The organism is Aeromonas ichthyocola (genome assembly GCF_046087985.1).
Taxonomy (GTDB): Bacteria; Pseudomonadota; Gammaproteobacteria; order Enterobacterales; family Aeromonadaceae; genus Aeromonas; species Aeromonas rivipollensis.
This window is the reverse complement of the sequence record NZ_JBJSWH010000003.1, coordinates 684,044-741,714: the sequence shown is the minus strand read 5'-3', so window position 1 is coordinate 741,714 and position 57,671 is coordinate 684,044. Positions and strand designations below refer to the sequence as shown.

Sequence of the window (57,671 nt, the reverse complement as noted above, 5' to 3'; positions counted from 1 at the left end):
CGGTGGTTACAATGGCAGCCTGGATGCACCGCAGCGGCCCCTGTGACATATCTTCAGCGATGATGGTGAGGTGGCGCTGGAGGGTTTCGAGCCGTGGAGCCTGCGCCCAGTCGGCCAGCCGGGATCCGGATCTGGTGCCAGATCTGGATCTTATCCATGACGATTGCAAGGTGCAGCTCAGCCCGGCCATGGATCTTGGCCAGCGAGTCCGAGGCAAGGCCCGGGCCAGCAACGAGATAATGAGCGAAGAGGAGCTACAGGCGGCCCTGTTTGCCGAGCTGGATGCCGACCTCTCCGCCGATCTCAGACCCCGAGCAGAGCCAGCGCGATGTTGGCTCCTGCGACGACGAACTTGCCAGCCTTTGATTTCAGCGATTTCGAGAATGCCCTTTGATGAGCCGACCTGGCAAAAAAGGCGATGATCACGCCGCCTCATACCCGCGCCGAGCGATGACGATGCTGGCCGAGCTGGGACTCGAGCCCACCAAGGCAAGGAGGCCGAGCTGGATCTGGAGTGGGATCCTAACGAGCTGGCGCTCTCCGATTTTGAGGATGCCTTCACCGAGGTGGAGTCCCATCAGGGCGATGTGAAGCCGCGTGAGCAGGCTAACGAAGGCGGTTATGTCGAGATAGACAAGCTGCTGGCTGAAGCCAATGCCAGCAGCACTGAGCAGGAGCCCTATCAGGGCTTCTCGCTGGATGTGGGGCTGGATGGCTTCCCCGAGGTGCTGCCGGAATCCACCGGCTTTGACGTCGATGCCGATGACGGTGGCGTGGGGGCCAAGCTGGATTCTGGCCGTGCTTACCTGGAAATCGATGACAAGGAGAGCGCCCGCGAGCTGCTGCAGGAGGCGGCAGAGCAGGGCAGCGATCACCAGCGCGCCGAGGCGGAGAAGCTGCTCAAGCGCTTGGGATGAGTCCTTTCCAGTGTTAACACCATGAGAAGGGCAGCCAGCGGGCTGCCCTTCTCATCCTGGCCGTCTTATTGCACTGTGCGTGCAAGGGCATTTGAACCGATTTCGCGGTTTGTGGGCCCGGGCTGAGCGCGTATAATCCGGCCCGTTTCTTTCATCCTTTCCCCACAAGACAAGATTCATCCATGCGAATTGCCCTAGGTATTGAATACGACGGCAGCCGGTACTTCGGCTGGCAGCGTCAGCGCGAAGTGATCAGCGTGCAGGCCGAACTGGAAAAAGCCCTCAGCCGCATCGCCAACCACCCCGTCTCCATCCAGTGCGCCGGCCGTACCGATGCCGGGGTGCACGCCACCGGTCAGGTGATCCACTTCGATACCGAGGCGAACCGTGCCGAGGGCGCCTGGACCCTGGGGCTCAACTCCAACCTGCCCCCTGACATCGCCGTGCGCTGGGTCAAGGAGGTGGACGAGAGCTTCCACGCCCGCTTCAGCGCCACCGCCCGTCGCTACCGTTATGTGATCTACAACCATAACTTCCGCCCGGCCATTCTCGGCAGCGGCGTCAGTCACTACCACGAGACCATAGACGCCGACCTGATGCACCAGGCGGGCCAGAGCCTGCTCGGGGAGCACGACTTCAGCACCTTCCGTGCCATCGCCTGCCAGTCCAACACCCCCTGGCGCAATGTGACGCACCTGTGCGTCAGCCGCTCCGGCCCTTACATAGTGCTCGACATCAAGGCCAACGCCTTCCTGCACCATATGGTGCGCAACATCACCGGCTCCCTGCTGCTGGTGGGGCAGGGCCTCAAACCGGTGGAGTGGATAGCCGAGGTGCTGGCGGCCAGGGATCGCAATCTGGCGGGGCCGACCGCCAAGGCGGGGGGGCTCTATCTGGTGGACGTGGATTACCCGGCAGAGTTTGGCCTGCCGCAGTTGCCGCTCGGCCCGCTGTGGCTGCCGGACTCGGCACCGGGTACGACCAGTTTTTAGTAACTGGGCCCGAAAATTTGTGGTTTAATGATCCGTCATTTATTGCCATCGAGCCGTAAGTCATTGAACAATCAAGGCCCGATGCGTTTTGTCAGGCACAAAAGCATTAAGGAATTCCATGAGCTGGCTTGAGAAGATCCTTCCCAAGAGCAAGATCACTACACCGCGTCGTCACAACATTCCGGAAGGGGTGTGGACCAAGTGTACCGCTTGCGAACAGGTGCTCTACCGGGCAGAACTGGAGCGCAATCTCGAAGTGTGCCCCAAGTGTGATCATCATATGCGGATCAGCGCCCGCGCCCGCCTCGAGAGCTTCCTCGACGAGCAGGGCCGCACCGAAGTCGGTGCCGAGCTGGAGCCGCAGGACATCTTGAAATTCAAGGATTCCAAGCGCTACAAGGATCGTTTGTCTGCCGCTCAGAAAGAGACGGGAGAAAAAGATGCGCTGGTGGTGATGAAGGGGACCCTCAAGGGGGTGCCGGTCGTCGCCTGTTCATTCGAGTTCTCCTTCATCGGTGGCTCCATGTCCTCCGTGGTCGGTGCCCGCTTCGTGCGCGCCGTCGAGGAGTGCATCAAGGAAGGCCGCGGCCTGGTCTGCTTCTCCACCTCCGGTGGGGCGCGGATGCAGGAAGCGCTCTTCTCCCTGATGCAGATGGCCAAGACCAGTGCGGCGCTCGATCGCCTCACCAAGGCGGGCCTGCCCTTCATCTCTGTGCTGACCGACCCCACCATGGGGGGCGTCTCCGCCAGTCTGGCCATGCTGGGTGACATCAACGTGGGCGAGCCCAAGGCGCTGATCGGCTTCGCCGGTCCCCGCGTCATCGAGCAGACAGTGCGCGAGAAGCTGCCGGAAGGCTTCCAGCGCTCCGAGTTCCTGCTGGAGAAGGGTGCCATCGATCTCATCATCGACAGGCGCGAAATGCGCAACCGTCTGGCCGGCCTGCTGGCCAAGCTGATGAACACTCAGGTCATCGAAGACTGAACATGAGTTCGCACATGCAACAATCTCAAAGCCGGTCGCTGGTCGACTGGCTTTCTTATTTGGAACAGATCCACCCGGTCAACATCGACATGGGGCTGGAGCGGGTCGGCGCCGTTGCCCGGCGCATGGGCCTCACCCGGTTGCCGTTCAAGGTGATCACTGTGGCAGGCACCAACGGCAAGGGCTCCTCCTGTGCCATGGCCGCCAGCATACTGATGGCCGCCGGTTACAAGGTGGGGGTCTACTCCTCGCCGCACCTGCTGCGCTTTACCGAGCGGGTGCGTATCGATGGGGCCGAGCTCTCTGACAGCGAGCACTGCGCCGCCTTTGCCGAGGTGGAAGCCGCTCGCGGCGAGATTGCCCTCACCTTCTTCGAGTTCGCCACCCTGGCGGGCCTGTGGCTCTTCTGCCGTGCCGCGCCCGACGTGCTGCTGCTGGAAGTGGGGCTGGGCGGCCGGCTCGACGCCACCAATGTGGTGGAGTCCGATGTGGCCATGATCACCTCCATCGCGCTCGATCACTGCGACTGGCTCGGGGATACCCGGGAAGCGGTGGCAGTGGAAAAAGCGGGCGTCTACCGCGCAGGCAAGCCCGCCATCAGCGGCGAGCCCAATCCCCCAGCGACCATCGCGAGCGAAGCGGCACGCATCGGCGCCTCTTTGCGTCAGGTCGGCCGCGACTTCCAGGGCGATGAGCACCATACCGGTTGGGATTACCACGGCCTGAATCACTGGCTGGGGCTGCCCAAACCGGCCCTGCCGCTGATGAACGCGGTCACAGTGCTGGCGGCGCTGGAGTCCCTCGGCCTGCCGCTGGCGGAGTCCGCCATCCGTGAAGGGCTGGCCAATGCCCGGCTGGCGGGGCGGATGCAGCGGCTGCAAGACGAGCCGCTGGTCATCGTTGATGTGGCCCACAATCCCCATTCGGCGGCTTATCTGGCGAGTCAGCTGCGCCAGATCCCCGGCACAGGCAAGCGCCGCGCCGTGGTCGGCATGCTGAAAGACAAGGACATGGCGGGGTCGCTGGCCGAACTCGATGGCCTCATCGACCAGTGGTTCCTGGCCAGCCTCACAGGCCCGCGCGCCGCCACTGCAGAGCAGCTTGCCGCCGCCCTCGGGGACGGGCAGGGCCCGGCGGCGACCTTTGACGGCGTGAGCGCGGCTTATCGGGCTGCCCTGGCCGTATCGAGTCCTGATGATATGGTCATCGTCTTTGGTTCGTTTTACACTGTCGCCGACGTGCTGGCGGCGAGCGCCTGAGCCGTTTCTGAGCATCATGGGTCCAGCGACACGGGCAGGGAGCTGCCTGGCGCTGAGGTTGCATAACAGCATGGCTGCTGGGGACCGTTCATCGTGGATGTCCGCAAGATTGCAGTTGAGTTTAAGTAACATGGGTGGAAATTAACTTGGCTTCGAAGTTTCAAAACAGATTAGTGGGGACCGTCATCCTGGTCGCCCTGGTTGTCATTTTTCTGCCGGATCTGATGGACGGCAACAAGCTGGAGCAGAAGGAAGAGGCGTTCGCCAAGATCCCGCTGCGCCCTGAGCTTGAGCCCGCCAAGCCCGCCTTGCAGGTCTCTGCCGCCAGTACCCTGCCGGCCGATCACCTGGCGAGCCAGCAGCAGGCCTCTGCCGCCACCCAGTGGCAGGTAGAAGAGATTGGGGATACGGTTACCCTGGCCGCCAATCAAGCCTCTGCTGCCACCCAGGCACAGCCAGCGACCCAGGTTGCGGCCAAGCCTGAGCCCAAACCCGTGCCCAAGCCCGAGGTGGTGGCCAAGAAACCGGTGGAGCAGCCCAAGCCCAAGCCGGTGCCCCCCAAGCCGGTCGAGGTGAAGAAGCCGGTGGAGAGCAAGCCGCAGGTGGGTCAGATCAAGTCCATGGACGATCTCATCGCGAGCAAGATGACGACCCAGGCGGCCACGCCGGCACCCGCAGCGGCAGCCCCTGCCCAGGGCAGCTGGATCCTGCAGCTCGGCGCCTTCAAGAATGCTGACAGCGTCAATGCCCTGGTGGGCAAGCTGAGGGCGGCCGGCTACTCGGCCCAGACCTCGCCGAGAACCCCGGTGCAGGGGCAGATCAACCGGGTCTTTATCGGGCCGGATGTCTCCAAGGCCAAGCTGCAGGGCATGCAGAGCAGGATAAGCCAGATGACGGGGCTGAGCGGCTCAGTGGTGGCCTACAACCCCTAAGGCGGGTTTGACGAACGCCGAACAAAAAAATACCGCGCCTCATTTCACAGATGGGCGCGGTATTTTTTTGGCACCTGTTCAGGGTCTCAGGGAGAGGCGGTGCTGGTTTTTAGATGCACTTCACCGGCTTGGGCAGGCCGGCAATCTTGGTGGCCTGCTTGGCGGGTCCCTCGGGGAACAGCTTGTAGAGGTAGCGGCTGTTGCCCTTCTCGGGGCCGTATTGTTTCTCCATCGCCTTGACCAGGGCGCGGATGGCGGGGGAGGTGTTGAACTCCAGATAGAAGGCCCGCACGAAGCGCACCACTTCCCAGTGCGGCTCCTCCAGCACTATGCCCTCCTGCTCGGCCAATACCAGCGCCAGCGCCTCGCTCCACTCTTCGCTGTGGCGCAGATAGCCCTTGGCATCGGTCTCGATGAGTTGGCCGTTGAAATGCAGCTGATGTTGTTCGGACGGGTGCTCTGACATGGAGGCTCCTCGGGCTGTCGGGATTGGGCGGGCATGGTAGCGCCTTGATCTTCGGCGAGCAACCGGCGCAGACGCGCCAGGGGGCATAATTCACCGGGCAGGGCCGTCGCCCCGCCCGGTGTGCGTTCTCTGGACTGGTGCCTTTCTTCGCCCGTCAGACGTTGCCTTGCCGGGTGAGCAGCTGGCCGTCGTTGGCCAGCATCAGCAACTCGTCCGCCAGTTGGCTGATGAGGGTGAGCTGCTGGGTCAACATCAGCTGCTCCTCGCTGCTGTCCGGGGCTATGGCCGGGCATGAGCCCTCGAGCTGGGCCGGCATATCCCCCGCCAGATGGCCGGCGGCCCGCTCCAGGGTATGGCTGATGTGGCGGCTGATCTCGTCAAGGCCTTCTATGGGCTCCAGCCTGTCACGGTGTGCCCCTAGGGCCGAGATGTAGGAGAGCAGGGCGTGGTTGCGCCAGGTGAGGGTGAAGCAGAGATCGAGGAAGCGGCGGCGCTTGCTCGGCTCCACCAGCATGCTCTGCCAGGCCATGGCCAGCTCGCTGTCGGCCAGGTGGGCACACTTGCGGGCCACCCGGTAGTCGAGGGACTCGTCGCGCTGGCGGTGCAGGCTGGCGAGCACAGCCGACAGGTAGCGGGCGTTGGCAGAGAGGGAGTTGGCAATCAGGGTCGGCAGCCGCTTGTATTGCCAGTCCGGCCAGAGCCAGGCCACCAGGGCGTAGGAGAGCAGGCAGCCGAGCAGGGTATCGAGCAGGCGCGGCCCCAGGATGGCGAAGCCGATGCCATCCAGCAGGTTGAACGCCATCAGCACATAGAGGGTGATGAAGCAGACGGCGGCGCTGTAGTTGCTGCGCACCTGGGTGAAGAAGAGGAAGGCTGCCAGTCCCATGATCCCCAGTTGCAGGTGCAATTCGGGGAAGAGCCAGAGCACGGGCACGCCTATCAAGATGCCGGCGAAGGTGCCGAGCATACGCTGCACCAGGCGGCGGCGGGTGGCGCTGTAGCTCGGCTGACAGACGAACAGCACCGTCAGCAGTATCCAGTACCCCTTGTCCAGACTGAATGCCTGCAGGATGCCGTAACCCACCACCAGGCCCAGCGACAGTCGCAGGGCGTGGCGAAACACCATGGAGTTCGGGGTCAGGTGCTGCTTGAGCAGGGTCAGCAACGGCAAGGAGGCAGGCCTCGCCAGGGGCGGCAGGCTGGCGGGAGGGGAGGCGGGGTTTTGCAGCTCCTCGGCGCTGGCCAGCAGCTCGTTGATGCTGGCCAGGTTGCGGCGCAGGAACTTCATCGGCGTCAGCAGGGTCTTGGGATAGTGCTGCTTGAGATGGGTGAACTCCAGCTGGTCGCCAAGGGCCTCCAGGGTCCAGTGGATGCGCTTGTGATGGGCATAGGGCTTGTGCACCAGGATGGCGTAACCGAGCCGCTGGCACGCCTCCGAGAGCTGCAGGAACACCTCCTGGAAGCCGTCCAGCACTATGCCCTGCTTGAGCTCGGCCTCGAGCCGGCTGTAGGGGTAGTGGCTGGAGGTGGCCCGCTCCTGGATCTCCAGTGCAAGCAGGTAGAGCCGCAGCAGGCCGGCGAGCTCGGGTGCCGCCTGATGGCGGGTACTGAGGCGGGCATTGAGCGCCGTCTTGGTTAGATTCAGGGCATTGACCAGGTTGATGTTGAGCTGGGCCAGGTTGTGGCGAATGGCCTGGGCGCCGTGCTCGTCCGCCGGGAAGAAGCGGGACTTTTCCAGCAGGTAGCGGCCGAGGGCGAAATAGCTCTGGGCGAGCTGCTCGTGCAGTGTCTTGTAGGGCAGCAGCCAGAGCCAGACGAGAGAGACCAGGCCGTACCAGAGGGCGCCGGCACCGAGCGCCAGCGGCTGGTAGAAGAGATCCGGCGCCTTGGCGGCTCCCAGCATGGTGTAGATGGCGATAAGCAGGGAGCCGAAGCTGATGGTGGCGTAGCGCTGACCGAGCGCCCCCACCATCACGAAGATGAAGGTGGAGCCCGCGAGCCCCAGGGCAAACAGCCAGGGGGTGGGGAAGAGGTACTGCACGCACAGGGAGGCAAACAGGAAACAGACCAGCGTCATGGCGAGGTTCTTGACCCGGCCCCACAGGCTGTCATCTGTCTCGGCGATGGCCCCCGCCACTACCCCGAGGGAGAGCAGCACGGTGAGCTGGATGTCACCGGTGGCCAGGGCGAAGGCGAGCAGCCCCAGGATGGCCAGCAGTACCTTGAGGGCGAAGTAGATGTGGCTGTCTGTCAACAGGCGGCGCAATAAACCTGAGAAGTCCATGGGCATGCTAGGCACCACCCTTGAGCGAAATGAAATGGATATGGCTGTCTGTCAACAGGCGACGCAGCAAACTGGAGAAGTCCATGGGCATGCCAGGCTCACCCTTGAGCGAAATGAAATCGATGTGACTGTCGGTCAGCAGACGGCGCAGCAAACTGGAGAAGTCCATGTGCATGCCAAGCACCACCCTTGAGCGAAGTGAAATGGATGTGGTGTCGGTCAGCAGACGGTGCAGCAAACTGGAGAAGTCCATGGGCATGGGATAGACGCAACCCTTGAGCGAAACGAAAGTGACAGCATAACTCGTCGGTAACGAAGTGGCCCTGATTTGGATCAGGGCCACTTTGCTTCATATCCTTGATTTGCAACTTATCCTGACAGAAACAGGTGCCAATAAAAACCCCGCCGAAGCGGGGTTTTTCATCAGTTGCGGTTGCCGCCAAGCAGGCTCAGCAGACTCAGGAAGATGTTGTAGATGGAGACATACAGGGTCACGGTGGCGGAGATGTAGTTGGTCTCGCCGCCGCGCACTATCTGCTGGGTGGTCAGCAGGATGGCGCCGGAGGAGAACAGCATGAACATGGCGGACAGGGCCAGGCTCAGGGCGCTCATCTGCAGGAAGATGTTGGCGACCATGGCCACCAGCAACACCCAGAAACCGACGAACAGCATGCCGCCGATGAAGGAGAGGTCACGCTTGGTGGTCAGGGCATAGGCCGACAGACCGAAGAAGGTGAGCGCCGTGCCGCCGAGCGCGGTCATCACTATCTCGCCGCCACCATTGTTCATGTACATGTTGATGATGGGGCCCAGGCTGTAGCCCAGCAGGCCGGTCAGGGCGAAGGTGAACACCAGCCCCATGCCGTTGTCACGGTTTTTCTCGGTCAGGAACATCAGACCATAGACACCGATGAGGAAGATGGCCCAGTGCAGGGGCGGCATGTTCATCACGGTGGCAACCCCGGCCACCACGGCAGAGAAGCCAAGAGTGAGGGAGAGCAGCATATAGGTGTTGCGCAGCACCTTGTTGGTGTCACGCGCGGCACTCTGGGTGCCAGTGTAGATAGAACGGGTATCCATCTTGGTGTCCTCTTGATTTCCGGGGTGAGGCGGCAGATTCCGCTTCGTTAACGCATTGTATGCACTGAATGTGTGGATGACGAGCGCTGATTTCAAGCGCCCCCCAACTGTGTCGGCCTCTACTATTCCAGAGCAAAGATGTATTGCGCATGAACAAGAGGATGAAGCAGCACGAGCGGCAAGGGGCGGATGGATTTGCAGACCTTGGTGCCGGCTGGCTGCGGCGGCTACTCAGTTTGCGCCCGCCCGTGCCGGGTGACCTGTCTGGGCGAATAGCCAAACAGCTTGCGAAACGCCGTGATGAAGTTCGCGACATGGCTGTAACCCGCGTGCTCGGCGGCCTCCTGCAGGGAGATGCTGCGCTTATCGAGCGGGCCTTGCTTGCCCCGCTCAAGCACCCCGCCTCGCTGTTTGTGGCTGTGGCCAACAACCCCTTCACGCCGGGAGTTGGTCGATCCGAGTTTCACCGGGATCAGTTGCGGCAGTTTGCCCTAAGCGTGGCGGCGCGCCCCGGTCACAACCTGCACGTCACCAGCCGCTACTTCGAGGAAGAAGACCACCACTCTGTCTATCACCTGGCGGTCTACCAGGGGTTGCAGCAGCCGTTTCGGGGCTACCGGCGGGATCTGACCCCGGGCCTCTTCAGCCGGCAGGCTGTCATCGCCCACTACGAGGCCCTGAACCGGCGGCTTGGCAGCCAGCTTCGCCCCCAGAAGGAGAGCCTGCTGACTATCAGGGAGAAGGGCGAGCGCTGGCCCCAGATGCAGATCTCCGTGGCCGACGCGCTGCTGGAACACTATTACGGGCAATGAGCAGGGGATGGGCAATCAATAAGGGTAATGAAGGCAGGCAGTTAAGGTGGAGAGTGGAGGCGAAGAGTGAAGGTGAAGAGTGAAGGCGGACAGCGACGCCCTGCGGGGCTGGGCCCGGCCATTTTCGGGTGGCCGTTTGTACGCAACCGGGCGCGGGATCCGGCCTTCTTGTCTTGTCGGATGGCGCCAGGACAGGCGCCGCTTCACTCATAGACCCGGCCGAGGTTGTCCGGGCTTTGCTGTGTCCGCCGCTCCCCGCATAGGCCGCTTGGCCTGCTGCGCAGACAGACCCGCAAAGGGCCTTTTTCTTGTCGGCGCCCATCACCCAGGTGCAACCGACGTGTAAATGCAGAGCGATGAGGGTCCTGATCTCTCACGCCATGGTCTCGTTCGATCGCCCAATCTCGCCTCACCGCTCCCCCAGTGGATGTCGCCTGAAGCCGTTTGGCGTCATGCATGGAAGAAACTCGCCAGCCGGCCCCGGATATGGATGACAAGAACAGCCGCAAGCGATGGAGAAAGGAAAATGGGCGGTGGTGCAGGTTATTGAGTCTGTCGAATTAAGGCCTCAAATGCTCCCTCATTCTGAGGCGATATATTTCATTGGCAAATTGTTATTTTAATGTTAACTAATCACAAACTAATTATTATATCCATGAGCCAGCTTCTGAATACCTTAATTTAAATTTCATTAAGTCAGAGTTCAGTTATTACTTATAAAAAACAGCTTTTTTCTGATCGTAAACGTTTTTTTATCGGCTAATCTCGATCGAATGTATCGAGGGATCGTTCCCATAGAAAGATTATCTGTTGCTATCAATGTCTTGTTTGGACTTTAATGCTGTTTTTATTGTCTTTGTGGTTTTTTGATCTGCTTGGTTGCCTTTTAATTCATCTATTTGATGGATATTATGTGGGTGTCAGAGTTTAATTCTGTTTACGAGCCTCGATTGGAATTATTTCAATCGAGGTGAGGGCATGAATTGGAACTCTCATATTGTCACCGAATTCATGTCGTCTAGATTGTGCTCCCGGGTACGATTTTGGCGGAGCTTACCCCCTTGTTGCCGGTTTTCGGTGCGCATCCATCGATAATGGGTATGGGAACGAATCACTGTGGAGCGATGGTATCTGGCCTGTCACAAGACAGGAAAACATAATGCACTCAGGGTTAAAGCATTTCTGGCACATCTGAATATTGAGGTGCTGATACCCCAGATTCGCATGCATCAGTCGAGGCTGGATCGCCCTGGTCAAATAAGGTCCGTTTGGGAGCCATTATTTCCAGGCTATCTCTTTATTCACTTCGATCCTGAGACACACCATACGTCGAAAGTGTCGGCTTGCCCTGGCTTGAGCCACCTTGTGCGGTTTGGCGGGGTGATAAATCCTCTGCACGAGGCCGTGGTCGATGAGGTCCTGCAGTTGGTGTTGACGGTAAATGTGGAGGCAGACGAGTCGATAAAGCAGCTCGTGAGCCCTGAGCCCCAGGCTCAAAAAGCACCAGCCTTGACGGAGTCACAACGCAGGCAGATAAGGCGGGTGATGGCGGAAAAAAATGGGGTGACACGTTCGGCACTGTTTTATGCATTTGTCGAGGCGAGTCGATGCTGCCCCTGACAATTGAAGTTATATAGCTGATTAGGTGAGTCTGTATTTGATACCCAGAACATCAGCCATCAAGAACCTGGTAATCGAGCATATTGTGAAAAAGAGTGACGTCAAAAAACAGAAGATTTATGGTGCGTTGCTGGCGTTATGCCCTGCGGTGGAAGGAAATATCCCGCCTTATGATGACTGGCCCAAGACGCGGGAAATTGCAGATGCGTGCAATGAGACCATCTATTCAGCGAGGCTCTACTTGCTGGCACTGGCAGATGAGGGGGCAGTTTATTGTTCATATCAAAACGTGAATAACTCCCTGCGCTGGTATCCTAGATTGTGCAAGGACGAACTGCCTGATATAGAGCCTGTCATTCTAACGCCACTAGCATGATCCATATATGACAGCATCCAATATGTGGATGCCGTGATGATGTCTCTACTCTCCATTATATGTTCATTCTCCCCCCGAGAGGGAGGCTTCTTGCTGGTATTGATAACCTACTGCCGCGGCGCTGATTAATGGCGCCATGGAGCAAAATAATGATTACAGTTTAATAAAACAAGATATATCAGGGAGATATATTTTCAGGGTGACTTTTGTCAGTGACATAGACGTTTATTTACTGCTAGGTACTTGCCAGATGTATATCAATGCTCAGGATGTATTTTTCTGAGAGATAGACTTTGGCGCTTATTAATTTACACATTCATTTGAGGTTTTTATGAAAAAGTCCCTGTTGGCCATGGCCGTTGTGCTCTCCTCTGGTATGAGCCTGAATGCATTCGCTGCCGAACCGGCGACAATCGTGACCGGTGGTACCGTTTATTTCAACGGTGAGGTTGTCAATGCGGCCTGCGCGGTGAGCTCCGACTCCCTGGATCAAACTGTTTATCTGGATCAGGTACGCACTGCCGCCTTTAACGGCGCGGCGGATGCGCCTGCAAATCAACCGGAAAATTTCGAAATCAAACTGGTTGACTGCGATACGAGTGTACAGGCCACGGCCGCAGTGTCATTCACGGGCACCACAGCCCCTGGCAAGACCTCTGTGCTGGCCAACTCGGCGGGTTCTGGTGCTGCACAAGGGGTGGGTTTGGTGCTGATGGGGCCGGACAGCGAGGTGCTGGAGATCAATACCGGTGTACCCTCCAGCAAGGTGACCCTCGTAGATGGCACCACAGTCATACCGTTGTCGGTCGACTATATCTCCACCAGCACTGTGGTCACACCGGGCCCCGTCAGCAGCGTGGCCAATTTCAACGTGCATTACGAGTAAGGGAATTGGCTGGGTGGCTCCTTGTCGGAGCCACCCATTCCGTTATGTCCCAACGTTAGATTGCAGGGTGTCTCGGTATCGGGGGGGCAGTCGTACAGGCACTTGCTGTCACGCAATGACACTCCTCTTTTTGTTTACCCGCGGTACTTCCGTCTTCCGAGAAGGCAATGGGGTACTGGTATCACCGGCAGCCTTCTTGATTGATGAATGCCCATGGTCGGTTGACGGTCTGGGGTCGAGAGAGCCGGCAGCAGGGGAGCCGGGTGCAGGAGTCGAGGCACCTTTTTGGTGAGTAGGGCTCTGCAATCTATTGGGTCATCGCCTTGTTATCGATCGTTTCGAAGGGGCCGTCGGTGCTAAGAGCATTGCAAGGGATGTCGCTGTCCATTCTGGTCGCCATGACGCCATTGGGTGTCGCGGCAGAGGGGGGCAAGCGAGTACGAACTGCCGGCGATGTGAACCTTGAGGGGCGCGTCGTTTATTCAACCTGTGCCATTGGCGCACCCGAAACAGCGCAGCTGATATCGTGGCAAGAGGGGCGAATCACGTCCACAGAGTGGACCGATGCCAAGTTGTTTGATATTCGGCTGAGCGAATGCACCTCTGCGGTCAGTCAGAATGTGAGTGTCCGTTTTAGCGGTGTCGAGGATGAGGGCACAGATGATGTCGGGAGATCGAATGAGGTTGAAGAGGGGGCCTGGAATTGGTCCGATGGTCGGGTGGTCATTCAGGTTGCCCATGATCCAACACTCTTGCGTTTCGTAAATGGTCCCGTATTCCGGTTCCACTCCAAATTCAAATTTTTGGTGCCCATGTCCAGTGAGTCACCGGTCAGCGTTCCAGTATATTTTTTAGTCGCCTATCCTTGAGAGGTATTTATGATAGCGCACAAAAGCATGCATTCACTTTTTATAGGGGCTGCCCTCTATTTCATCAGCACTGCCATTCATGCGGGTGGTGTGGTGCTGGGTGCCACTCGCGTTATATATCCTCAAGGCAATAAACAGGTGTCGTTGGCCGTGACCAACACCGATGAGAAGGCGCTTTTTTTGATTCAGTCCTGGTTCACGGATAGTGAGGGAAAAAAAAGCAATGACTTTGTGGTCACGCCACCATTGTTTAAATTGATGCCGAAAAAAGAGAACACCTTAAGAATTATTTATGTGGGGGCAAATCCGCTGCCCGCCGATCGTGAAAGTGTTTATTATCTCAATGCCAAGGCCATCCCTGCTGTTTCAGAGGCGGCTCAGAATAGTAATACCCTGCAAATTGCCACCCAGAGTGTCATCAAGTTGTTTTATCGACCCCAAGGGCTGGCCGTGCCACCGATAGAGGCGCCCGCCATGCTGCGTTGCAATCTCGAGGGCAGCATGCTGACGGTTCGCAACCCGTCGCCCTATTTTGTCACCATGGTCAATCTGCAGGTAGGAAAGACAAGAGTCGCCAACATGATGGTCCCACCATTGGCGACTGAGCGTGTCGACGTCGACAACTTGACGGGGGATGTGACATTTCAATCAATCAATGATTACGGTTCTCAAACCAAGCCGTCCATTTGCCCTAAATCGTAATGGATGCAAGCCATGTCGTATTCGAAGTCACTGGCCGTATTATTGGCGGGATGGGGCCTGCTCTCTGATGCTCAGGCCGATGTCCAGTTTAATCCTGCATTCTTGTCAGGTGATCCGTCCTCGGTGGCGGATCTGGCTGCATTTGAACAAAACGAACAGCTACCGGGAACCTACCGGGTCGATATATTTCTGAACGATCAGTTTGTGGATACCAGAGATGTGGTGTTCGCCGTCAGCACATCCAAAAAGGATGGCGATGGTTTGCGGCCAGTGCTCTCCGTCGATGATCTGGTTGCCTTCGGCGTCGATGCGCAAGCGCTGTCAGAGGGGCAGCCCGCCGTGGGGGAGGAGATGGCCGGGCCTGTCGATATTCGGGAGCTGATCCCCGGTGCCGATTATGTCTTCTACTTTGAGCGTTTGCGGCTCGATGTGAGTATTCCGCAGGCTGCCATGAGTCGGCGCGTGCTGGGTGAAGTCTCGGAAGAGCTGTGGGATGAAGGTATCAACGCGCTGATGCTGAACTACATGTTCAGTGGCAGCAACAGCGTAGGCAAGGAAGATATAGGTGATGACAGCTTTGTTGCACTCAACACCGGTATCAATATGGGGGCGTGGCGGTTTAGAAATTACTCGACCTGGAACAAGGGTGATGAATCGAGCGAATTGCAGAGTGTGAGCAATCATATTACGCGGGCCATCATCCCATTGAAGAGTGAACTCGTCATAGGTGATAGCAGCACCCTGTCCGACATATTTGACAGCGTGGGTTTTCGTGGCGTGCAGCTGGCATCAGATGAACAGATGTACCCCAGCAGCTTGCAGGGATATGCACCCACGGTACATGGCATTGCGAAGAGCAATGCCAGCGTCACCATCAAGCAGAATGGCTATGTGATTTACCAGACCCATGTTCCTCCGGGTCCATTTCTGATTGAGGATCTGTTTGCGACCTCGGCCAACGGCGACCTTGATGTGGAAGTGAAGGAGAATGATGGCAGCATCAGCCATTATGTTGTGCCTTTTGCATCCATTCCAACCTTGCTCCGTGAAGGTCGGGTGAAATATGACGTGACGTTAGGGAAATATCGTTCTGGCAGCGATATGCAGGAAGAGCCTGAGTTTATTCAGGGTTCCCTCGCCATGGGGGTTCAGGAAACGGTGACGCTCTTTGGCGGAACACAATTATCGTCGGATTATTACTCCTTTGCGGTGGGGATTGGCAAAAACATGGGGGACTTCGGTGCCATCTCGGCCGAGTTATCCTATGCAAATACGGTACTGCCGGATGAAAGCGAGACACAAGGACAATCCTTCAGCCTGCTTTATGCCAAATCACTGGTGGACCTTGGCACTGATGTGCAGCTACTGGGGGCCCATTATTCTACGCAGGGATATTACACCTTCGCCGATAGCACCTATAAATCCATGTCTGGTGATCTGGATGACGGTAATAATGAGTCGGACGATTCTGGCCATGATGATGAGCCAGTCAGCCGCTATGACCTCAATTATGCCAAGCGCGGCAGGTTGGAGGGCAGCATATCCCAGCAGATAGGGGATGCCGAGTCGGTCTATTTGAGTGCGCGAGTGCAAAATTATTGGGAAACCGATGAAGAGGACAGATATCTGCAACTCGGTTATTCCGGTGTGTGGAAAGACATCACTTACTCACTCGCATACAGCTATAACCAGAGCGCCTTTGAACCTGAAGAAGACAAGGTCATCTCGCTGAATATTTCCCTCCCCGTCGGGCGATGGCTGGCAACCTCGGATGATTACGCCTCTGCCTACGCTGATTATGGTGTCAGCTACGATGCGGATGGACGGACGACGAACCGGATTGGGCTGAGCGGGACCGCCTTGGAAAATAAGAACCTGAATTACAGCGTTCAGCAGGGATATACCAACCAGGACGTGGGATCCAGTGGCAATGCACAGATCCAGTATCAAGGCGCCAGAGGCGATATTGAGCTCGGATATAACTACAGCGAGGACAAGCAGCAGGTGACCTATGGCGGAACTGGCGGTGTTGTGGTGCATGCGGGCGGCGTGACCTTCAGCCAGCCACTTGGCAACACCAATATTCTGGTGGCGGCACCGGGTGCCGAGGGGGTCGAGATTGAGAACACCATAGGCACTGTCACCGACACCGATGGCTATGCCGTCATCCCTTATGCCTCTAGCTATCGCCTGAACCGCGTCGCGCTGGATGTGAATTCGTTGCAGGACGACGTGGAGGTGGATGAAGCCGTCGCCATGGTGGTGCCGACCGATGGCGCTCTGGTGCGTGCAACGCTTGAGACCAGGAAAGGGATCAGAGCGCTGTTTGCGCTGACTTTCGATGGCAACCCCGTTCCCTTTGGCGCGCGTGTTGTCAGCGAGCAGGAGGGCGTATCGGGCATTGTGAGTGAGGAGGGGGTGGTGTACCTGGCTGGTCTGGCTCCCACAGGATCCCTGGATATCCGATGGGGTGCCGGGCAGGATCAGCGCTGCGGGGCCGATTACCTGCTGCCGGAACCGGCGAAGCAGGCACCCATCACCCGGTTAGCCATAGCCTGTCATCAGAATAAATAGACGCATCGTCAGTGTTTCTCCTGAATGCTTGATAAATATTCCTGTTATTTAAATGAAAGGTGTGAGTAATGAGGGTGTGTCATTATTTTTCAGGTGACCAGTGGGCCTATATGGGTGGCAAGAGTGCATTCACCGGGTTGATACGTTTGGCCATGATTTCTGGAATATGGGGAAGCATGATGGCGAGTGTATTTCATGTATCCACCGTCTCGGCCAAGACATATCTGGGGCCACCCAGTGGTCAAATAACCATAACGGCACCAGAGAATAATTCCGAGGCTTATCTGGTGGCGAATGCAGGATTGACAGCCGCCAATGTCTGCCACCCAAGTGATCCCACGGTCAAAGATAGAGAGGGGAGTTTTTTCAGCTATACCGCGGCCACGGCTCATACCGTCGAATTTAATGGAAAAGTACATACCCTCATGTCAACGGGTAATCCCTATTTCGGGGTCATAGTCCCGACCAGGGATACCTCAGCCCCAGACAGTGATGCCGTCCCCCTTGCCTGGACGTTCACGACCTGGTATCCGACTCCCAACGCCACGCGGGCACCTGGCACCGATGCCATTGATGCAAGATTTCGTTATGTCTTGTATGCCATGCCCGGTGAGTTGCCAGCAGGCAGTTATGTGATTCCGCAAATGGAGGCGTTTTTGGGTGTTGATTGCCGAGATGAGGAAGGGAGGACATATCAGGATCGCGTCGGGCAGCGGGCCTTTACTGTCAATGTCGCCGCCCGGGGGTGCGACGTGACCTCTCCGGCGCATACCTACATCGACTTCGGCGAGCTGAGTTCCCGTGATTTCTCCGCCGTTGGCAGTACCACCAGCACTATCCCCACCATGATCAGCTTGCAGTGCGATCCCAATGTCGAGATCCACTTCACACTCTCGGATCAGACCAACCCGAGCAACAGAACCAGCATCGTAGAGCTGACTGGCGACAGTACCGCCCGTGGGTTGGGGGTTCAAGTGGTCAATCCAGGGAGCGGCAAGTTCTATTCGCTGGGGCCCGATGACGCCAGCAACCACGGCATCAATCAAGTCTGGCTGGGGCAGAGTGGTCCCCAGGGTGGCACATTCAACTTCCCCCTCGGCTTTCGCTATATCCGGACCGGGGAGATGACGGCCGGTACGGCGACGGCCCTAGTGGGTGTCACTTTATCCTATCAATGAGGCGGACGTGATGAACAGCAAGATAGCCGCGAGCATCGGCCTTGCCCTGTGCGGCGCCGTCTTCTTCGCCGGGGCGGCGGATGTGACTATTGAGGTGCGCGCTACCCTGATCCAGCCGGGTTGCGTCATCAACAACAATGCGGCCGAAATCGTGGACTTCGGCACCTTCCCGTCCAGCAGCATCAGACTGGGGGCGCCCCCCTCTCAACCTGGTTTGATCCAGACGGTTTCTATGCCCATCAGCTGTGTGGACATGGGCACAGGAGTGACGCTGAGTGTCAACGCGGCGGCCTCTGCGGAAAACCCCGCGCTGATAGAGACCGGCAAGGCGGGGCTGGGGGTGGCTCTCTCGACCCAGAGTGACGTGGCCGACAGCGGTGACTGGATAGTGCCCAATACCGGAAAACTGTCGGTGCCTCTGCTCAATGGGGAGGGGACAGTGCTCTTCTATGCGGCCCCTGTGGGTACAGGCGCCCTGCCACAACCCGGGGTGTTCAGCGCCCAGGCCGTCTTGAATGTGGAATACCCATAACACCGGTGGCTGCCCGGATCCGGCCAGAGGAATCCTGGCGATGGCGCGCCCTCTGATGGTCTCTGTCTGACCCCATGCCCGCGTTGGCAGCCACAGCTCGCCCTGCTCGATAGCCCGGTGAATCCGGTTCTCTCGTTTTCATGTGCCCTTGTGATGACCTGATCCCGGTGATTCTGGCTGGCCTCTGCTGGGTCGCAATAGGGCGCTTGCCCAGCCGCAAAAACGACAGGGCAGGGGGGCAAGGTATACAAGTTGAACAGCTTATTAGGACATACGATGAAACAACTATTCATGTGGATATGCGCGTCCATGGCGGCCTTGTTGCTGACCGCCTGTGGCGGGGGAGATGAGGACTCGTCATCACAGCCGGAGTCCGGGAGCGGCGCGACGTCCATGGTCTCGCTGCAGGTAACCCCGCCCCAGGGACGCATACCTGTGATGCTGGGGCTGCAATATGTGGCGCAGGCGGTGATGAGCGATGGCAAGGTGCAGGATGTGACGGCGCTCGGCGATCTTCAGTGGCGCAGCAGCGACAGCGCCATCGCGACCATCACGAGCACAGGGCTGGCGACCGGAGTGGCGCCGGGCAAGGTCACCATCACGGCGTCAGGAGTGGGGGCCAATGGCACTCCTGTCGAGGCGAGGGCGCAGCTGGAGGTCAGCAATGCCCAGGCCATAGGGTTGCAGGTGGCGCCCCCTGCCACCCTGGTGGCGTCGGGCTTGAGCAAGCGCTTTACCGCCACCCTGCAGCTCTCCGACGGTACCACCCTGGATGTGACCCCTGAGGTGAGCTGGGCCAGCGATGATGCGGGCACCGCCACAGTCGCGCAAGGGTTGGCGACCGGGATAGGGTCGGGCGTGGCCAGCCTGAGTGCGAGCGGTCTCTTCCAGGGCAAGAGCGTCAGTAGCGCGGCGCAGCTCACGGTGAGCGACGCCACAGTCACCGCCTTGCAGGTGACCCCGGCAGCGAGCACGACGGCGATCGGCCTGGCACAGCCTCTGATCGCCACCGCTGTGCTCTCAGATGGCACCAGTCAGGTGGTGACGGACATAGTGAGCTGGAGCAGTGGTGACAGCGCCACCGCCACCGTCAGCAATGAGCAGGATCTCTGGGGGCAGGGGAAGGGGGTGAGTGCCGGCACCACGACCATCACGGCCGTTGGCACCTTCAATGGTCAGCCCATCGCTGGCTCGGCTCAGTTGAAGGTGAGCGATGCCACAGTGACAGCACTGCAGCTGACGCCCCCCAGCCTGAGGGCGCCGATAGGTTTGCCCCAGCAGTACAGCGCAACCGCCATGCTGTCCGATGGCAGCAGCCAGCCTGTGCTGGATGCCAGCTGGAGCAGCAGCGATCCCGGCATGGCTACCATCAGTGTCACCGGCTTGGCCACGGGGGCCAACGCCGGCACCGCCACCCTCAACGCCAGCACCAGCGTCAACGGCCAGATCTTCAGCGGTCACGCGCAACTGACAGTGACAGACGCCACAGTCACCGCCTTGCAGGTGACCCCGGCCAGGGGCTCGGTATCTATTGGCACTAGCCAGCGTTATGAAGCCACGGCCCTGATGTCGGACGGCACCAGTTTGCCGATGTCCGACAGCGCCAGTTGGGTGAGCGACCCCCTTGTTGCCACCCTCGATGGAAGCCATGCCACCGGGACGGGGGTGGGCACCACAGACATCAGTGCCACCGCCGTCGTCAATGGCGTGTCCGTCAGCAACAGCGCGTCCCTGACGGTGAGCGGCGCCAAGGTGACCAGCCTGGAGGTGAGCCCGGGCATCGAGACGGTGTCGACGGGCCTGAGCAAGCCGTTCACTGTGCGCGCCTGGATGTCGGATGGCTCCAGCCAGGAGCTGACCGGCAACGACAATATCAGCTGGAGCAGCGACGACAGCGGCGTCGCCACCGTCGATGGCAGCACCGGGGTGGCAACCGGGGTGGCGCAGGGCTCGGCCTACATCAGCGCGGCGGGCAGCATCAATGGCCAGTTTCTGAGTGACAGCGCCTCACTGGCGGTGGGCGACGCCGCCGTGATGGGGGTGATTGTTACACCGGATCCGGCCACTGTGCCGGTTGGGCTCAGCATGCAGCTCACCGCGACCGCCCAGCTGTCCGACAACAGCACTCAGGACATCACAGACACCGCCAGCTGGGGCAGCGACGCCACCGGGGTAGCCACCGTCATCGGCGGGCTGACGACCGGCGTCAGCATGGGTGGCGCCAATATTACGGCCACCGATAGCGCCAGCGGTCAGTCCGGCAGCGCGGCCCTGACGGTGACCAATGCCGTCATGACAGAGCTGGCCGTGACCCCTGAGAGCGCCACTGTCGCGGTGGGGCAGAACCAACAGTTTGGCGCCACGGCGACCCTGTCCGATGGCAGCAGCCAGGATATGACCAGCTCGGTCAGCTGGAGCAGCGGCGATCTCGCCGTCGCCTCCATCGGCAGCAACACCGGCCTGGCGACCGGGGTGGCGGTGGGCAGCAGCACCATCACGGCGATGACGCTGGATGGCTCCTCGCTTAGCGACACGGCCGAGCTGACGGTGACGGGGGCCGGTTGTGCCACGGATACTCTGGTCGATGGGGCAGGCAAGACCTGGACCTGTCCGCTGACCCAGTCGAAGGCCGATGCCGAGGGTATTGCTTACGGTATGACCTATAGCGAGAACGGCATTATCTATGCCCTGTTGAATTGGCCGCAGGCAGACGCCTACTGCACCGGCCTGGGGGATGGGTATTACCTGCCGAGCCAGAATGAGTTGCAGGGACTGTACGACGAGTTTGGTAGCCTGGAAAACCATGCGGGCTGGCCGGGCGAGAGAGCCTACTGGTCGTCGACCATGGGGACTAATGCGGGCTCCCACTATCGCTTCTATTTGGGGAATGGCACCAGCGGTGGTACGGCACACGATGCCAACAACTACGATAACGTGACCTGTGCTAAGTTGCCTCCGACAACGGTCTCTCTGGTCGTGACGCCGGCAGATGACTCGTTTCTGATAGGGGAAACCAAGCAGTTCACCGCCATGGCCACTCTGTCCGATGGGAGCGTTGTTGATGCGAGTGCCAGCGTCGCCTGGAGCAGCGGCAATACCGCCATTGCCACCATCAATGGCGGCGGCCTGGCCACGGGGGTTGCTGGTGGTGCCACCACCATTGCTGCGACGATGCAGGATAGTTCAGGGGTCAGTGCCACTACGCAGCTTACCGTGTATTACCCCCTGCCAGCTTATGGTGCTGGCTGTGTTATAGGCATATTGGTCGACAGTTTTGGGGCCGAATGGACTTGTCCGCCGCTGCAAAGCGAGGCGGATGCCTCGGGGATCCCATATGACCAAACAGTTAAACACAATGGAAAGACCTACGTCACGATGCAATGGTCTAACGGAAACGACTATTGCACTTACCTGGGGCAAGGTTTTCGCCTGCCAACCCTGGCTGAGTATCAGGGACTCTTTGCGGAGTTCGGTAACTTGTCGATAGCTGCCGGTTGGCCGACTAGCTCCGTCCACTGGACGGGCGATTATAGCAGTGGCAGCAATCACTACGTGTTCAACACTCTGTATGGCAACCATTCTTCGGTTCCCGACGCTTATCCCCATTTTGTGTCGTGCCGGCGGGCAGCAGAGTAATTTGTGCTGGTGACCAACGCTCACCCTCAAGCGCAGGGGGCATGGCGAGGAGGGATAGCGAGTCTGGCGGCAGCCGGCGTGCGGACAGCCTGGGTATATGGGCTGTCCGCCTCGGTGCCATAACGGTGTCAGCCGCAGATCCTGACAGGATGTGACAGGTAGCATCCTGCTTGTCTGCCTTTATGACGTAATGGAGTACAAAGCCCGAGTGACCCTGTCACTTGGGCTTTTTTTGTTGTGTCTGGATCCGTCGGTGCGCCGCCCGGGGAGGCTATCGGGCAGCCATGAAGGGTGACTACACTGCCTGGGTTGGTATGAGGAGATGCACAGTTTGGTGCAGATTCCGCCGCACACAGGGGAGTGGTCTATGGCTGTCATATGGAAGAGCGCGCTGTTGTCAGGGGGGGTGTTGCTGGTGGGCCTGGTGTCGGGGTGCACCCATTTCGCGCCGACCCCCATCAGCTATCTGAGTCAGGATCCCGCGCCGGGCAAGCTCCCTTATGGGAAGCTTGCCTATGTGGACGACGGCCAATGCCCGGATGGTCAGGTGAAGCGGCTGATCGGTGGCGATGCGAAGAAGAGCATACCGCGCCATGTAGAGTGCGTGGCGCGCCCGCAATAACGGGTGGATAAGCAGGGGAGTAGCCTTGCGTGCGAGGAGGGGGAGATCAGCCCCAATACGAAGGTCACCACAAGAAGGCCCGGGCAATTGCCCGGGCCTTTTCATTTCGGTGGTGTGCAGGCTTGCTGCGGGCTAGAAGGCATCCCCCGGCACCCGCACCCAGCCTTCCATCAGGATGCGGGCGGAGCGGGACATGACCGCCTTGGTGACAGTCCACTCGCCATTCACCTGCCGCGCCTCGGCGCCCACCCGCAGGGTGCCGGACGGATGGCCGAAGCGCACCGCCTCGCGCTCGTCGCCACCGGCCGCCAGATTCACCAGGGTGCCGGGAATGGCCGCCGCTGTGCCTATGGCCACCGCGCAGGTGCCCATCATGGCGTGGTGCAGCTTGCCCATGGAGAGGGCCCGTACCAGCAGGTCGATCTCGTTCGCCTGCACCTGTTTGCCGCTGGAGGTGCGGTACTCCCTGGCCGGCGCGACAAAGGCAATCTTGGGGGTGTGCTGGCGGGTGGCCGCCTCGGCGGGGCTCTTGATGAGGCCCATGCGAAGGGCACCGGCAACCCGGATGGCCTCGAAGCGCGCCAGCGCCTCGGGGTCTGTGTTGATCGCTTCGCGCAGCTCGGTGCCCTGATAGCCGATCTCCTCGGCGTTGACGAAGACGGTGGGGATGCCGGCGCTGATCAGGGTGGCCTTGATGTTTCCTATGCCTGGCACCTCGAGATCGTCGATCAGGTTGCCGGTGGGGAAGAGGGCGCCGCCGTCCTCCCCATCGTCGGACGGGTCGAGGAACTCCAGCACCACTTCGGCGGCGGGGAAGCTGACCCCGTCCAGCTCGAAGTCACCGGTCTCCTGCACCTGACCGTTGCTCACCGGCACCTGGGCGATGATGGTCTTGCCGATATTGGCCTGCCAGACTCGCACCACGCAGGTGCCGTCTTGGGGAATGCGGGCGGGATCCACCAGCCCGGCGTGGATGGCGAAGGCGCCGGCGGCGGTGGAGAGGTTGCCGCAGTTGCCGCTCCAGTCGACGAAGGGCTTGTCGATGGCAACCTGGCCGTAGAGGTAGTCCACGTCGTGATCGGGCTGCTGGCTCTTGGAGAGGATCACGCACTTGGAGGTGGAGGAGGTGGCGCCCCCCATGCCGTCCATGTGGGCAGAGTAGGGATCAGGGCTGCCGATGACGCGCATGAAGAGCGCGTCGCGGGCCGGGCCCGGTTGCTGGCAGCGTTCTGGCAGATCACCTAAGCGAAAGAAGACGCCCTTGCTGGTGCCGCCGCGCATATAGGTGGCCGGGATCCTGACTTGAGGTGTGTGAGTCGAAGAGAGTGGGGCCATGAATCTTGTCCTGAAAAGAGTGACGGATCCTTCTTCCTCGGGGAGAAGGTGCCCTAAGGGGGGATGAGGGGAGATCCCCTCACCCCAACCCTCTCCCAAAGGGAGAGGGAGCACATCATGCCTCTCCCGGTGAAGGGGAGGAATACCATATATCAGCTGGCGGCCTTGTGGGTGGTCGCTTCCAGGAAGTCCTGGGCGAAGCGCTGCAGCACGCCGCCGGCCTCATAGACCGAGACCTCCTCGGCGGTGTCGAGGCGGCAGGTCATCGGCACCTCGAGCGTCTCGCCGTTGCGCCTGTGAATGACCAGCACGAGATCGGTGCGCGGGGTGCGCGCACCCTTGACGTCATAGGTCTCGGTGCCGTCCAGCCCCAAGGTCAAACGGCTGGTGCCCGGTTTGAACTCCAGCGGCAGCACCCCCATGCCGATCAGGTTGGTGCGGTGAATGCGCTCGAAGCCTTCCGCCGCTATCACCTCCACCCCTGCCAGTCGCACGCCTTTCGCCGCCCAGTCACGGGACGAGCCCTGACCGTAGTCGGCGCCCGCCACTATGATCAGCGGCTGCTTGCGGGCCATGTAGGTTTCAATGGCTTCCCACATCCGCATGACCCGGCCCTCCGGCTCGACCCGGGCGAGGGAGCCCTTCTTCACTGCGCCGTTCACCACCGCCATCTCGTTCACCAGCTGGGGGTTGGCGAAGGTGGCGCGCTGGGCGGTCAGGTGATCGCCACGGTGGGTGGCGTAGGAGTTAAAGTCCTCCTCCGGCAGCCCCATCTTCGCCAGGTATTCACCGGCCGCGCTGCTGCGCATGATGGCGTTGGAGGGGGAGAGGTGATCCGTGGTGATGTTGTCCGGCAGTACCGCCAGCGGCCTCATGCCCTTGAGGGTTCGTTCCCCCGCCAGCGCCCCTTCCCCCTCTTTATCCCAATAAGGCGGGCGACGGATATAGGTGCTCATGGGACGCCAGTCATACAAAGGCGCTACTTTGGGGCCATGGTCTTCCTCTATGGTGAACATGGGGATATAGACCTGGCGGAACTGCTCTGGCTTCACCGACGCCCTGACCACGGCATCTATCTCATCATCCGACGGCCAGATGTCTTTCAGGCGAATTTCCTTACCGTTCACCACTCCCAGCACATCCTTCTCTATGTCGAAGCGGATGGTGCCCGCGATGGCGTAGGCCACCACCAGCGGCGGCGAGGCGAGGAAGGCCTGCTTGGCGTAGGGGTGGATGCGACCGTCGAAGTTGCGGTTGCCCGACAGCACGGCGGTGGCATAGAGATCGCGGTCGATGATCTCCTGCTGGATGGCGGGATCCAGTGCGCCTGACATGCCGTTGCAGGTGGTGCAGGCGAAGGCCACTATGCCAAAGCCGAGCCGCTCCAGCTCGCTGTCCAGTCCCGCCTCTTTCAGGTACAAGGCCACCGTCTTGGAGCCCGGCGCCAGGGAGGATTTCACCCAGGGCTTGCGCACCAGCCCTAGCTGGTTGGCGTTGCGCGCCAAGAGCCCCGCCGCAATCACGTTGCGCGGGTTGCTGGTGTTGGTGCAGCTGGTGATGGCGGCGATGATGACGGCCCCATCCGGTAGCAGGCCGTCGGCCTCCTGGGCGCGGGCCTTGTCCAGATCCACCGCTATGCCGCGGGCGGCGAGATCGGCCACCGGCAGGCGGCGGTGGGGGTTGGAGGGGCCCGCCAGGGTGCGTACCACGGTCGATAAATCAAAGTGCAGCACGCGCTCGTACTGGGCACTCGCCAGGCTGTCGGCCCAGAGACCCGCCTCCTTGGCATAGGTCTCCACCAGCTTGACCTGCTCACTATCACGGCCGGTGAGGCGCAGGTAGTCGATGGTCTGCTGGTCGATGAAGAACATGGCCGCGGTGGCGCCGTATTCCGGTGCCATGTTGGAGATGGTGGCGCGATCGCCGAGGGTGAGGGCGGCGGCGCCCTCACCACGGAACTCCAGGTAGGCGCCGACCACTTTCTGCTGACGCAGGAACTCGGTGAGCGACAGCACCAGGTCCGTGGCGGTGATGCCGGCTTGCGGCTTGCCGCTCAGCTCCACGCCGACGATCTCCGGCAGGCGCATCCAGGAGGCGCGCCCCAGCATCACGTTCTCCGCTTCGAGCCCGCCCACCCCCACCGCTATCACCCCGAGGGCGTCCACGTGAGGGGTGTGGCTGTCGGTGCCGACACAGGTGTCCGGGTAGGCGAGGCCCCTGTCGCTGTGAATGACAGGGGACATCTTCTCCAGGTTGATCTGGTGCATGATGCCGTTGCCCGGCTGGATCACCTCTATGTTCTTGAACGCCTGCTTGGTCCAGTTGATGAAGTGGAAGCGATCCTCGTTGCGGCGATCCTCGATGGCGCGGTTCTTGGCAAAGGCATCCGGATCGAAGCCGCCACACTCCACGGCGAGCGAGTGATCGACGATGAGCTGCACCGGCACCACGGGGTTGACCTGGGCGGGGTCGCCGCCCTGATCGGCGATGGCATCGCGCAGACCGGCCAAGTCCACCAGGGCGGTCTGGCCCAGGATGTCGTGGCACACCACCCGGGCCGGGAACCAGGGGAAGTCGCGATCGCGTTTATTCAAGGCGATCTGGCCGAGGCACTCGGTGAGGATGGCCGGATCGCACTTGCGAACAAGGTTCTCGGCATGGACACGGGCGGTGTAGGAGAGTCTGTCCCAGGCGCCGGGGGCGATGGCGTTCACCGCCTCCCGGGCGTCGAAGTAGTCAAGCTGAGTGCCGGGCAGGGGCTTGCGGTATTGTGCGTTGGTCATCACTTGCGCTCCTGATTCTGCTCGGCATGGACGCGGGCTGTGTAGGAGAGTCTGTCCCAGGCGCCGGGGGCGATGGCGTTCACCGCCTCCCGGGCGTCGAAGTAATCCAGTGCCGTACCGGGCAGCGGCTTGCGATATTGAGTGTTGGTCATCACTTGCGCTCCTTGAGCGGCACGAACTTGAGATCCTCCGGGCCCACGTAGTTGGCGCTCGGGCGGATGATCTTGCCGTCGATGCGCTGCTCGATGACGTGGGCCGACCAGCCGGAGGTGCGGGCGATCACGAACAGCGGGGTGAACATGGCGGTGGGCACCCCCATCATGTGGTAACTGACGGCGCTGAACCAGTCGAGGTTCGGGAACATCTTCTTGGCTTCCCACATGGTGGACTCCAGGCGCTCGGCGATGTCGAACATCTTGGTGTTGTTCTGCTCCAGGCTGAGCTCGCGAGCCACCTCTTTAATCACCTTGTTGCGGGGATCCGAGACGGTGTAGACGGGGTGGCCGAAGCCGATGACCACTTCCTTCTTCTCGATGCGGGCGCGGATGTCGGCCTCGGCTTCATCGGGATTGTCGTAACGCTTCTGGATCTCGAAGGCCACCTCGTTGGCGCCGCCGTGCTTGGGCCCGCGCAGGGCGCCTATGGCCCCTGTGATGCAGGAGAACATGTCGGAGCCGGTGCCGGCGATGACGCGGCCGGTGAAGGTGGAGGCATTGAACTCGTGCTCGGCATAGAGGATGAGGGAGGTGTGCATGGCGCGCACCCAGGAGTCGCGGGGCTTCTCACCGTGCAGCAGGTGCAGGAAGTGGCCGCCGATGGAGTCATCGTCGGTCTCGACGTGAATGCGCTTGCCGTTGTGGCTGAAGTGATACCAGTAGAGCAGCACCGAGCCGAGGCAGGCCATCAGCTTGTCGGCGATGTCGCGGGCCCCCGGGTGGTTGTGATCCTCCTTCTCCGGCGACAGACACCCCAGCACCGAGGTGGCGGTGCGCATCACATCCATGGGATGGGCGCTGGGAGGCAATTGCTCCAGCGCCACCTTGACCCCGGCGGGCAGGCCGCGCAGGGACTTGAGCTTGGCCTTGTAGCCGGCTAATTCTGCGGCATTGGGCAGCTTGCCGTGCACCAGCAGGTGGGCAATCTCCTCGAATTCGCAGCTGGTGGCCACATCCAGGATGTCATAGCCACGGTAGTGCAGATCGTTGCCGGAGAGGCCCACGGTACAGAGGGCGGTATTGCCGGCGGCGGTGCCGGAGAGGGCGACGGATTTCTTCGGCTTGAAGCCGGGGGTGGTTTCCACAAGTGCGCTCATCACAGGTTTCCTCATTCAGTCCGTTGAAGCGCCGGCTGCCAGCATGAGGCGGCCGGTCGGCATGTTATTCCTTGGTAGACAGGTCCTTGGTGAACAGCCTGTCCAGGGTCTGCTCGTAGTGGTGGTAGCCGAGGAAGTCGTAGAGGGACTCTCGGGTCTGCATGGTGTCGACCACGGCACGCTGGTGGCCGTCGCGGCGAAGCTGCTGATAGACGTTGAGGGCGGCCTGGTTGGCGGCGCGGGCGGCGCTCAGGGGGTAGAGCACCATGTCGACGCCGTGGGCAGCGAGGGCCTCCTTGTCAAACAGCTCCGTCTTGCCGAATTCGGTCATGTTGGCGAGGATGGGGACGCCAGCCGCCTGCTTGAAGCTGTCGTACTGGTGAAGTTCGGTGACCGCCTCGGCGAAGATCATGTCGGCCCCGGCGGCGGCGTAGGCCGCGGCGCGCTCCAGGGCCGAGCCCAGCCCTTCCACCGCCAGGGCGTCGGTGCGGGCCATGATGACGAAGTTCTCGTCCTGGCGGGCATCCACCGCCGCCTTGATCCTGTCCACCATCTCGGAGAGGGAGACCACGGCCTTGTTGGGCCTGTGGCCACAACGTTTCTGGGCGACCTGATCCTCCATGTGGACGGCGGCGACCCCGCCGCGCTCGAAGGCACGGACGGTGCGGGCTATGTTGAAGGCGCCGCCCCAGCCGGTGTCGATATCCACCAGCAGTGGCACCTGGGTGGCGGCCGTGATGCGTTCGGCGTCGATGAGCACGTCGTTCATGGAGGTCATGCCGAGATCCGGCAGACCGTAGGAGGCGTTGGCCACCCCGGCACCGGACAGATAGAGGGCCTTGAAGCCGCTGCGTTCGGCCATCAGCGCCATGTAGGCGTTGATGGTGCCGACGATCTGCAGGGGTTTCTCATTGGCCAGCGCGGTGCGAAAACGCGCCCCGGCCGAGGGGGACAAGTTAGACATAGTGACTCCTTTCATGCTGCTCATGTTTTGCTGTGAATAGAACCATCTCACACTACGTTGACGTTAACGTCAATTATGCTTAGGTCCAAGGCCCGTCACTGAGCGGGCACAGGCGGCTGCTTCCTGGATAAATCCTTGTAATTCAATCAAATACCTTCAGGCTCCAACACTTGCCCGGCCATGTCGCCTCGCCGTCATGGGGGAACAGGGCCGATTCTGTCGTCTTCCCCGAGGGCGGGCAACGAATTCGAAGGGGGGTGTCATGAGATGAAAAGTGGCTGTCGCCCGATGAAAAGCGGCCATTCACCCAACCCCCTAGATTCAATCCGGACGATGCATTTCATTCACGAACGGATTGGAGAACAGAGATGGCCAACGCCATACGCTTTTATGAAACCGGGGGCCCGGACGTGCTGCGCTACGAAGAGGTGGCGGTGGGCGAGCCCGGTCCCGGCCAGGTGCGCCTGCGCCATGCTGCGGTCGGCCTGAACTATGCCGACACCTATTTTCGCAACGGCACCTACCCCATCCCCATGCCCAATGGCCTCGGTGTCGAGGCAGCCGGGGTGGTGGAGGCGGTGGGCGAGGGGGTGAGCAACGTGGCGGTGGGCGATCGCGTCACCTACACCGGCTTTATCAACACCCTCGGCGCTTATTCTACCGAGCGCCTGATCCCGGCCGCCCCCCTCATCAAGCTGCCGGACAGCATCAGCTGCGAGACCGCCGCCGCCATGACAATGCGGGGCCTGACGTCTGCCTACCTGATGCGCCGCATCCATGACTTCAAGCCCGGTGACAGCATCTTGCTGCACGCGGCGGCGGGGGGCGTCGGCCTCATCGTCGCCCAGTGGGCCAAGCTGCTCGGGCTGACGGTGATAGGCACCGTCTCGAGCGACGCCAAGGCCGAGCTGGCCCGCGCCCACGGCTGCGACTTCACCATCGACTACAGCCGCGAAGATGTGGCCACCCGGGTGCGCGCCCTGACCGGCGGCGCCGGGGTCGACGTGGTGTTTGACAGCGTCGGCAAGAGTACCTTCATGGGCTCGCTCGATTCCCTCAAACGCCGTGGCCTCATGGTCTGCGTCGGCACCGCCTCCGGTCCCATCGAGGGCTTCAATCCGCAGCTGCTGGCCATGAAGGGCTCCCTCTACCTGACCCGTCCGGCGCTCGCCGACTACATCGCCGATCCCGCCGAGAAGGAGGCCCTGGCCGGCGAGCTGTTCGATCACGTGGCCAGCGGTCGGATCAAGATAGAGATCAACCAGCGTTACGCGCTGCAGGACGCAGCGCAGGCTCACCGCGATCTCGAGTCGCGCCAGACCACGGGCTCCTCCGTGTTCATCATCTAGGCCAAGGATCCCAGGCCAGCCCGCACTGGAGGGCGGCGCCTGCAGCACTGACTTGTCATTCAGGGAGAGAGACATGCGTGTAGAACAACTGACCTGCCACATAGGCGCCGAACTGAGCGGCGTCAACCTGGCGGACGCCGTTCACGATGAGGGGCTGTTCGCCGAGATCCGTACCCTCTTGCTCAGGCACAGGGTGCTGTTTTTGCGCAAGCAGGATATCAGCCGCGCCGATCACGTGGCCTTCGCCCGCCGCTTCGGCGAGCTGGAGGATCACCCGGTGGCGGGCAGCGACCCGGAGAATCCCGGTCTGGTGCGCATCTACAAGTCCCCGGAGGTACCCAACGATCGCTACGAGAATGCCTGGCACACCGACGCCACCTGGCGCACCCAACCGCCCATGGGGTGCGTGCTGCGCTGCGTGGAGTGTCCGCCCGTGGGGGGCGACACCCTCTGGGCCAACATGGTGGTGGCCTACGAGCAGCTGCCGGAAGAGGTCAAAGAGAAAATCGACGGCCTGCGTGCCCGTCACAGCATAGAGGCGAGCTTCGGGGCGGCCATGCCCATCGAGAAGCGACTCGCCCTCAAGGCCCAGTTCCCGGATGCGGAGCACCCCGTGGTGCGCACCCACCCGGAGACCGACGAGAAGATCCTCTTCGTCAACGCCTTCGCCACCCATCTCACCAATTTCCACACCCCGGCCCACGTGCGTGTCGGCCAGGACTACAGCATGGGGGGCAGCGATCTGCTGCGCTACCTCATCAGCCAGGCCTATATCCCCGAGTATCAGGTGCGCTGGCGCTGGCAGCCGGGCAGCATCGCCATCTGGGACAACCGCAGCACCCAGCACTATGCCGCCATGGACTACCCCCCCAGCCATCGCAAGATGGAGCGGGCCGGGATCATGGGAGATACCCCCTTCTGATCAAACCCCGGGCCCCGCGCCCGGGAGATATCACCACGCCCGGCTCTTCATGGAAGGCCAGCCAATTTAAGGAATGAACAGATGCAATTTTTTGACGATTCCCTGCACCCGGAAAACATGGAAAAGGTGGTCATCACAGTGGCCCCCTACGGCCCAGAGTGGGCCCCCGGCGACTTCCCGGAAGACATTCCGGTGACCATGGAGGAGCAAGTCCAGAAGGCGGTGGAGTGCTTTGATGCCGGCGCCACAGTGCTGCACCTGCACGTGCGCGAGCTGGACGGCACCGGCTCCAAGCGGCTGTCCAAGTTCAACGAGCTGATCGCCGGGGTGCGCAAGGCGGTGCCCGACATGATCATCCAGGTCGGCGGCTCCATCTCCTTCGCGCCGGAAGGGGAGGGGGAGGCGGCCAAGTGGCTCTCCGATGACACCCGCCACATGCTGGCCGAGCTGACCCCGAAGCCGGATCAGGTCACGGTCGCCATCAACACCACCCAGATGAACATCATGGAGCTGCTCTACCCCGAGTACCTGGCGGGCACCTCGCTGGCGAACCCCGCCTACCAGGCGGCCTACAGCGAAATGACGGTGCCGGCCGGCCCGGCCTGGGTGGCGGAGCACCTCAAGCGGCTGATGGCGAATGGCATCCAGCCCCACTTCCAGCTGACCGGCATGCACGCCCTCGAGACCCTGGAGCGGCTGGTGCGCCGGGGTGTCTACATGGGGCCGCTCAACCTCACCTGGATCGGCATCGGCGGCGGCTTCGACGGTCCCAACCCGTTCAACTTCATGAACTTCGTCCACCGTGCGCCGGACGGTGCCTGCGTCACCGCCGAGTCCCTGCTGAAAAACGTGCTGCCCTTCAACATGATGGCCATGGCCATGGGGCTGCACCCCCGCTGCGGCATAGAGGACACCATCATAGGCCAGCACGGCCAGCGCATGAGCTCGGTGGAGCAGATCCGCCAGTGCGTGCGGGTCGCCCACGAGCTGGGTCGCGAGGTAGCCAACGGCAAGGAGGCGCGCGCCATCTACCGTATCGGCGTGCAGTACGACAGCGTGGAGGAGACGCTGCTGGCCAACGGCATGGCGCCGAACCGGACCCCGGGCCAGAAAGGGGTGCCACAACGGTCCTGAGCCAGATGGGTCGCCGCAAAAATAGCGGGGCGGCGACCCCCAACACTGTTTGCCAAACGGCCTTGCGCCTTGCACTATGCAGCACGCAGGGTAACTGAGTGATGAATCAATATTGTCTGGCCGGGGGCCTCTGCCGCCGGTCCGTTGACCGAAAAACCCAACCCAATTTGCAGTAGCGCGAGGGATTGTATGGCTACGTATCATATCGATGACGACCCAGAGGCCGGCAAGGTTGCCGTGCCCCGTCGTTATGCCTGGATAGTGTTTGCGCTGACCTTCGGTCTGCTCATCTCCGATTACATGTCGCGTCAGGTGCTCAATGCCGTCTTCCCCATGCTCAAGGGGGAGTGGGCGCTCTCGGACACCCAGCTGGGCCTGCTCAGCGGCATAGTGGCGCTCATGGTCGGGCTCTTGACCTTTCCGCTCTCCCTGCTCGCCGATCGTTTCGGCCGGGTCAAGAGCCTGGCCATGATGGCCGCGCTCTGGAGCCTGGCGACCCTGGGCTGCGCCCTGGCCCAGGACTATGAGCAGATGTTCATCGCCCGCTTCCTGGTGGGGGTGGGTGAGGCCGCCTACGGCAGCGTCGGCATCGCCGTGGTGGTCTCCGTGTTCCCGCGGGAGATGCGGGCCACCCTCTCCGGCGCCTTCATCTCCGGCGGCATGTTCGGCTCTGTGCTTGGCATGGCCACCGGGGGCGTGCTGGCGCACTTCCTCGGCTGGCGCTGGGCCTTCGCCGGCATGGCCCTGTTCGGCCTGGTGCTGGCAGCCATCTATCCCCTCATCGTCAAGGAGGCGCGGATCTCCCAGACCAGCCGGGCGGCACGGGGGAGCACGGAGGCGGGTCGCAATCCCCTGCGCAGCCTCTATTCCAGCCGCTCGGTGATCTCGGCCTATGTGGGCAGCGGCCTGCAACTGTTCGTCGGCGGCACCGTCATCGTCTGGATGCCGAGCTATTTCAACCGCTACTACGGGCTGGACACGGACAAGGCGGGGCTCATGGCCGCCATCATAGTGCTGTGCAGCGGCGCCGGCATGATCCTCTGCGGCATGCTGAGCGATCGGCTGTGCCGCAACCGGCCGGATCGCAAGATAAGCCTCGCCATCGCCTATTGCCTCGGGAGCTGTCTGCTGCTCTCCCTGGCGTTTGCCCTGCCGGCCGGGCTGCCCCAGCTGCTGCTGATAGGTCTGGGGATGTTTATCGCCACCGGCACCTCGGGTCCCGCCGGTGCCATGGTGGCCAACCTCACCCACGCCAGCGTGCACGGCACGGCCTTTGCGACCCTGACCCTTGCCAACAACCTGCTCGGGCTGGCTCCTGGCCCCTTCATCACCGGCAAGGTGTCCGACCACATAGGACTGGACAACGCCTTCCAGCTGGTGCCCCTCATCAGCGTCGCGGCGGCCGCCGTCTTCTTCTACGGCAAGCGCCACTACCACAAGGACGTGGCCCGGCTCGACGGTGACGCCGGCCGCCAGATCATCACTGGTCCCCAGGGCTCGGAGGTGAGGGCATGAGGCTCAGCATCGAGGTCTATGTCGATTTCATCTGCCCCTGGTGCCTCATCGGCAAACGCCAGCTGGCGCAGGCCCTGACCCAACTGCGGGCAGAGCGGCCCGAGGTGCAGGTCGATGTACGCTGGCGCGGGGTGCAACTGCTGCCCGCGCTGCCGGTGCAGGGGGAGGATTTTCACGACTTCTACCTGCGGCGCCTTGGCAGCGAACAGGCCATGGGCCTGCGTCAGGCCCAGGTACGGCAGGCGGCGGCAAGCGTCGGCGTTGCGCTGGACTTTGGCAATATCCCCCGCATGCCGAACACGGCCGATGCCCACCGCCTGTGGCAACGGGCCTGCCAGCTGGGATCGCCGGCGCAGCTGGACGAGTTGCTGGAGTGGCTGTTCGCCTGCCACTTCCTGCACGGCGGGGATCTGGGGGATGGCGCTACCTTGCTGGGACTGGCCGAGGCGGCGGGCTTTGGGTCCGCCGATCTGGTGAGCAGCCTGCAGGGGGACGGGACTCCCTTCCACTGCGATCTGCCCGGGGCGGCCCAGCAGGGGGTGCCCAGCTTCGTGATGGGGAAGGGCCTGACTCTCAGCGGGGCCCAGCCGGTGGCGAAGCTGCTGGCCAGCCTGCGCCAGGCGCTGGATACGGCGGCCGGGGCGACGGCTGCGCGTATCTTGGTGCCAGCCGAGCGGGTGCCTGAACCGGGCAAACGTATCCTCATCGAGGCCCAGGGCAAGAGCCTGGTGCTGTTCAACGTCGGTGGCCGCTTCCACGCCATCGACGACGGCTGCCCCCACCAGGGGGCTTCATTGTGCGGCGGCAAGCTGGAGGGGGAGGTGATCCAGTGCCTGGCCCACGGCCTGCGCTTCAACCTGACGACGGGGCTGCTGCTGAACTCGACCCAGCTCAGGGTCGGCCGCTACCCGGTCGAGCGGGAGGGCGAGGGGCTCGCCATCCTCATCCCATCCCGGGAGGTCATCCCATGCTCACCCTGACCATGACGGATCGCTATCAGCGGGTACGAACCCTGGCCCCCGGCATGGCGGTCAGCATCACGGTGGCGGCCGCCGCCACCTTCCTCGCCGAGCACTACGGCGCCCCCGTGCTGCTGTTCGCCCTGCTGCTCGGCATGGGGCTCAACTTCCTCTCCGCCGAGGGGACCTGCAAGGCGGGCATCGAATTCACCGCGCGCAGCGTGTTGCGGATTGGAGTCGCCCTGCTCGGCATGCGCATCACCCTGGGCCAGATCGCCGAGCTGGGCTGGATGCCGGTGCTGCTGGTGGTCACCCTGGTGGTGGTCACCATCAGTCTCTCCGTGGTGGCGGCCAGGCTGATGGGATTCCAGCGGCTGTTCGGCATGCTGACCGGGGGGGCGACCGCCATCTGCGGCGCCTCCGCCGCCCTGGCCCTGGCCGCCTCCTTGCCCAATCACCCCCAGAAGGAGCGCGCCACCCTGTTCACCGTGATCGGGGTCTCGGTGCTCTCCACCCTGGCCATGATCCTCTACCCCATGATCGCCCGCTTCTTCGAGCTGACGCCGGTGGAGGCGGGGGTCTTCCTCGGCGCCACCATTCACGACGTCGCCCAGGTGGTGGGTGCCGGCTACAGCATGTCCACCGAGACCGGTGACGTGGCGACCGTGGTCAAGCTGATGCGGGTCGCCATGCTGCTGCCGGTGATCGTTGTCGCCGCCATGATCACCCGCAGGCAGGGGGCGGATCCCGCCTCTGGCAAGCGTCCGCCCCTGCTGCCCCTGTTTGCCGTCGGCTTCCTGATGCTGGCCTGCATCAACAGCACAGGCTGGGTGCCCGTCCCGTTGCAGGAGGGGGTCAACGGCCTGTCGCGCTGGTGCCTGGTGATCGCCATCGCCGCCATCGGCATGAAGACCCAGCTCAAGGAGCTGGCGGCGGTCGGCATCAAGCCCATCCTGCTGATGGTGGGGGAGACCGCCTTCCTGGTCGCCCTGGTGCTGACCCTGATGCATTGGGGCATCAAGCCTTAGGAAGGCTATGGATGCCGAATCAAAAAAACAGCCATAAAACGAATGCGCCCCTGTGGCCAACGGACTAGCCAGAGAGCAGAGAGGTAGTTATGAACAAGGTTTATCCCAGCGCCCAGGCCGCCCTGAGCGGCCTGGTGCAGGACGACATCACCATAGCCTCGGGGGGCTTCGGCCTGTGCGGCATCCCCGAGCGGCTCATCGAGGCGCTGAAGGGGAGCGGCAAGGGCGGCTTCACCATCATCAGCAACAACTGCGGGGTGGATGACTTCGGGTTGGGGCCGCTGCTCCACAGCCGCCAGATAAAGAAGATGATCTCCTCCTACGTGGGGGGCAACAAGGAGTTCGAGCGCCAGTACCTCGCGGGGGAACTTGAGCTTGAGTTCACCCCCCAGGGGACGCTCGCCGAGAAGCTGAGGGCCGGCGGCGCCGGCATCCCCGCCTTCTTCACCCGCACCGGTTACGGGACGCTCATCGCCGAGGGCAAGGAGACCCGCCAGTTCGACGGCGAGTGGTATGTGATGGAGCTCGCCCTGACCGCCGACATCGCGCTGATCAAGGGCGCCAAGGCCGACAAGGCGGGCAACCTGATGTTCAACAAGACGGCCCGCAACTTCAACCCGCTCTGTGCCAAGGCGGGGCGGGTCTGCGTGGCCGAGGTGGAGGAGATAGTCGAGGTGGGGGAGCTGGCCCCGGACGACATTCACCTGCCCGGCATCTATGTGCAGCGGCTGGTCTTGAACCCCAACCCCGAGAAACGCATCGAAGTGCGCACCGTCATGGAGAAAAACTGACATGCTCTGGACCCGTGAAGAGTTGGCGCAGTACATCCCCCTGGAGCTTCTATTGGCTTTCTTTTTCCAACCGTGCGCAGCGAGGAACTAAATCATGGCCTGGACCCGTGAAGAGATGGCGCAGCGCGCCGCAAAGGAGCTGCAGGACGGCTTCTACGTCAACCTGGGGATCGGCCTGCCGACCCTGGTGGCCAACTATATCCCGGACGGCATGGAGGTGTGGCTGCAGAGCGAGAACGGCCTGCTCGGCATAGGCCCCTTCCCGAGTGAAGAGGAGCTGGACCCGGATCTCATCAACGCCGGCAAGCAGACCATCACCACACTGCCCGGCAGCAGCTTCTTCGACAGCGCCGAGAGTTTTGCCATGATCCGCGGCGGCCACATCAACCTGGCCCTGCTCGGGGCCATGCAGGTCTCCGAGCGCGGCGATCTCGCGAACTGGATGATCCCGGGCAAGATGGTCAAAGGCATGGGGGGGGCCATGGATCTGGTGGCCGGGGTCAAGCGGGTGGTGGTGCTGATGGAGCACTGCGCCAAGGGGGGGGAGCACAAGATACTGGAGTGGTGCTCCCTGCCGCTGACCGGGGTCGGGGTGGTGGATCGCATCATCAGCGATCTCGCCGTGCTGGACGTGACCCCCGGGGGCCTTCGCCTGGTGGAGCTGGCCCCCGGCATCGAGTTCGAGGCGCTGCAAGCCGCCACCGGCTGCGCCATAGCGCGCTGACGCTTAGCCATCCACGGGGAGGGCGCTCGCCTACTCCCCGCTATTTTTTCTCGCCATCTACGTCTCTTGCCCCTTGGCTATCCTGCACAAACCCGTCGCCTCCCGCTTGTCTCCATCTCCTGTTCCCTTCGCGGCTTTTCTGTCGCCCGGATCACTGTTCTCAGCTGAACAAGGGCTGTATGGGGCCGGTCGTCGACGAGCGAATCCCGCGCCAGCCGTGGGATGCAGCCGCTGTCACCAAATGAAAAGTGACTGACGTTCAATGGCAAGCGCGCCCCTGGAGCTAGGCCTTACAGTCGGCACTAAGAACACAGAGCGCACTCGGACAAGCGAAACACGGGGGAGGCAGCCGGCCAATGGCCAGCTTGCCAAATCCGGCGAAACGCCCCGGTCAGCGCCATAAAAAAGCCAACGGAAACGGCAACAAAAATAACAAAACGACGACAACACTCGGAGAGACTGTAATGGATTACAAGCACACGAGTCATGGTTGCGGTGCCCTGCGCCTCAGCCTGCTGGCGACGGCCATCGCGGCCGTCCTCATGCCCAGCGTTCAGGCGGTCGAAGTCGACACCCAGAGTGAAGACTGGTCCGTTCGCTTCGACAACACCGGCAAGTTCAACTACGGCATGCGCACCGAGAGTGCCGATGCGCGGATGCTTGCCACCCCGAACAACAACGACGGGGACTACAACTTCAAGGATGCCGGCGACACCGTCACCACCCGCTTCGATCTCTTGACCGAGCTGGATGTGGTGAACAAGGGCAACACCGGCTTTCGCATCAGCGCCGCCAGCTGGTATGACTATGCCTACCGCGACGTCGGCGCTGACGAGAACCCCTTCATCAACGGCAACAGCGCCAGCTCCGGCATCGTCGGGCTGCCCCCGGTGGCGGGCAACCGTCACCTGAGCGACTATGCGGATCGCTACTACCATGGCCCCTCCGGCGAGCTGCTCGATGCCTTCGTGTTCCACAACATGGAGGTGGGCGACGAATCTCTGCTCGGGGTCAAGATAGGCCAGCACAACATCTTCTGGGGGGAAACCCTGCTGAGCCCGGTGCACGCCCTCAGCTATGGCCAGTCCGGCCTGGATCTCGCGAAGCTCGCGGCATCCCCGGGGACGGAAGCGAAAGAGCTGTTTGTGCCCCGCAACCAGATCTCCGCCTCCTTTACCCTGAACCCGGAGTGGACCTTCGCCGCCCAGTACTTCCTGGACTGGAACGCCGCCCGGCTGCCGGAAGCCGGCACCTATTACGGCAGCTCCGATCTGGTGGGCTTCGGTGCCCAGTCCTTCCTGCTGGGTCACACCGGCGGGCCAGGGCTGGCCGGACCGAGCGGCACCCTCAGCAACATTCGCCGGGGGGATGACCTGGAGCCGGGCAAGCACGGCGACTGGGGCATCATGGCCAAGTGGTCCCCCGAGGCGCTGGATGCGACCCTGGGGGCCTTCTATCGCCGTACCGCCGACATCCTGCCCCAGGCGGTGCTCGATGCCCGTGGCATGACCATTCGCGGGGCGGCGCCCCTGCCGGCCGGGGCCGTGCCCAACCTGCGCCAGTCCATCGCCAACACCAGCTACGCCCTGGCCTATGGCGACGATATCGACATCTTTGGCCTCAGCCTCTCCAAGGATGTGGCCGGGGTGAGCGTCGGCAGCGACCTCAACTATCGCCAGCACATGCCCCTCTCCAGCATCCCGGCCCTGCTCAGTGCCACGGGTCCCGGGGGACTGGCCAACGGCTTCGGGATCCCGGCGCCCGTGCTCGGCCCTCGTCATCCGGACACCGGGGTGATCACCGATGGCTCCGATGGCTACAGCGCCACCGGCGATACCCTGCACTGGACCCTCAACGGTCTGATGACCTTCGCGGACACGGCGCTGTTCGACGGCGCCGCCCTGCTCGGGGAGCTCTACTACAGCAACCTGCTGAGCCTGGATGACCACAACAAGGCGCTCTACAAGGGAGAAGATAGCTATCAGGGCATCGACAAGCCTACCCGGGACAACTGGGGGCTGGCGGTCAACTTCACCCCGACCTGGTATCAGGTCCTGCCGGGGGTCGACATGAATATGCCGCTCTCGGTGAACTGGGGGCTGGCGGGCATCTCCCCGGTCCAGGCGGGTGGGGCGAAAGACACCGGCAGCTATGCGGTGGGGCTAGGCGCCACCCTCTACAACCAGTACTTCGTCGATCTGAAATACGTGGACTCCTTTGGCAAGTCTGCCGAGTGCAATGACGGTGCCGAGGACGGCGCCACCCCCAATGCCCTCGATGGGGCCCAGCGCAACACCTGTTATGCCGGTGGTTACGCCTCCTTCTCCGGTGGCGGTGCCACCACGGAAGACAGAGGCGCCATCTACCTGACCCTGAAGACCACTTACTGAGTCACCTCAAGCGACCGAGTCGGAGAACGAGATATGACATTCAACAAGACCATGCTGGCCGCCTCTCTCACCCTGGCCCTCGCGGGCCAGGCACTGGCCGCCGTCTCCAGCAGCGAAGCCGCACAGCTGGGCACCAGTCTGACCCAGGTGGGCGCCGAAGCGGCCGCCAATGCCGATGGCAGCATCCCCGCCTACAGCGGGGGCCTGACCACGCCCCCCGCCGGCTTCAAGGCCGGTGACAGCATGCGCCCGGATCCCTATGCGGGTGAGCAGCCGCTTTTGGTCATCACCGGCAAGAATGCGGCCCAATACCAGGGGGCGCTGACCGCCACCACGGCGGAGCTGCTCAAGCGCTTCCCGGACTTCAGGGTGGACCTCTACCCGACCCACCGCAGCGTGGCGCTGCCACAGGCGGTGCTGGACAACACCAGGAAGAACGCGCTCAGCGCCACCACCCTGGCGGGGGGCATGGCGGTGGACAAGGTGCTGCCGGGCATTCCCTTCCCCATCCCCAAGAGCGGGGCCGAGGCGATGTGGAACTTCCTGCTGCGCTACCAGGGGGTGAACATCGCCACCAAGTACGACTCCTGGAACGTGGACGCCGCCGGCACGGCGGCCCTCTCCACCACGGGGCAGGCCTTCATCAACTACGCCATCTACGAGGACATGAATAAGCCCATCTTGGCCAAGGATACCTACTACCAGATGAAGCTCCATTACACGGGCCCGGCCCGCCGCGCCGGCGAGGCCATCATGCTGCGCGATGCCGCCAACCCCCTGGAGCAGCCGCGCAAGGCCTGGCAGTACCTGCCGGGGCAGCGCCGGGTCAAGCTGGCACCCAACCTGGCCTACGATACCCCGAACCCGGGCACCTCGGGGGCGGGCACCTATGACGATGTCTTCGTCTTCAACGGGGCGCTGGACAGATTCGACTGGAAGCTGGTGGGCAAGCAGGAAATGATAGTCCCCTACAACACCTATCGGCTGACCTATCAGCCCGATGCCAGGGCGCTGACCACCCCCAACTTCCTGTCACCGGATCACGTGCGCTGGGAGAAGCACAGGGTCTGGGTGGTGGAGGGCAACCTCAAGGCCGGTGAGCGCCACATCTACGCCAAACGCCGCTTCTACCTGGACGAAGACAGCTGGGTGGCGCTGGCCTCAGATCAGTACGACGCCCGTGGTCAGCTCTATCGCGGCTCCTTCGCCTTCCTGAGCCAGAGCTACGACAAGCAGACTCCGGACGCCACCCCCTTCATGATCTATGACCTGGTGGCGGGCACCTACAACATCAATGGTGTGGTGGGCCCCTACGGCGGCATCAAGTACGGTGCCTCCCTGTCCAAGGCGAAGTGGTCGCCGGAGTCCCTGGCTGGCGCCGGGATCCGCTAGCCGTAACAGGAGTCCGGTTCGTCATTGATGAACCGGACTCCTCGATGTTGGCGTCGGGCGCCTTTTGGCATCCCGCCGCCCTCTGAGACAAGGACGTGGTATGGGTTCATTCAAGACGTTGGCGCCATTGATCTGCTGCGCCCTGCTGATGCAAAGCGCAGGGGTGACAGCCGGGCAGGCGACCGATTATGTGGACGTGCTGGACCTGCCGGCCAAGGCGAGCGCCCTGGCCCAACGCAGCCCCCTGCTGGATCTGGCCCGTGCCGGGTCGCGGCTGGTGGCGGTGGGGCAGCGGGGTCACATCCTCTATTCCGACGACGAGGGAGGGCGCTGGCAGCAGGCCAGGGTGCCGGTGAGCTCGGATCTGAACGCCGTCACCTTCCCCACTCCCGAGCAGGGTTGGGCCGTGGGGGGGGATGGGGTGGTGCTGCACAGCCAGGATGGTGGCGCCAGCTGGCAAAAACAGCTGGATGGCCGCCAGATTGGCGGGCTGGTGAGTACCTTCTATGCCGCCAAGGCCCGTGCCGAGCCGGACAACGAACAGTGGGCCGCGCTGGTGGAAGAAGGCCAGCGCCTGGTGGAGGAGGGGGCCGACAAACCCCTGCTCGACGTCTGGTTTGAGGACGACAAGGTGGGCTACGTGGTCGGGGTCTTCAACCTGATACTGCGCACCCAGGATGGCGGCCTGCACTGGACGCCCATGCAGGATCGCACCGACAACCCGGATGGGCTCCATCTCAATGCCATCACCCGGGCCGGTGACGCCCTCTATCTGGTGGGCGAGCAGGGTCTGCTGCGCAAATGGGAGCCGCAGACGCAGCGCTTCGTCTCACTGCCCAGCCCCTATGACGGCAGCTTCTTCGGCCTTATCGGCCGCCCGGATGAGGTGATCGTCTATGGCCTGCGGGGCCATGTCTATCGCAGCACGGACGGAGGCGAAAACTGGACCCGGCTCGTGAGCCCGCTGCCCATCAGCATCAGCGCTGCTATGCAGGGGGCCGATGGCCAGTTCCGTCTGTTTACCCAGGCCGGCCATATGCTGCTGCAACGGGGCAACGCGCCGCTGACCCTGGCCCCCTTGGCCGAGCCATCGCCGGTGGCGGGCGCCGCCCTGACCGCAGATGGCACCCTGGCGCTGGTGGGCAGCCGAGGGGTGCGCACCCTGACGGTGGTCAAATAAGGTGTCTCAACGCAGGCCGTCACCGGATGACGGCCCAATAACGATAACGAGGATCCAGACATGGGCCATGTGAAGCAAGATTCGATGCCGGTGATCCGCGAGCTGAGCGCGTTCGACAGGCACTCCGGCAACCTGCTGGAGCGGCTGGTGTTCAACCACAGGGCGCTCTTCATGCTGGCGATGACGCTGGCGACCCTGGTGCTTGGCTACATGGGCGCGACCCGCCTGGCGCTGGCGCCCAGCTTCGAGAAGATGATCCCCCAGAGCCAGCCCTACATCAAAAACTTCCTGGAGAACCGGGACTCCCTGCGTGGCCTCGGCAACTCGGTGCGAGTGGTGGTGGAGAATACCCGGGGAGACATCTTCGACCCCGACTATCTAAGCGTCCTCAAGCGGGTCAATGACGAGCTGTTCCTGACCGAAGGGGTAGACAGGGCCTGGATGAAGTCCCTCTGGAGTCCGGCGGTGCGCTGGACCGAGGTGACCGAGGAGGGCTTCCAGGGCGGGCCCGTGATGCCGGATGCCTATCAGGGTTCGGCCTCTGACATCGAGCAGCTGCGCCAGAACATCAACAGAGCCGGCATAGTCGGCAGTCTGGTGGCGAGCGATTTCAAGTCCAGCATGCTGATAGTGCCCCTGCTGGACAAGGCCTCTGTCACCGGCAAGCCCCTCAATTACCATGACTTCTCCCAGCGCATCGAGGCGCTGCGCAGCCAGATAGAGTTCGCAGGCGCCCCCCATCAGGCGGGGGAGGAGGGGACGGGCCAGTACAAGATCCGGGTGATCGGCTTTGCCAAGCTGGTCGGCGATCTCATCGACGGCCTCATCCAGGTGATCCTCTTCTTCGCCCTGGCGGTGGCGACCTCGCTCCTCATCATCTTCCTCTACACCCGCTGCGTGCGCAGCACCCTGCTGGTGGTGGGTTGCTCCCTGGTCGCCGTGATCTGGCAGCTCGGCATCATCGCCTGGCTCGGCTACGCCATCGATCCTTACTCTGTGCTGGTGCCCTTCCTCATCTTCGCCATCGGGGTCTCCCACGCGGCCCAGAAGATGAACGGCATCATGCAGGACATCGCCCGCGGCACCCACCGCCAGATAGCGGCGCGCTATACCTTCCGCCGCCTCTTCCTCGCCGGGGTCACGGCGCTGCTGGCCGATGCGGTGGGCTTCGCCGTGCTGATGCTGATCGACATCCCCGTCATCCAGGATCTCGCCATCACCGCCAGCATAGGGGTGGCGGTGCTCATCTTCACCTCGCTGCTGCTGATGCCGGTGGCCCTCTCCTATGTGGGGGTGGGCCGCAAGGCGGCCGAGCGAGCGCTCAAGATAGACACCCACGCCGCCGCCAATCAGGGCTTCGGCAGACTCTGGGCACTGCTGGATCGCTGCACCGAGCGCAAGTGGGCCACAGTGGTGGTGATCCTCGGCCTGGCGATGGGCATAGGCGGCTACCTGGTGAGCCTGCAGCTCAAGATTGGCGATCTGGACAGCGGCGCCCCCGAGCTTCGCGCGGATTCGCGCTACAACAGGGACAACGCCTACATCACCAGCCACTACGCCCTCTCCAGCGATCTCTTTGCGGTGATGATCAAGACGGCGCCCGAGGGGTGCCTAGACTACCAGACCCTGATCCTGGCCGATCGCCTGGGGTGGGAGTTGCAGCAGCATCCCGGGGTGCAGGCCACCAGCTCCCTGGTCAATGCGGTGCGCCAGATCACCGCCGGCACCTATGAGGGCAACCCCAAGCTCGCCAGCATCCAGCGCAACCAGAACGTGCTGAACTATGCCGCCCAGCAGGCCTCGGTCAACAGCCCTGAGCTCTTCAACACCGACTGCTCCCTGATGCCGGTGATCGCCTACTTGAAAGATCACAAGGCCGAGACCCTGAGCGGCGTGGTGGCCATCGCCGAGCGGTTTGCCCGGGAGAACAGCACGGCGGATCGCCAGTTCCTGCTGGCCGCAGGCAGTGCCGGCATAGAGGCTGCCACCAACATGGTGGTGCACGAGGCCAACCGCACCATGCTGCTCTACGTCTATCTGGCGGTGACCCTGTTCTGCCTCATCACCTTCCGCAGCTGGCGGGCGACCGTGGTGGCGCTGGTGCCCCTGATGCTCACCTCTGTGCTGTGCGAGGCGCTGATGGTATTCATGGGCATAGGCGTCAAGGTGGCGACCCTGCCGGTGATTGCGCTGGGGGTCGGCATAGGGGTGGACTACGCCCTCTACCTGCTGAGCGTGCAGCTGCACCATCAGCGCCAGGGCATGTCACTGGTGGATGCCTATCGCCAGGCCGTGGCCTTCACCGGCCGGGTGGTAGGGCTGGTGGGCATCACCCTGGCCGCCGGTGTGGTGGCCTGGGTCTGGTCCCCGATCAAGTTCCAGGCCGACATGGGCATACTGCTCACCTTCATGTTCCTGTGGAACATGCTGGGGGCTCTGATAGGGGTGCCGGCGCTCTCCTACTTCCTGCTCTCCGGGACTGGGGCCGTGCCTGCCCAGGCGCGGGAGCGGCAGGAGGGGGATGCCAAAGAGGGGGGCAAGCCCTGCCGGACCCCGGTGGGGGCCGACGTCAGTTAGCCAGAGCCGCCACACACGGAAACGAAAAAAAGAGAAGGGAGGCGTCATGCCTCCCTTCTCTCGTCTGGCGAATGGCGCCTGTATTCAACCGTAGGCGAGGCCGGCGCGTGCGGGCTGGGCCACCTTGGGCACGCCCTTGTGGCGGGAGCGCCAGGTGGCCGGCGGCATGCCGAACTGGGCGCTGAACCAGCGGGTGAAGGAGCTCGGCATGGAGTAGCCCAGCATGTCGGCGATGTGGCCCAGCGAATAGCCGGAGTTTTGCAGGTAGCGCATCACCAGATCCCGGCGAACGTCGTTGACCAGCTCGCTGAAGGTGGCGCCGCTCTCTTCCAGATGGCGCTGCAGGGTGCGTACATTCATCCCCAGGGTGCGGGCTATCTGCTCTATGGTGGCGCGCCCCATGGGCAGCAGCAGGTAGATGGCCTTGCGCACGTCTGTCATCAGGGATTGCTGGGTCTCTACCAGCAGGGTGTCGAGGTACTGGCGGGCATGACGGGCCATGGCCTGGTTGGCCAGGGGGTTCGGAATGTCCAGATCGGCGGCCTGGCAGACGATGCCGTTGAACTCGCTGCCAAACTCCAGCTTGCAGCCGAACAGCCGCTTGTGGATGGAGAGATCCGCCGGCGCGTCATGGGTGAAGTTGACGCTGATGGGGTGCCAGTTGGCGCCGACCCCGACCTGGGCCGCACAGAAGCGATACATGACGCCGACCGCGAGCTCGGTGGCCTGGCGCGAGGGCATGGGGGCGTCCGTGATGATCTCCTCGCGAATGATCACCGCCTTGCCCGCCTCTTCGATGAAGATGGCCAGGGCATTATTGAACAGGTGAATGTACTGCACTATGACCTGCAAGGCCTCGCGCAGGTTGGGCTGATAGCTCAGCAGCAGGCTGACCTCGCCAAAGTCCGACAGCTGGCGATGCTCCGCCATGCGCAGCCCCAGGCTCTGGCAGTTCCCGGTACGGGCGGACAGCTCGAGCAGGTTGACTATGGTGGAGACGGGAATGCGCTGATTGGGCACATCCAGAATGGAGGCGCTGAGGCCGGCTTGCGACAACAGGCTGGGGGTATTGAGGCCCAGTTGGCGGGCGACATCGAGATAGTTGGTGAGGGTGGCGGCTCTGGCAAGGAGGGTCATGATGCAATTCCCATGGCGACAGCTCATCTGCTGGTTGCTTGTTGTTAACTGGTTTTTATCATTTCGTTTACAAATTGGAAAGTGCTTATTAACTGATCTATTAGTCGCAGGTGCCATGTGATGACCCTGCCTGCCAGCCCGTCTCATGGCCTTTCGAGTCCGACTCTCTCCTGTTCCGTGGTGTTCATGGCACCAGGTGGCTGTCATATAAAGACAACTCCATGGCATCCAAGGTAAAGCAGTTGGGAGCCTGGCACCTTACTGTGGTCTTGATGTCATCCGGCCGTCGCCGGAGCGCCTGAACAGGGGAAGAGAGATGAAGGCATTTCAGCCCGAGGCCACAGTACTGATAGTGCCCGGCCTGCGTGACCATGTGGCGGATCACTGGCAGACCCTGCTCGCCGAGGGGCTTGAGAAGGTGGTGACTGTGCCGCCTTTGACCTCGGACAAGCTGAGCTGCCAGGCCAGGGTCGATGCCATTGAGCAAGCCCTTGCCGATATCGAGGGCCCGGTGATCCTGGTGGCTCACAGTGCCGGGGTGTTGATGCTGGCTCACTGGGTGGCGCAGCAGGGCGCTGCTCGCCATCGCCACCCCATCCGGGGCGCCCTGCTGGTGACGCCGCCGGATCTGGATGCCAGCTGGCCATCCCATTACCCGAGCCCGGAGGCCATGAAGGCCGGAGGCTGGCACCCGTTGCCCCGCATGAAGCTGCCGTTCCCGAGCCTGGTGGTGATGAGCCACAACGATCCCCTGGCGAGCCCGGCGGCCGTGCGTGCCCTGGCCCAGGACTGGGGGAGCGAGCTGGTGGACGCCGGGGCCGTGGGACACCTCAACCCGGCGAGCGGATTTGGCCCCTGGCCACAGGCCGAGGCCTTGCTCGGGCGTCTTGACGCCCGCTAACCCAGATTGCGAGGGGAGACAGGCTTCCCCGCGCCCAGACACGAATCGGAAGGAGTCCGTATGGTGAAGACAAGGATCATACCGCCAGCCCAGGGAGCCCATGCCTATCCCTTGCTGATCAAGAGCCTGCTGCTGTCCGGGGTGCGTCAGCACCCGGGCCGGGAGATCGTCTACGCAGATCGGCTGCGCTATGACTATCGCACCCTCAACCAGCGCATCCACCGCCTCGCCAACCTGCTGACGGCCTCTGGCATAGGGCCGGGGGACACGGTCGCCCTGCTGGACTGGGACAGCCACCGCTCCCTCGAATGCTTCTTCGCCGTGCCCATGATAGGCGCCGTGCTGCACACGGTGAACGTGCGCCTCTCGCCGGAGCAGATCGCCTTCACCATGCACCACGCAGAGGATCATCTGGTGCTGGCTCATGACGACTTCCTGCCCATGCTGGCGAGCATTCAGGAGAAGCTGCCCACGGTGCGCGGCTATATCCGGCTGACCGATGGGGAGCTGCCTTCCACCACACTGCCCCTGCTCGGAGAGTACGAGACGCTCTTGGCCGGGGCGGACGACCAGTTCGATTTCCCCGATTTTGACGAGAATTCGGTGGCGACCCTGTTCTACACCACGGGCACCACTGGGGATCCCAAGGGGGTCTACTTCAGCCACCGCCAGCTGGTGCTGCATACCCTCAACGAACTGGGCACCCTGGCGGCCCATGCGGGCCAGTCCCTGCTCTGCTCAGACGACGTCTACATGCCCATCACCCCCATGTTCCACGTTCATGCCTGGGGCGTCCCCTATGTGGCGACCATGCTGGGGGTGAAGCAGGTCTATCCGGGGCGCTACGAGCCGGACAAGCTGGTACGGCTCTATCGCGACGAGGGGGTGAGCTTCTCCCACTGCGTGCCGACCATATTGCAGATGATCCTCGACTGCGAGGAGGCGGCAAAAACCTCCCTTGCGGGCTGGAAGATGCTGCTGGGGGGCAGTGCGCTGCCGCTCGGGCTGGCGACCCAGGCCCACCGACAGGGGATACTGGTGCACGCCGGTTACGGCATGTCGGAGACCTGTCCGCTGCTGTGCGTGGTGCACCTGGCTCCCGAGGAGCTGGCGCTGCCCATGGCCGAGCAACTGCCGTTGCGGATCCGTACCGGCAAGCCCATCGGGTTAGTGGACTTGCGCATCATCGATGAGCAGGGCCGGGCGCTGGCCCACGATGGTCAGACCATGGGGGAGATAGTGGTGCGTGCTCCCTGGCTGGCCCAGGGCTACCTGAAAGAGCCGGGCAAGGGGGCCGAGCTCTGGGAGGGGGGCTGGCTGCACACGGGGGACATGGCCTCCATCACCCCGGACGGCACGGTCGAGATCAAGGATCGCATCAAGGATGTGATCAAGACAGGGGGCGAGTGGATAAGCTCCCTGGCGCTGGAGAGTCTCATCAGCGCTCACTCTTCCGTCCATGCGGTGGCCGTGATCGGGGTGCCGGACCCGCAGTGGGGGGAGCGCCCTCTGGCCCTGGTGGTCGGCAAGGAGGGGGCACATCTGGATGCGCAGGACATCAAGGCCCACCTGCAGGGATTCGTCGACAGTGGTCGCATCAATCGCTGGGCCATACCGCGCCAGATCCGCATAGTGCAGGAGATCCCCAAGACCAGTGTCGGCAAGGTGAACAAGAAGCTGATCCGGGAGCGTGAATGCTATCCGGCGGTGGAGAAGTGAGGCCGCCGTCATAGATCCAGGGGACGGCCTCTCAGTCATCCCTACTGTCTGAGGGGCCTTGTTGGCCGGGCTGCCATGGCTTGACTACGATAACTGAGTTATCACACAAGAGGCGTGCGCCATGAACAGAACCCAGATTCATCTCGTTGATGAAGAGGTGGATTTTCCGTCCAGTGAACAGTTGGTTTCCACCACGGATCTGCAGGGGGTCATTACTTATGCCAATGACCACTTCTGCCGGGTGGCGGGATACAGCAGGGCAGAGATGATAGGCCAGCACCACAACATGGTGCGCCATCCCGACATGCCCAAGGCGGCCTTCGCCGATCTCTGGGGCAAGCTGAAGCAGGGCAAGCCCTGGCGCGGCATGGTGAAGAATCGCTGCAAGGATGGTCGCTACTACTGGGTGGATGCCTATGTCACCCCTATCTTCGAGCAGGGGCGGATAAGCGGCTATCAGTCGGTGCGCAACCGGGCCGAGCCCGGGATGAAGGCCGTCGCCGCCCGCACTTACGGGCGATTGCGGGCGGTGGAGCGGGGGGAGCGCAAGGCGGGCCTGAGCCTGCGCCCCGTCCGCCATGGGCTGGCCATCGCCGGGCTCCTGCTGATGCTGGCGGCGAGCGCCTATCTGACGGGGCCCCTGGGGGCCCTGTTCATGCTGCTGCCCCTCTTGTGGCTCGGCCTCCTCTATCGTCACACCCTCATCACCACCCCCCGTTACCTGAGCCAGCTGGGCGAGGAGTACGACAGCCTGACCCGGCTCATCTACTCGGGGGATGAACCCAGCGCCATCGCCGATTTCCACATCAAGCTGCTGCAGGCCAGGATCCGCACCGTGCTCGGGCGGGTGGACGATGCCACCCTCTCCCTGCAGGATCTGGCGGTCCATCTCAAGACCGCCTCCAGCGAGACGAGCGCCGACATCGCCGAGCAGGACATCCAGACCCAGCAGGTGGCGACCGCCATCACGGAGATGGCGGCGACGGCCCACGAGATAGCCCGCAACATCCAGGAGACGGACAACCAGATTGCCCAGGCCAAGGTACATTGCCAGCACACCGACCAGCAGCTGGAGGATACCCAGCACAGGGTCACCGAGCTGGCCACCCAGGCGGAGCACGCCTTCACGGCGGCGGTGGCGCTGGCGGAGGAGTCGGATCGCATCGGAGTCCTGATGAACGAGATCCAGGGCATAGCGGATCAGACCAATCTGCTGGCCCTCAATGCCGCCATAGAGGCAGCCCGGGCGGGAGAGCAGGGACGCGGTTTCGCCGTGGTGGCGGACGAGGTGCGCACCCTCTCAACCCGGACCCACAAGGCGACCGAGCAGATCCAGGGCAGCATAGGGCAGATCCAGCGCACCCTGAATGGCTGGAAGGGGATGATGCAGCAGAACCTGGAGCAGACCCAGTCCTGCGTGACCCTGACCCGGCAGGGCTCACAGAGCCTGCATCAGGTGCTGGCCGAGATAGAGCGGGTGGTGGATCTGTCGACCCAGATCTCGGCGGCGGCGGAGGAGCAGCAGGCGGTGGTGGAGGACATCAGCCGAAACGTCAACGCCATCTCCCAGCACTCCCACACCAACAGCAACAAGATGCACGACATGGATGCCTCGAGCGACATCCTGCTCACCAAGGCGCGCCAGCTCAAATCCCTGGGGCAGACCTTCGGCTGACGCCCGCGTCGAGCAGGCACAAGATGACAACAAGGCCACCCCGGGGTGGCCTTGTTGCATGAGCGCGTCCTGTGGAGCCGTGGTGCCTAGGGCGCCGTCAGCTCGTCTGCTCCGCCAGCGCAATGAAGCCGCCGCTCTTGTCGCAGTACATGGCCCTGTCCGCCTGGATGAGCCATTGATCCGGGCTCCAGCCACTCTGGTAGTGGCTGACCCCTATGCTGATCCCGACCTGCATGGCCTGGCCATTGACCACGAAGGGGGCCCGCATGGCGTGCCGGATCACCTCGGTCACATCCTGCGCCTGGGCACAGCTGTAGCCGGGCAGCAGCAGGATGAATTCATCCCCCGCCAGCCGGGCAAAATAGCACTGGTGGCCGATGGCGTCATGGAGCCGGTTGGCCAGCTGGCAGAGGATGGCATCCCCCTGGCTGTGGCCGAAGTTGTCATTGATGCGCTTGAAGTCATCGAGATCGCAAAACAGCAGGCAGCCGGGATCCTCGAGCTGCACTTGCGTCTTCAACTGCTCCATCAGGCTAAGGCGATTGGGCAGGCCTGTGAGGGGATCTATGCGGGCCAACTGCAGTATCTCCTGCTCGCGCAACTTGCGCAGTGTCACCTCCCGATTGAGCCGCTTGTTGCTGACCAGCAGATAGAGGGAGAGCAGCAGGATGAGGGCGCCGACCCCCAGGCTCAGCAAGAACCAGGGGCGCCAGAAGATCCACTGCGCTGAGGGGGCCTGATAGAGAAAACGGGTCAGCGGCACCGCCCTCGGGACCAGGCCTATCTCGACCAGCTGCTGCATGATGTGGGCGAAGCGATCCGGATTCATATACCCGATCTCCACATAGAGCGGCTGTATCATCTCCTTGCTCATCTGCAGCTCGTACTCCATGTGGGCCTGACTGCGGTTGACGGCATACTCCTTGCGCAGCAGGTCGATGGCCTCGGTCGGGTGGGCGAGGGCGTAGCGCCACCCCTTGAGGCTGGCGGCCCGAAACTTTGCCACCCGCTCAGGGTTGGTGCGCTCCTCGTTCTGGGTGGTGAACAGGATGTCGCTGTAAAAATCGATGCCGTAATTGCGGGGATTGATGACGGAGACCGAGATGCCGTGCTCCTCCAGATAGAAGGGCTCGTTGCTGAGATAGGCGTTGAAGATGTCGATCTTGCCGGTGATCAGATCGTCTATGTTGACCGAGGTGGGCACAGGAATGAGCTGGCGTTCGTGCAGCCCCTGATAGTAGAGGGTGGCGAGCAGCTCGGCATCCTGATGGCCGGGAAACATCATGATCCGTTTGCCACGCATGTCCGCAACGGTGAGAATGCCGCTGTCGCGACGGGCGAGGAAGATGGAGGGGGAGTGCTGATAGACGCAGGCGAGCGCCAGCAGGGGTTCGCCATTGACGTAGCTGGTGAGCACCTCTGTGTTGCCGACGCCAAAGTCGGCGCGCCCGCTCAGCACTTCCTGTACCGGGCTTATCCCCTTGCCGCCCGGTCTTATCTCGACATCCAGTCCGGCATCGGCATAGAACCCCTTCGCCTTGGCCATGTGATAGCCCACGAACTGGGGTTGATGCAGCCAGCGCAACTGCAAGACGACTCGATCCGGAGGCTCATGGGGACGGTCACTTGCCAGGACAGGGGAAGCGTAACTGGCGCCAAGCAATAGCAGCCAAAACAAGTATCTCTTCATCCGTGCGATTCTTGTGCTGAGGATCCATGGGGTGGCCAGCAGGCCCGCATTCAACTTGTTAACAAATCACATTCTAAAGGGTTATAGATGTACCGGATACAGTTGCAGCACAAAGATTTCATGGTGATCAACAAGGGCCCAGGCCTTGGCATGCATGACGAGGGCGGTGAGCCCGGGCTCGTCAACCGGCTGCGCACCGAGACCGGCTTGACACTCTACCCTGTTCATCGCCTCGACAAGATGACCTCGGGGCTGGTGCTGCTGGCGCGGACCCCGGAGGCTAACCGGGCACTCAGCATGGCCTTTGCCGCCCGGGAGGTGAGCAAGCAGTATCTGGCCCTCTCGGATCGCAAGCCGAAGAAGAAGCAGGGCTGGATCAAGGGGGACATGGAGAAAGGGCGTGGCGGCAGCTGGATGCTGGCCCGCACCCAGGAGAACCCGGCCATCAGCTGGTTTGACTCCAGCCCGGTGCGCGAGGGGTTGCGGCTCTATCGCATCAAGCCCCAGACCGGCAAGACCCACCAGATCCGGGTCGCCTTGAAAAGCATTGGCGCCCCCATCCTCGGGGACGAGCGCTACGGTGGCACGGCCGCCGATCGCGGCTACCTGCACGCCTGGCGCCTGCAGTTTACCCTGGCAGGGGAGGCCTTCGATCTCGTCTGCCCGCCGGATGAGGGGGAGCTGTTCCTCCTGCCCGAGCTGCACGCAGCCATCGCGGGATTGAGCGAATGACAAGCACCCGTGGGGCGCCCGGCCCGGGCTGGATCCTGGCCGACTTTGACGACACCCTGGCGCCGGGGGACAGCCACGCCGGCCTGCTGCGCTTCATCCTGCGCCGGCGCCGCTGGCCGCTCCTGCTGCTGCCGGTGATCGCACTGGGTGGCCTGGTGTATCTGGTGCCCAGCCTGCGGCGTCAGGGAATTTCGCTTATCTGGTGGGCCATCACCCTGGGGCTCTCGCCGCTGGGTTGGCGCCAGCTGGTGCGGGCCTATTGCCACACCCGGCCCGGGCTGTTTCGGGAGGCCCGCTCCCTGCTGATGGCCGAGAGGGCGCGCTGCTGGGTCATCTCCGCCAGCCCCCGGGCTTTGGTCCGGGCCCAGCTCCATCGACAACTGCCACGGCTTCCTCATCGCATCATAGGCTCGCGGATGCGCTATCGCCTCGGTGGCCTGGTGCCGCGTTTTTATTGCCACGGCCGGCACAAGATCCTGCCCGAGATCCGCGCCCTCAGGGTGACGCTGGCCTTGAGTGACAGCCTGCACGACTTGCCGCTGCTGGCGCTGGGACAGCAGGCCTGGCTCATCAACCCGAGCGCCCGCAGGTTGCAACAGGCCAGGGCCCACCAGCCCCATCTCGAGGTGAAAAACTGGCACCTGTAAGGCAAAGCTGACAGCCCGGCGGAGCGCCGTGGGGCTGTCCGCAAGGCTCAGGCTGCAATGTCACAATCTATTTACATCTTCTGACGGCGGTCCTCGCCAAACTATCTGAAACCCGCCTCTTCTCTTCTGCCCCGCCCCTGCCTCTAATGAAACAAGTTATTAACAATGCCGTCTGGGCTGCCTGTCGAGCCTTACCGGCGTGACCCGTTTCGTTATCAGTCCATCGCAAGGAGCGCATCATGACGACCTCTTCTTCCCCTTCCCACAGCATCAATCCCCTCGGCACCGACGGGTTCGAATTCGTCGAGTACACTGCCCCGGATCTCAAGGGCATTGCCGCCCTCAAGGCGCTGTTCGTGTCGCTCGGGTTTGCCGAGGTGGCCAGACACAAGCACAAGCAGTGCTGGCTCTACCGCCAGGGGGACATCAACTTCGTGGTCAACGCCGAGCCCCACTCCCAGGCGGAGCAGTTCGCCAGCCTGCACGGGCCCAGCGTCTGCGGCATGGCATTTCGGGTGAGCGACGCGGGCCGTGCCCAGCAGTACGCCATCGCCAAGGGGGCCAAGCCCTTCGTCGGCAAGATAGGGCCCATGGAGCTCAACATCCCCGCCATCTACGGCATAGGCGAGAGCACCCTCTCCTTTGTGGACCGCTACGGCGAGCAGGGCTCCATCTACGACGTGGATTTTGTCTTCTATCCCGACTGGCAGGCGCGCATGGCCGAAGTGGATGCGGGGCTCTATGAGATCGATCACCTGACCCACAACGTTCATCGCGGCAACATGGACCTCTGGTCCAATTTCTACGAGCGGATCGGTAACTTCCGGGAAATTCGCTACTTCGACATCGAGGGCAAGCTGACCGGGCTGCATTCCCGCGCCATGACGGCCCCCTGCGGCAAGATCCGCATCCCCATCAATGAATCCTCCGACGACAAGTCCCAGATAGAGGAGTACCTGCGCCAGTACAAGGGGGAGGGGATACAGCACATAGCCCTGGCCTCCAGCGACATCTACCAGACCATCCGCACCCTGCGTGGTCGCGGCACCGGCTTTATGCCGACCCCGGACACCTACTATGAGAAGGTGAACAGCCGGGTGGCGGGGCATCAGGAGGATCTGGAGGCGCTCAAGGCGCTGCGCATCCTGATCGACGGCTCTCCCACCAAGGACGGCATCCTGCTACAGATCTTCACCGACACCGTCATAGGCCCGGTGTTCTTCGAAATCATCCAGCGCAAGGGCAACGAGGGCTTCGGCGAGGGCAACTTCCAGGCACTGTTCGAATCCATTGAGCTGGATCAGATCCGTCGTGGGGTGCTGAGCGGGGCCGAGCAGGGCGAGAAGAAGGGGGAGCCGAGCGATGCGTAACGGGATGCGAGCTCGTCGGTCGGTATCTATTTCATACGAGGTACACAGCCATGCGTAACTGGATCAGTTTTCCCCACCGGGAGGGGACTCACTCCCGCCAGGCCCACGCCGATCTGCCCGAGCAGGCCATCTACGAGCGCGAGCTGGGGCGCAGCGGCTTCTTCGGCCCCGCCACCCACATGCACCACAAGCATGCCCCCACCGACTGGAGCCACTGGGAGGGGCCGCTGCGGCCGCGGGCATTCGACTTGAACGGGCTGCAGGAGGAAGTGAGCTCCCTCTCCCCCTGGGTGATGCCGGATCTGCTCAGCAATCCCCACTGCCGCTACCGGATGTGGCGCCTGACCGAAACGATGCCGTTTCTGGTGCGCAACGCCGACGGCGACGAGCTCTTGTTCATTCACGAGGGAAGCGGTGACTTCTTCTGCGACTACGGCCATCTCACGCTGAAAGAGGGGGACTATGTGGTGATCCCTCGCGGCACCATGTGGCGCATCGAGCCCACGGCGCCGCTCTTCATCCTGATGATAGAGGCGACGGAGGACAGCTATCAGCTGCCGGACAAGGGGCTGGTGGGCAACCATGCCATCTTCGATCCAGCGGCGCTGGAGGTGCCCGCCATCAATGAGCGCTTCCTGGCCCAGCAGGACGAAAATCCCTGGTCGCTGCAGGTCAAGCGCCACGATCAGGTCTCTGTCATCACCTGGCCCTTCAACCCCCTGGATGCCCAGGGCTGGCACGGGGATCTCTGCGTGGTGCGCCTCAACTGGCGGGACATCCGCCCCCTGATGAGCCATCGCTACCATCTGCCGCCCTCGGCCCACTCCACCTTCGTGGCGAGCCGCTTCGTCATCTGCACCTTCGTGCCGCGCCCCATAGAGAGCGATCCCGGGGCCCTGCGGGTGCCCTTCTACCACAGCAACGACGATTTTGACGAGGTGCTCTTCTACCACGCCGGGGACTTCTTCAGCCGGGACAACATAGAGCGGGGCATGGTCACCTTCCACCCCGCCGGTTTCACCCATGGCCCCCATCCCAAGGCCTTTGCGGCGGGGCAGGCCCACGCCAAGACCTTCACCGACGAGGTGGCTGTGATGCTCGACACCCGGGATGCCCTCGGGATCGGCCAGATCTGCGAGGGGATAGAGAACCCCCACTATGTTTCCAGCTGGCAGCGGCCAGACGGCACCCCCGGCAAATAAGGAATTCGATATGAAATTGGCAACCTTGAACAATGGCAAGCGCGATGGCGCCCTGGTGGTGGTCAGCCGGGATCTGACCCGGGCGGTGGCCGTGGCGGACATAGCTCCCACCCTGCAAGGGGCGCTGGACGAGTGGGCCGAGCTCGCCCCCCGACTGACCGCCGTCTATCAGGCACTCAACGACGGCGCCTGCGCCGGTGCCTTCCCCTTTGATGAGACGGCCTGTCTCTCCCCGCTGCCCCGCGCCTACCAGTGGGCCGACGGCAGCGCCTACGTCAACCACGTGGAGCTGGTGCGCAAGGCGCGCGGCGCCGAGATGCCCGAGAGCTTCTGGCACGATCCTCTGATGTACCAGGGGGGCTCCGACAGCTTCCTGGCCCCTCGCGGCCCCATCATCATGGGGTCGGAGGAGTGGGGCATCGACTTTGAATCTGAGGTGGCCGTCATCACAGACGACGTGCCCATGGGCACCAGCCCGCAGGGAGCAGAGGAGCATGTCAAGCTGCTGATGCTGGTCAACGATGTGAGCCTGCGCAACCTCATTCCCGGGGAGCTCGCCAAGGGCTTTGGCTTCTTCCAGTCCAAGCCCTCCAGCAGCTTCTCGCCGGTGGCCATCACCCCGGACGAGCTCGGCGGCGACTGGCAGCAGGGCAAGGTGCATCTGCCCCTGGTGACCCAGCTCAACGGCGCCCTGTTCGGGGAGCCCGGATGCGGGGCTGGACATGACCTTCAACTTCTTCGAGCTGATTGCCCACGCGGCCAAGACCAGACCCCTTGGCGCTGGCTGCATCATAGGCTCGGGCACCGTCTCCAATTACGACAGAAGCCGGGGATCCTCCTGCCTCGCCGAGCGGCGGATGCTGGAAATTATCGAGTCAGGTCAAGCCACTACACCCTTTCTGCGCTTTGGTGATACAGTGTCCATCGCGATGCAGGATCGCAACGGGATGAGTCTGTTTGGCACCATTTTGCAACGAGTCACGCAAGGGGGCGCCAGCCAGACGAGCTAGGAAGGCCTGGGCCGGCCAAGGTCGGCAGGCGACACGGCAGGTGGCACACACCTGCCACCATAGGGACATAATATGCTGCAGTTGTTTGGATATTGGCGTTCATCGGCCAGCTTTCGCGTACGTCTGGTGCTGCAACTCAAGGGACTTGGTTATGAGCAGCACCCGGTCAATCTGAGACAGGGTGAACAGAAAGAGAAGGCCTATCGCCGGGTCAATCCCCAGGGGCTGGTGCCTTTTCTCATCGACGGGGATGTGCAGCTGGGTCAGTCGGTGGCCATCATGGAGTACCTCGACGAGACCTATCCGGCCTACCCCCTGATGCCTTCCGCCCCCGAGGAGCGGGCCAGGGTGCGCCAGATAGTCAACATGATCGCCTGCGACACTCACCCCCTCAACAACCTGAGGGTGCTGAACTACCTGGAGCAGGAGCTGGGGCAGAGCAAGACGGCGCGCGATGCCTGGTATCGCCACTGGATTGACGAGACCTTCACCGCCCTGGAGCAGCTGCTGATGA

Annotated in this window: 49 protein-coding genes and 1 pseudogene (2 of these 50 running past the window's edge); 38 read left to right on the top strand and 12 right to left on the bottom strand. The window is 62.5% G+C overall.

Going from position 1 to position 57,671, the window contains the following annotated elements:
- The 6 genes from ACF2JD_RS12250 to dedD form a co-directional block, all read left to right on the top strand.
- Window positions 1-422, top strand: partial view of a FimV/HubP family polar landmark protein gene (locus tag ACF2JD_RS12250; RefSeq protein WP_440987501.1) — the 3' portion only. The gene continues 1,213 nt to the left of window position 1, outside the view; 422 of the gene's 1,635 nt are visible here — the last part of the coding sequence; the start codon falls outside the window, past its left edge; the stop codon is at window positions 420-422.
- A 144-nt stretch (window positions 423-566) separates the two neighbouring features.
- Window positions 567-917, top strand: coding sequence for a FimV/HubP family polar landmark protein (locus tag ACF2JD_RS12245; protein WP_440987500.1), 351 nt, complete (start codon window positions 567-569; stop codon window positions 915-917).
- A gap of 182 nt (window positions 918-1,099) precedes the next feature.
- On the top strand, window positions 1,100-1,909 hold the full coding sequence (gene truA / locus ACF2JD_RS12240) for a tRNA pseudouridine(38-40) synthase TruA (RefSeq protein WP_163137233.1): 810 nt from the start codon (window positions 1,100-1,102) through the stop codon (window positions 1,907-1,909).
- A 118-nt stretch (window positions 1,910-2,027) separates the two neighbouring features.
- On the top strand, window positions 2,028-2,891 hold the full coding sequence (gene accD / locus ACF2JD_RS12235) for an acetyl-CoA carboxylase, carboxyltransferase subunit beta (protein ID WP_025327347.1): 864 nt from the start codon (window positions 2,028-2,030) through the stop codon (window positions 2,889-2,891).
- Window positions 2,892-2,893: 2 nt separating this feature from the next.
- Window positions 2,894-4,150: a bifunctional tetrahydrofolate synthase/dihydrofolate synthase gene (gene folC / locus ACF2JD_RS12230; RefSeq protein WP_440987499.1), complete on the top strand. Its 1,257-nt coding sequence runs from the start codon at window positions 2,894-2,896 to the stop codon at window positions 4,148-4,150.
- A gap of 146 nt (window positions 4,151-4,296) precedes the next feature.
- A complete protein-coding gene (gene dedD / locus ACF2JD_RS12225; RefSeq protein ID WP_262110745.1) occupies window positions 4,297-5,082 on the top strand; it encodes a cell division protein DedD in 786 nt (261 codons plus the stop codon).
- A gap of 109 nt (window positions 5,083-5,191) precedes the next feature.
- Here the strand turns inward: dedD and ACF2JD_RS12220 are convergent, their stop codons facing one another.
- The 5 genes from ACF2JD_RS12220 to ACF2JD_RS12200 form a co-directional block, all read right to left on the bottom strand.
- The gene (locus ACF2JD_RS12220; RefSeq protein WP_041204294.1) at window positions 5,192-5,548 is read right to left on the bottom strand and encodes a TusE/DsrC/DsvC family sulfur relay protein; all 357 of its coding nucleotides are present in this window, start codon (window positions 5,546-5,548) and stop codon (window positions 5,192-5,194) included.
- 154 nt (window positions 5,549-5,702) lie between these two features.
- The gene (yccS, locus tag ACF2JD_RS12215; protein WP_440987498.1) at window positions 5,703-7,838 is read right to left on the bottom strand and encodes a YccS family putative transporter; all 2,136 of its coding nucleotides are present in this window, start codon (window positions 7,836-7,838) and stop codon (window positions 5,703-5,705) included.
- A gap of 1 nt (window position 7,839) precedes the next feature.
- Window positions 7,840-8,175 (bottom strand): hypothetical protein, encoded by a 336-nt coding sequence (locus ACF2JD_RS12210; protein ID WP_440987497.1) that lies wholly within the window; start codon window positions 8,173-8,175, stop codon window positions 7,840-7,842.
- Between the two features lie 80 nt (window positions 8,176-8,255).
- Window positions 8,256-8,912 carry a Bax inhibitor-1/YccA family protein gene (locus ACF2JD_RS12205; RefSeq protein WP_005302492.1) on the bottom strand — a complete coding sequence of 219 codons (657 nt, stop codon included), beginning with the start codon at window positions 8,910-8,912 and terminating at the stop codon, window positions 8,256-8,258.
- 227 nt (window positions 8,913-9,139) lie between these two features.
- On the bottom strand, window positions 9,140-9,262 hold the full coding sequence (locus tag ACF2JD_RS12200; RefSeq protein WP_240455327.1) for an AraC family transcriptional regulator: 123 nt from the start codon (window positions 9,260-9,262) through the stop codon (window positions 9,140-9,142).
- Between ACF2JD_RS12200 and ACF2JD_RS12195 the strand changes: the two genes are divergently transcribed.
- From ACF2JD_RS12195 to ACF2JD_RS12145, 11 genes are all read left to right on the top strand, one after another.
- Entirely contained in the window at window positions 9,227-9,724 is a 498-nt protein-coding gene (locus ACF2JD_RS12195) for a hypothetical protein (RefSeq protein WP_440987528.1), read from the top strand. The genes ACF2JD_RS12200 and ACF2JD_RS12195 overlap by 36 nt on opposite strands.
- 1,116 nt (window positions 9,725-10,840) lie before the next feature.
- The gene (locus ACF2JD_RS12190; RefSeq protein WP_440987496.1) at window positions 10,841-11,344 is read left to right on the top strand and encodes a transcription termination/antitermination NusG family protein; all 504 of its coding nucleotides are present in this window, start codon (window positions 10,841-10,843) and stop codon (window positions 11,342-11,344) included.
- Window positions 11,345-11,429: 85 nt separating this feature from the next.
- Window positions 11,430-11,720 (top strand): FaeA/PapI family transcriptional regulator, encoded by a 291-nt coding sequence (locus ACF2JD_RS12185; protein ID WP_204356798.1) that lies wholly within the window; start codon window positions 11,430-11,432, stop codon window positions 11,718-11,720.
- 331 nt (window positions 11,721-12,051) lie between these two features.
- Window positions 12,052-12,606, top strand: a complete 555-nt coding sequence (locus ACF2JD_RS12180) for a fimbrial protein (protein ID WP_111911536.1) — start codon at window positions 12,052-12,054, stop codon at window positions 12,604-12,606.
- Between the two features lie 374 nt (window positions 12,607-12,980).
- Complete coding sequence (locus tag ACF2JD_RS12175) at window positions 12,981-13,475, top strand: fimbrial protein (protein WP_111911534.1); 495 nt, start codon at window positions 12,981-12,983, stop codon at window positions 13,473-13,475.
- 9 nt (window positions 13,476-13,484) lie between these two features.
- Window positions 13,485-14,177 (top strand): fimbrial biogenesis chaperone, encoded by a 693-nt coding sequence (locus ACF2JD_RS12170; RefSeq protein WP_204356796.1) that lies wholly within the window; start codon window positions 13,485-13,487, stop codon window positions 14,175-14,177.
- A 12-nt stretch (window positions 14,178-14,189) separates the two neighbouring features.
- Window positions 14,190-16,751 (top strand): fimbrial biogenesis usher protein, encoded by a 2,562-nt coding sequence (locus ACF2JD_RS12165; protein ID WP_395949960.1) that lies wholly within the window; start codon window positions 14,190-14,192, stop codon window positions 16,749-16,751.
- Window positions 16,752-16,819: 68 nt separating this feature from the next.
- A complete protein-coding gene (locus tag ACF2JD_RS12160) occupies window positions 16,820-17,929 on the top strand; it encodes a fimbrial protein (RefSeq protein WP_395949961.1) in 1,110 nt (369 codons plus the stop codon).
- A 10-nt stretch (window positions 17,930-17,939) separates the two neighbouring features.
- A complete protein-coding gene (locus tag ACF2JD_RS12155; RefSeq protein ID WP_106886499.1) occupies window positions 17,940-18,461 on the top strand; it encodes a fimbrial protein in 522 nt (173 codons plus the stop codon).
- 276 nt (window positions 18,462-18,737) lie between these two features.
- Window positions 18,738-22,097, top strand: a complete 3,360-nt coding sequence (locus tag ACF2JD_RS12150) for an Ig-like domain-containing protein (protein ID WP_440987495.1) — start codon at window positions 18,738-18,740, stop codon at window positions 22,095-22,097.
- A 367-nt stretch (window positions 22,098-22,464) separates the two neighbouring features.
- Window positions 22,465-22,719, top strand: coding sequence for a DUF6719 family protein (locus ACF2JD_RS12145; protein ID WP_404836228.1), 255 nt, complete (start codon window positions 22,465-22,467; stop codon window positions 22,717-22,719).
- Between the two features lie 132 nt (window positions 22,720-22,851).
- On the opposite strand, the gene prpF is transcribed toward ACF2JD_RS12145, so the two are convergent.
- The 5 genes from prpF to prpB form a co-directional block, all read right to left on the bottom strand.
- A complete protein-coding gene (prpF, locus tag ACF2JD_RS12140) occupies window positions 22,852-24,054 on the bottom strand; it encodes a 2-methylaconitate cis-trans isomerase PrpF (RefSeq protein ID WP_395949964.1) in 1,203 nt (400 codons plus the stop codon).
- A gap of 152 nt (window positions 24,055-24,206) precedes the next feature.
- A complete protein-coding gene (gene acnD, locus ACF2JD_RS12135; RefSeq protein WP_440987494.1) occupies window positions 24,207-26,837 on the bottom strand; it encodes a Fe/S-dependent 2-methylisocitrate dehydratase AcnD in 2,631 nt (876 codons plus the stop codon).
- Window positions 26,837-26,989: a hypothetical protein gene (locus ACF2JD_RS12130; RefSeq protein WP_162627285.1), complete on the bottom strand. Its 153-nt coding sequence runs from the start codon at window positions 26,987-26,989 to the stop codon at window positions 26,837-26,839. Before ACF2JD_RS12130 ends, acnD begins: the two co-directional genes overlap by 1 nt.
- Window positions 26,989-28,149, bottom strand: coding sequence for a bifunctional 2-methylcitrate synthase/citrate synthase (gene prpC / locus ACF2JD_RS12125; protein WP_440987493.1), 1,161 nt, complete (start codon window positions 28,147-28,149; stop codon window positions 26,989-26,991). The genes ACF2JD_RS12130 and prpC overlap by 1 nt, the downstream gene beginning before the upstream one ends.
- Window positions 28,150-28,213: 64 nt before the next feature.
- On the bottom strand, window positions 28,214-29,113 hold the full coding sequence (gene prpB / locus ACF2JD_RS12120; protein ID WP_106886505.1) for a methylisocitrate lyase: 900 nt from the start codon (window positions 29,111-29,113) through the stop codon (window positions 28,214-28,216).
- Window positions 29,114-29,481: 368 nt separating this feature from the next.
- Between prpB and ACF2JD_RS12115 the strand changes: the two genes are divergently transcribed.
- The 12 genes from ACF2JD_RS12115 (at window position 29,482) to ACF2JD_RS12060 (ending at window position 45,074) form a co-directional block, all read left to right on the top strand.
- Window positions 29,482-30,462 carry a quinone oxidoreductase family protein gene (locus ACF2JD_RS12115; RefSeq protein ID WP_404836231.1) on the top strand — a complete coding sequence of 327 codons (981 nt, stop codon included), beginning with the start codon at window positions 29,482-29,484 and terminating at the stop codon, window positions 30,460-30,462.
- A 73-nt stretch (window positions 30,463-30,535) separates the two neighbouring features.
- Entirely contained in the window at window positions 30,536-31,384 is an 849-nt protein-coding gene (locus ACF2JD_RS12110) for a TauD/TfdA dioxygenase family protein (protein WP_395949967.1), read from the top strand.
- Between the two features lie 81 nt (window positions 31,385-31,465).
- Window positions 31,466-32,518, top strand: a complete 1,053-nt coding sequence (locus tag ACF2JD_RS12105) for a BKACE family enzyme (protein ID WP_106886508.1) — start codon at window positions 31,466-31,468, stop codon at window positions 32,516-32,518.
- Window positions 32,519-32,707: 189 nt separating this feature from the next.
- Window positions 32,708-34,033: an MFS transporter gene (locus ACF2JD_RS12100; protein ID WP_163148652.1), complete on the top strand. Its 1,326-nt coding sequence runs from the start codon at window positions 32,708-32,710 to the stop codon at window positions 34,031-34,033.
- A complete protein-coding gene (locus tag ACF2JD_RS12095; RefSeq protein WP_440987492.1) occupies window positions 34,030-35,013 on the top strand; it encodes a DsbA family protein in 984 nt (327 codons plus the stop codon). Before ACF2JD_RS12100 ends, ACF2JD_RS12095 begins: the two co-directional genes overlap by 4 nt.
- Window positions 35,001-36,020 (top strand): putative sulfate exporter family transporter, encoded by a 1,020-nt coding sequence (locus ACF2JD_RS12090; protein WP_440987491.1) that lies wholly within the window; start codon window positions 35,001-35,003, stop codon window positions 36,018-36,020. The genes ACF2JD_RS12095 and ACF2JD_RS12090 overlap by 13 nt, the downstream gene beginning before the upstream one ends.
- 89 nt (window positions 36,021-36,109) lie before the next feature.
- A complete protein-coding gene (locus tag ACF2JD_RS12085; RefSeq protein WP_408782001.1) occupies window positions 36,110-36,811 on the top strand; it encodes a CoA transferase subunit A in 702 nt (233 codons plus the stop codon).
- A gap of 94 nt (window positions 36,812-36,905) precedes the next feature.
- Window positions 36,906-37,535, top strand: a complete 630-nt coding sequence (locus tag ACF2JD_RS12080) for a CoA transferase subunit B (RefSeq protein WP_408849497.1) — start codon at window positions 36,906-36,908, stop codon at window positions 37,533-37,535.
- Window positions 37,536-37,999: 464 nt separating this feature from the next.
- Window positions 38,000-39,925 (top strand): DUF1302 domain-containing protein, encoded by a 1,926-nt coding sequence (locus ACF2JD_RS12075; protein ID WP_411649896.1) that lies wholly within the window; start codon window positions 38,000-38,002, stop codon window positions 39,923-39,925.
- Between the two features lie 33 nt (window positions 39,926-39,958).
- Window positions 39,959-41,317, top strand: coding sequence for a DUF1329 domain-containing protein (locus tag ACF2JD_RS12070; RefSeq protein WP_440987490.1), 1,359 nt, complete (start codon window positions 39,959-39,961; stop codon window positions 41,315-41,317).
- 100 nt (window positions 41,318-41,417) lie between these two features.
- On the top strand, window positions 41,418-42,497 hold the full coding sequence (locus ACF2JD_RS12065; protein ID WP_440987489.1) for a YCF48-related protein: 1,080 nt from the start codon (window positions 41,418-41,420) through the stop codon (window positions 42,495-42,497).
- A gap of 60 nt (window positions 42,498-42,557) precedes the next feature.
- Complete coding sequence (locus tag ACF2JD_RS12060) at window positions 42,558-45,074, top strand: MMPL family transporter (protein ID WP_440987488.1); 2,517 nt, start codon at window positions 42,558-42,560, stop codon at window positions 45,072-45,074.
- 84 nt (window positions 45,075-45,158) lie between these two features.
- Here ACF2JD_RS12060 and ACF2JD_RS12055 read toward each other — a convergent pair whose 3' ends face one another.
- Window positions 45,159-46,211, bottom strand: a complete 1,053-nt coding sequence (locus tag ACF2JD_RS12055; protein WP_106887921.1) for an AraC family transcriptional regulator — start codon at window positions 46,209-46,211, stop codon at window positions 45,159-45,161.
- A gap of 316 nt (window positions 46,212-46,527) precedes the next feature.
- On the opposite strand from ACF2JD_RS12055, the gene ACF2JD_RS12050 reads away from it, so the two are divergent.
- The 3 genes from ACF2JD_RS12050 (at window position 46,528) to ACF2JD_RS12040 (ending at window position 50,506) form a co-directional block, all read left to right on the top strand.
- Window positions 46,528-47,112: an alpha/beta hydrolase gene (locus tag ACF2JD_RS12050; RefSeq protein ID WP_440987487.1), complete on the top strand. Its 585-nt coding sequence runs from the start codon at window positions 46,528-46,530 to the stop codon at window positions 47,110-47,112.
- A 60-nt stretch (window positions 47,113-47,172) separates the two neighbouring features.
- Window positions 47,173-48,831 (top strand): fatty acid--CoA ligase, encoded by a 1,659-nt coding sequence (locus ACF2JD_RS12045; RefSeq protein WP_411669737.1) that lies wholly within the window; start codon window positions 47,173-47,175, stop codon window positions 48,829-48,831.
- A 121-nt stretch (window positions 48,832-48,952) separates the two neighbouring features.
- Entirely contained in the window at window positions 48,953-50,506 is a 1,554-nt protein-coding gene (locus ACF2JD_RS12040) for a methyl-accepting chemotaxis protein (RefSeq protein WP_213345050.1), read from the top strand.
- A gap of 97 nt (window positions 50,507-50,603) precedes the next feature.
- Here ACF2JD_RS12040 and ACF2JD_RS12035 read toward each other — a convergent pair whose 3' ends face one another.
- The gene (locus tag ACF2JD_RS12035; protein ID WP_440987486.1) at window positions 50,604-52,196 is read right to left on the bottom strand and encodes an ABC transporter substrate-binding protein; all 1,593 of its coding nucleotides are present in this window, start codon (window positions 52,194-52,196) and stop codon (window positions 50,604-50,606) included.
- A gap of 87 nt (window positions 52,197-52,283) precedes the next feature.
- Here ACF2JD_RS12035 and ACF2JD_RS12030 point away from each other — a divergent pair, with 87 nt between their 5' ends.
- The 6 genes and pseudogenes from ACF2JD_RS12030 to maiA form a co-directional block, all read left to right on the top strand.
- Window positions 52,284-52,928, top strand: coding sequence for a TIGR01621 family pseudouridine synthase (locus ACF2JD_RS12030; RefSeq protein WP_440987485.1), 645 nt, complete (start codon window positions 52,284-52,286; stop codon window positions 52,926-52,928).
- Window positions 52,925-53,575 (top strand): haloacid dehalogenase-like hydrolase, encoded by a 651-nt coding sequence (locus ACF2JD_RS12025; RefSeq protein ID WP_440987484.1) that lies wholly within the window; start codon window positions 52,925-52,927, stop codon window positions 53,573-53,575. Before ACF2JD_RS12030 ends, ACF2JD_RS12025 begins: the two co-directional genes overlap by 4 nt.
- A gap of 236 nt (window positions 53,576-53,811) precedes the next feature.
- The gene (gene hppD / locus ACF2JD_RS12020; RefSeq protein ID WP_111911484.1) at window positions 53,812-54,945 is read left to right on the top strand and encodes a 4-hydroxyphenylpyruvate dioxygenase; all 1,134 of its coding nucleotides are present in this window, start codon (window positions 53,812-53,814) and stop codon (window positions 54,943-54,945) included.
- A 50-nt stretch (window positions 54,946-54,995) separates the two neighbouring features.
- Window positions 54,996-56,147, top strand: a complete 1,152-nt coding sequence (locus ACF2JD_RS12015; RefSeq protein ID WP_440987483.1) for a homogentisate 1,2-dioxygenase — start codon at window positions 54,996-54,998, stop codon at window positions 56,145-56,147.
- A gap of 10 nt (window positions 56,148-56,157) precedes the next feature.
- Window positions 56,158-57,157, top strand: a pseudogene (locus tag ACF2JD_RS12010) (fumarylacetoacetate hydrolase family protein).
- Between the two features lie 72 nt (window positions 57,158-57,229).
- Window positions 57,230-57,671, top strand: the 5' portion of a protein-coding gene (gene maiA, locus ACF2JD_RS12005) for a maleylacetoacetate isomerase (RefSeq protein ID WP_163157160.1). 197 nt of this gene lie beyond the right edge of the window; only the first 442 of its 639 coding nucleotides appear in the window; it begins with the start codon at window positions 57,230-57,232; its stop codon lies beyond the right edge, outside the window.

Bases quoted from the DNA above. Each gene is read 5' to 3' on its own strand.
- ACF2JD_RS12055 (WP_106887921.1), bottom strand. From the start codon at position 46,211: ATGACCCTCCTTGCCAGAGCCGCCACCCTCACCAACTATCTCGATGTC.
- ACF2JD_RS12090 (WP_440987491.1), top strand. From the start codon at position 35,001: ATGCTCACCCTGACCATGACGGATCGCTATCAGCGGGTACGAACCCTG.
- ACF2JD_RS12180 (WP_111911536.1), top strand. From the start codon at position 12,052: ATGAAAAAGTCCCTGTTGGCCATGGCCGTTGTGCTCTCCTCTGGTATG.
- ACF2JD_RS12070 (WP_440987490.1), top strand. From the start codon at position 39,959: ATGACATTCAACAAGACCATGCTGGCCGCCTCTCTCACCCTGGCCCTC.
- ACF2JD_RS12065 (WP_440987489.1), top strand. From the start codon at position 41,418: ATGGGTTCATTCAAGACGTTGGCGCCATTGATCTGCTGCGCCCTGCTG.
- ACF2JD_RS12095 (WP_440987492.1), top strand. From the start codon at position 34,030: ATGAGGCTCAGCATCGAGGTCTATGTCGATTTCATCTGCCCCTGGTGC.
- ACF2JD_RS12060 (WP_440987488.1), top strand. From the start codon at position 42,558: ATGGGCCATGTGAAGCAAGATTCGATGCCGGTGATCCGCGAGCTGAGC.
- ACF2JD_RS12050 (WP_440987487.1), top strand. From the start codon at position 46,528: ATGAAGGCATTTCAGCCCGAGGCCACAGTACTGATAGTGCCCGGCCTG.
- ACF2JD_RS12105 (WP_106886508.1), top strand. From the start codon at position 31,466: ATGCAATTTTTTGACGATTCCCTGCACCCGGAAAACATGGAAAAGGTG.
- prpB (WP_106886505.1), bottom strand. From the start codon at position 29,113: ATGTCTAACTTGTCCCCCTCGGCCGGGGCGCGTTTTCGCACCGCGCTG.
- ACF2JD_RS12035 (WP_440987486.1), bottom strand. From the start codon at position 52,196: ATGAAGAGATACTTGTTTTGGCTGCTATTGCTTGGCGCCAGTTACGCT.
- acnD (WP_440987494.1), bottom strand. From the start codon at position 26,837: ATGACCAACGCACAATACCGCAAGCCCCTGCCCGGCACTCAGCTTGAC.
- ACF2JD_RS12220 (WP_041204294.1), bottom strand. From the start codon at position 5,548: ATGTCAGAGCACCCGTCCGAACAACATCAGCTGCATTTCAACGGCCAA.
- ACF2JD_RS12085 (WP_408782001.1), top strand. From the start codon at position 36,110: ATGAACAAGGTTTATCCCAGCGCCCAGGCCGCCCTGAGCGGCCTGGTG.
- ACF2JD_RS12080 (WP_408849497.1), top strand. From the start codon at position 36,906: ATGGCCTGGACCCGTGAAGAGATGGCGCAGCGCGCCGCAAAGGAGCTG.
- ACF2JD_RS12175 (WP_111911534.1), top strand. From the start codon at position 12,981: ATGTCGCTGTCCATTCTGGTCGCCATGACGCCATTGGGTGTCGCGGCA.
- prpC (WP_440987493.1), bottom strand. From the start codon at position 28,149: ATGAGCGCACTTGTGGAAACCACCCCCGGCTTCAAGCCGAAGAAATCC.
- accD (WP_025327347.1), top strand. From the start codon at position 2,028: ATGAGCTGGCTTGAGAAGATCCTTCCCAAGAGCAAGATCACTACACCG.
- ACF2JD_RS12130 (WP_162627285.1), bottom strand. From the start codon at position 26,989: ATGACCAACACTCAATATCGCAAGCCGCTGCCCGGTACGGCACTGGAT.
- ACF2JD_RS12110 (WP_395949967.1), top strand. From the start codon at position 30,536: ATGCGTGTAGAACAACTGACCTGCCACATAGGCGCCGAACTGAGCGGC.
- ACF2JD_RS12195 (WP_440987528.1), top strand. From the start codon at position 9,227: ATGGCTGTAACCCGCGTGCTCGGCGGCCTCCTGCAGGGAGATGCTGCG.
- ACF2JD_RS12160 (WP_395949961.1), top strand. From the start codon at position 16,820: ATGAGGGTGTGTCATTATTTTTCAGGTGACCAGTGGGCCTATATGGGT.
- ACF2JD_RS12075 (WP_411649896.1), top strand. From the start codon at position 38,000: ATGGATTACAAGCACACGAGTCATGGTTGCGGTGCCCTGCGCCTCAGC.
- ACF2JD_RS12170 (WP_204356796.1), top strand. From the start codon at position 13,485: ATGATAGCGCACAAAAGCATGCATTCACTTTTTATAGGGGCTGCCCTC.
- ACF2JD_RS12205 (WP_005302492.1), bottom strand. From the start codon at position 8,912: ATGGATACCCGTTCTATCTACACTGGCACCCAGAGTGCCGCGCGTGAC.
- ACF2JD_RS12155 (WP_106886499.1), top strand. From the start codon at position 17,940: ATGAACAGCAAGATAGCCGCGAGCATCGGCCTTGCCCTGTGCGGCGCC.
- ACF2JD_RS12115 (WP_404836231.1), top strand. From the start codon at position 29,482: ATGGCCAACGCCATACGCTTTTATGAAACCGGGGGCCCGGACGTGCTG.
- prpF (WP_395949964.1), bottom strand. From the start codon at position 24,054: ATGGCCCCACTCTCTTCGACTCACACACCTCAAGTCAGGATCCCGGCC.
- ACF2JD_RS12030 (WP_440987485.1), top strand. From the start codon at position 52,284: ATGTACCGGATACAGTTGCAGCACAAAGATTTCATGGTGATCAACAAG.
- ACF2JD_RS12040 (WP_213345050.1), top strand. From the start codon at position 48,953: ATGAACAGAACCCAGATTCATCTCGTTGATGAAGAGGTGGATTTTCCG.
- yccS (WP_440987498.1), bottom strand. From the start codon at position 7,838: ATGCCCATGGACTTCTCAGGTTTATTGCGCCGCCTGTTGACAGACAGC.
- ACF2JD_RS12100 (WP_163148652.1), top strand. From the start codon at position 32,708: ATGGCTACGTATCATATCGATGACGACCCAGAGGCCGGCAAGGTTGCC.
- ACF2JD_RS12015 (WP_440987483.1), top strand. From the start codon at position 54,996: ATGCGTAACTGGATCAGTTTTCCCCACCGGGAGGGGACTCACTCCCGC.
- ACF2JD_RS12145 (WP_404836228.1), top strand. From the start codon at position 22,465: ATGGCTGTCATATGGAAGAGCGCGCTGTTGTCAGGGGGGGTGTTGCTG.
- ACF2JD_RS12165 (WP_395949960.1), top strand. From the start codon at position 14,190: ATGTCGTATTCGAAGTCACTGGCCGTATTATTGGCGGGATGGGGCCTG.
- truA (WP_163137233.1), top strand. From the start codon at position 1,100: ATGCGAATTGCCCTAGGTATTGAATACGACGGCAGCCGGTACTTCGGC.
- ACF2JD_RS12025 (WP_440987484.1), top strand. From the start codon at position 52,925: ATGACAAGCACCCGTGGGGCGCCCGGCCCGGGCTGGATCCTGGCCGAC.
- folC (WP_440987499.1), top strand. From the start codon at position 2,894: ATGAGTTCGCACATGCAACAATCTCAAAGCCGGTCGCTGGTCGACTGG.
- ACF2JD_RS12045 (WP_411669737.1), top strand. From the start codon at position 47,173: ATGGTGAAGACAAGGATCATACCGCCAGCCCAGGGAGCCCATGCCTAT.
- ACF2JD_RS12150 (WP_440987495.1), top strand. From the start codon at position 18,738: ATGAAACAACTATTCATGTGGATATGCGCGTCCATGGCGGCCTTGTTG.